The following is a 56458-nucleotide window of genomic DNA, read 5'->3' as shown; positions in this document are numbered from 1 at the left end:
CACGGGGTATCGGGCCGTCGTCGACGCCGAAGCCGTCGGCAAGCCGCTGTCGGCGTTCGTCGAGATCACGCCGCTGGATCCGGCGCAGCCCGACAACGCACCCGAGATGCTGGAGCACCTCACCGAGATCGAGGCGTGCCACTCGATCGCGGGCGATGCGGCGTACATGCTCTTCGTCCGCGTCGCCACGCCGCGCGACCTCGAGACGCTGATCCGCGACATCCGGCTCGCCGCGTCCGTGCGCACGCGCACCACGATCGTGCTGCAGACGTTCTTCGAGAACCGCCCGATCGCCCTCGGCTGACCGCGTGCCCTCGATGCCGCGAGCGGCGGTGCAGCACGGGGAGACTACGCTCTGATGATGCACGGCACGCCTCCCCCCGATGCCCCCGGTCGCGGGCTTCTCATCGTGCGCAACGCGCAGTCCGGCACCGCCGTGATCCGGCCCGATCCCGCTCCGGTCCTCGAAGCCCGGCTTCCCGAAGCCCGTGTGCACATGCTCGGCGAGGGCGAGGACATGGCGGATGTCGTCTCGCGCGCCGTCGACACCGACGACCCGCCCGTCGTGCTCGGTGTGTACGGCGGCGATGGATCCGTCTCGCGCATGGCCGGCCTCGCCCGGCGCTTCGATCGTCCGCTGCTCGTCCTGCCCGGCGGCACGTTCAACCACTTCGCACGCTCGGCGGGGATCGAGGACGTGGATGCCGCGCTCGACGCGTTCGACGCCGGCCACTCGATCGAGGTCAGCGCGATCGAGGGTGCCGCGAACGGCGGAGAGTCGTTCCTCGCGCTCAACGCCGTCTCGGTCGGGAGCTATCCCGAACTCATCGACGATCGGGAGAAGTACCGCCCGCGACTGGGCAAGTGGCTCGGCGGGGTCGTCGCCGCGTGGCAGACGATGCGCGGCGCGGAGCCGCTCGTCATCGTGCGGGACGGCCGCCGTGCGAAGGTGTGGTCGGTCTTCGTCGGCATCGGCCGCAACGATCCGCAGCGCGTCGCGACGATGCAGCGCGAAGAGCTCGAGCGCGCGATCCTCGACGTCCGCATCCACCACGCCCGCGGCTCGCGCGTGCGTGCCGTCGCCTTTCTGGCGTTCGGTCGCAGAACGGCGGCGGTGCTGCGTGCCCTGCGACTCATGCCACCGCGCGAGGACGTCGAGCGCCTCCTCGTCTCGGAGTTCGAGGTCTCGGTGCGGCCGGCGCCCGGGCATCCCGCCGTCTTCGTCCACGACGGCGAGCTCGTCGAGCCGGGCGGCGAGGTCTTCACTCTGCGCTGCGTCGCCGTCGCCGACGCCGTACGGGTGTACGCGCCGCCGTCCGAGGGCTGACGTCGCGGCGTCCCGTCATCGCCGAATCCGGCATCCGACGCGGTCCGCTCCGCGCCGGATGCCGTGATCCGCGTCAGTCGTGCTGGGGGAAGCCCAGGTTCAGGCCGCCGTGCGAGGGGTCGAGCCAGCGCGACGTCACGGCCTTCTCGGCCGTGAAGAAGTCGAACCCGTGGGGGCCGTACGCCTTCGCGTCGCCGAAGAGCGAGGCCTTCCACCCGCCGAACGAGTGGTACGCGACGGGCACCGGGATCGGCACGTTGATGCCGATCATGCCGACCGTCGCCTCGCGCTGGAACCGGCGGGCGGCACCGCCGTCGTTGGTGAAGATCGCGGTGCCGTTGCCGTAGAGGCTGCCGTTGATGATGCCGAGGCCCTCTTCGTACCCGTTGACGCGCACGACCGACAGCACGGGGCCGAAGATCTCGTCGGTGTAGACGGCGGATGACGTCGGCACCTTGTCGATGAGGGTCGGGCCGAGCCAGAAGCCGTTCGGGTCGCCGTCGATCTCGACGCCGCGGCCGTCGACGACGACATCCGCACCGTCGGTGCCCGCGACGTCGATGTAGGACGCGACCTTGTCGCGATGCACCTTCGTGATCAGCGGACCCATGTCGCAGCCGCGCGTGCCGTCGCCGGTACGGAGGGTGCCCATGCGCTCGGCGACCTTCGCGACGAGCTCGTCGGCGATCGAGTCGACGGCGAGCACGACCGAGATCGCCATGCAGCGCTCGCCCGCAGAGCCGAAGCCCGCGTTGACGGCCGCGTCCGCGGCCAGGTCGAGGTCGGCATCGGGCAGGACGAGCATGTGGTTCTTGGCCCCGCCGAGCGCCTGGACCCGCTTGCCGTGGCTCGTCGCGGTCTCGTAGACGTACTTGGCGATCGGAGTGGAGCCGACGAACGAGATCGATCGGACGTCGGGGTGCTCGAGCAGGGCATCCACCGCCTCCTTGTCGCCGTGCACCACGTTGAGCACGCCGTCGGGCAGCCCCGCCTCGGTCATGAGGGCGGCGAGCCAGTTCGCGGCCGTCGGGTCCTTCTCGCTGGGCTTGAGGATGACGCTGTTGCCCGCCGCGATCGCGATCGAGAAGAACCACAGCGGCACCATCGCCGGGAAGTTGAAGGGGCTGATGATTCCCACGACTCCGAGCGGCTGACGCAGCGTGTAGACGTCGACGCCGGTCGAGACGTTCTCGGAGTACGCGCCCTTCGTGAGGTGGCCGAGTCCGCACGCGAACTCGACGACCTCCATGCCGCGTGCGATCTCGCCGAGGGCGTCCGAGATCACCTTGCCGTGCTCAGCCGTGAGGATCGCCGCGAGCTCGTCCTTGCGCTCGTTCAGCAGCTCGCGGAACGCGAACATGACCGCCGTGCGCTTGGAGATCGAGGCATCCCGCCACGACTCCCACGCCGCCGAGGCGGTGTCGACAGCGGACGCGACGTCAGCCGTCGAGGCGAACCGCACCTGCTTCTGCACCGTTCCCAGCGCGGGGTTGTAGACGTCGCCGGTGCGCGTCGAGGTGCCGGCCCACGTGGTGCCGCCGACCCAGTGGTCGAGAGTCTCGGACATGTTCTTTCCTTTCATCGCGAGCGCTTCGTGGGAGCCCGTCGTCGTCTTTCACGCCGGAACGGCGGAGAATGCTTCGTCGTAGATCTCGAGGGCGCGTGCCACCTCGTCGTCGGTCACGACGCACGGGGGCACGACGTGGATGCGGTTCTCGGCCGTGAACGGCATGAGTCCGCGCGAGGTCATCTCGGTCTTCAGCCTGCCGATGACGTCGGCGCCGACGGGCTCGCGGGTCGAGCGGTCGGTGACGAGCTCGAGCGCCCAGAAGACGCCGTCACCCCGCACCTCGCCGATGATCGCGTGCTTCTCGGCGAGCGCCGCGAGGCCCGGGCCGATGACGTCGGCGCCGACGCGCCGCGCGTTGTCGACGATGCCCTCGGCCTCCATCGCGTCGATCGAGGCGACGATGGATGCCGCGGCCAGCGGATGCCCGGAGTACGTGAGCCCGCCGGGGAAGACGCGGTCGTCGAACGTCGCGGAGATCTCATCGGAGATGACGACGCCGCCGACCGGCACGTACCCGGAGTTCACGCCCTTGGCGAAGGTGATGAGGTCGGGCACGACGTCGTATCCCTCGAACGCGAACCAGCGGCCCGTACGGCCGAAGCCCGCCATGACCTCGTCGAGGATCAGGATGATGCCGTAGGTGTCGCACAGCGCACGGACGCCGGCGAGGTAGCCGGGCGGGGGCACGAGGATGCCGGCCGTGCCGGGCACGGACTCGAGGAGGATCGCCGCGATCGTCTGCGGTCCTTCGGACTGGATGACGCGCTCGAGGTGGCGCAGGGCGCGAGCGGACTCCTCTTCGGGCGTCGTCGCCCAGAACTCGCTGCGGTAGAGGTAGGGGCCGAAGAAGTGCGCGTGACCACGCGCGTACTGGTTCGGCATCCGTCGCCAGTCGCCCGTCGCGACGATCGCGGCGCCCGTGTTGCCGTGGTAGCTGCGGTACGTCGACAGCACCGTGTCGCGCCCCGTGTGCAGGCGCGCCATGCGGATGGCGTTCTCGTTCGCGTCGGCGCCGCCGTTGGTGAAGAAGACCTTCTTGAAACCCGCGGGGGCCTTCGACAGGATGCGCTGCGCGGCCTGGCCGCGGGTGAGGTTCGCGGTGGCGGGACCGATCGTCGCGAGGGTCGCTGCCTGCTCCTGGATGGCCTTGACGACCGCGGGATGCTGGTGCCCGATGTTGACGTTGACCAGCTGGCTCGCGAAGTCGAGGTAGCGGTTGCCGGCGAAGTCCCAGACCTCGGTGCCGAGGCCGCCCGCGATGACGGGGAGGTTCAGGTTGGCCTGCGCGAGCCAGGAGTGGAAGACGTACTCCCTGTCGAGCGCCGTCGCCGTGGCATCCAGGTCATCGGTCATGCGGAGTCCTTCCGGGATTCGTCTGATTCAACCGTGCGCGCTCGACGGCCGGGGGTCAACCGACACCCCGGCCGTCGAACGTGCGCTGCGGGACGGAACGTCCGGCGGCGCTACTGGCCGCCCTCGGTGAGCACGACGTCGATCGGCGTGTACTCGCCGCCGACCTCGACTCCCTCATCGGCCAGCTCGTCGAGCGCCTTCTGGATGTACTCGTTGGAGTAGGCGGATGCCGCGGGCTCGGTCGTGATGAGCTCGAGGCCGTCCTGGTTCTTGGCCGAGAGCGCACCCGCGACCGTCTTGTCCCATGCCGCCTTGTCGACGAGACCGAAGTCGCCGCCGGCCCAGATGAGCTTGTTGACCTCGTTCATCTGCCACAGCTGGTGGACGGGACCCACGGGGAACGCGGCCTCCGCGTTGATCGCCGCGTCGTACGTGATCGACGCCGCCTCTTCGGGATTGTCGCGCGCGAAGATCCAGCCCTTCGTGACGGCCTTGAGGAAGCGCACGGCCGCGTCCGCGTAGGCGGGGTCGTCGGCGAGGCGCTGCGTGTCGGCCCAGATGGCGTCCTGCAGCATCGCGCCCTCGGTGTCCTCGTAGGAGATGACGTCGAAGTCCTCGGGCTGGTACAGCTCGCCCGTGTCGGGGTTCACGACCTCGAGGATCTGCGCCCACTCGTTGTAGGTCATCGCCTGGGCGGCGTCGACGTCGCGGTCGAGCAGGGCGTTCATCGAGAAGTCCTGCGTCGTGATCGAGACGCCGGTCGAGTCGAGGCCGTCGGCCGCCATGGCGGCGAAGATCTCCCACTCGTTGCCGAAGCCCCACGAGCCGATGCGCTTGCCCTCGAAGTCCGCGACCTCGGTGATGCCGTCGCCGGCCCACGAGACCTGCAGCGTGCCCGACTTCTGGTAGACCTGCGCGATGTCGGTCAGCTCGACGCCGCTCGTCTCGAGGGTGCCCAGCACCTTCGGGACCCATGCGATGGCGAAGTCGACGTCACCCGCGACGAGGGCGTCCTGCGGCACGATGTCGCCGCCCGAGGGGATGATGTCGACGTTGTCGAAGCCCTCCTCCTCGAAGTAGCCCTGGTCGAGCGCGACGTAGTAGCCCGCGAACTGGGCCTGCGGCAGCCACTGCAGCTGCAGGCTGATGTCGGTGAGCGGCTCGAAGTCGCCCGTTCCCTCCGTGGACTCCGGTGTCGAGCCTCCGGAGCACGCGGCGAGCGTGAGGGCCGTGACGGCGGCCAGGGACAGGGCGGCGAGGCCGCGCCCGGTGCTGTGTCTCATGCTGTTCCTTTCGGGTTCGGTGGTGCAGGTGGTGCGATGCCGGTCAGACCGGCGATCTCCTCGTCGCGAGACGCTCCAGGAGCGACGTCACGAGGAAGAAGACGAGACCGATGAGGATGCCGCCGAGCACGTACGCCCAGGCGAGCGCGGCGCGCCCCGACTTGGCGTAGGTGGCGATGGCGGTGCCGATCCCGTCGGCGGGACCGCCGAAGTACTCCGCGACGAGGGCGGCGATGACGGCGAGCGAGGCCGCGATGCGCAGGCCCGTCATCAGGTAGGGAACGGCGGTCGGCAGAGTGAGGAAGCGGAAGGTCTGGCCGCTCGTCGCCGCCGACGCGCGCAGCACGTCGCGGTGCACCGCGCGGGTCTGTCGCAGCCCGCGGAGCACGTTGACGAACACCGGGATGAACGCGGCGATCGTCGCGACCGCCTGGCGCCCGAACTGGCTCGAGGCTCCGAACATCGTGTTGAGGATGGGCGTGATCGCCACGATCGGGATGACGGCGAGGGCCGCGACGAGCGGCGCGAGCATGCCGTCGATCGGTCGCGCGGCCGCGGCGAGACCCGCGAGCAGGATCGCGAGCACCGAGCCGACGAGCAGGCCGATCAGAGCGTTCGTCGCCGTGATCAGCATGTCCTCCCAGATGATGCCGAAGCGCAGGACGAACTCCTCGCCGATCGCCACCGGGCCCGGCAGCATGCGCGGTGCGGCACCGGACGCGACGTAGAGCGTCCAGAGCACGACGATGAGCACGCCGACGACGATCGGGGCGACGATGCGCAGCCAGCCCGGCGGCTCGCGATCGGGGGTGCGCGTCTTGACCCGCCGGAGCGTGACGTTCTGGGCCTCCGTCGTCCCGGCGCTCATCGCTCGTTCGCCCTCTCGACGCGCGTGCCGTGGAGGGCCTCGCGGACGGCGGTGACGCGATCGAAGTACGCCGGGGACTCGCGCAGGCTCTCGTCCCGCTCCTCGCCGAGATTCGTCTCGATGACGTCGGTGATGCGACCGGGGCGCGGGCTCATGACGACGACGCGGTCCGACAGGAACACCGCCTCGGGGATCGAGTGCGTCACGAACACGACGGCGGCCCCCGTCTCGGCGGCGATCCGCGCGAGTTCGGACTGCAGGTACTCGCGCGTCATCTCGTCGAGTGCGCCGAACGGCTCGTCCATGAGCAGCAGTCGAGGGCTCGTCGCGAGAGCGCGGGCGATCGCCACGCGCTGCTGCATGCCGCCCGACAGCTGGTCGGGGTAGCGGTCGACGAAGTCGGTGAGCCCGACGAGCTCTGCGAGCTCGGCGACGCGGGATGACCGTGCCGCGCGCGCCGTGCCGTGCAGCTCGAGCGGCAGCGAGATGTTCGCCGCGACCGTGCGCCAGGGGAGCAGGCCCGCCTGCTGGAACGCGATGCCGTAGTCCTGATCGAGTCGCGCCTGTCGCGCGCCCTTGCCGAAGATCCGCAGATCGCCGCTCGTGGCCTGGTCGAGATCGGCGATGAGGCGCAGGAGCGTCGACTTGCCGCATCCCGAGGGTCCGATCAACGAGACGAACTCGCCCGCCGACACCGTCAGCTCGACATCTGTGAGCGCCGTGATGTCGCCGTCCTTCGTAGGGAAGATCTTGCCGACACCGGCGGCGCTGACGGCGAGTTCTGCGATTTCGGGGGCGGTCATGCGGTGGCCTCTCCTCGGCGGTAGTTGCGCAGCCCGAGCCCGAGGAGGGCGACCGAGCCGGCGGCGATGAGTCCGAGCGCGATGGAGCCGAACGTCGGTCCCCACGGAGCCGCGGGGTCGCTCGAGGCCTGGCCTGCGAGCTGGATGAGCATGCGCCCGATGCCGCCGCGCATGCCGATGGACACTTCGGCGACGACCGCGCCGAGCACGGCGTTCGCGGCGGCGAGCCGCAGCGCGGGGAGCAGGTAGGGCACGGCGGCGGGTATCCGCAGTCGCGTGAGCGTCGCCCAGTACCCCGAGGCGTACGTGCGCATGAGGTCGAGGTGGATGCGGTCGGGCGCCGCGAGTCCGCGGAGCACGCCGACGGCGACCGGGAAGAACGCGAGGTAGGACGCGATGACGGCGACCGAGAGCCATTGCGGCCAGGGCGTGCCGCCGCGGTCGATCTGGTTGCCGATCGCGTTGACGACCGGCGCGAAGGCGATCAGCGGAACGATCTGGCTCACGACGATCCACGGGAGCAGGCCCCACTCGACGATCCGCCAGCGCTGCATCGCGAGCCCGAGGATCGCTCCCACGACGACGCCGATGAGCCACCCGACGGCGGCGATGCCCAGGGTGACCAGAGCGGCCGAGGCGACGGTGACCCACAGGGGCGGGGTGTCTCCGCCGCTCGTGGACTGGAAGAGACGCGCGACCATGTCCCACACGTGCGGCATCGCGCGATCGTGCGTGCGCGGCAGGATCATGACGCCCGAGCCGGCCGAGCCGTCGCCGCCGATGACGACTCCCTCGGCGGGGCCGAGGAACTTGTACAGCTCCCAGATGAGGATCACCGCGAGCACGCCGAGCACGCCCCACGCGACGGCCGAAGCCGTGCGCGCCTGCGCGTCCCGCCGCCGGCGGGAGGTGGATGCGGAAGGTGCCGTCACCTCTTGGCCGTCGCGTGGGTCGTGAGAGCGGGGATGACGGTCTCGCCGTAGACGCGCATCGTCTCCTCCTTGTTGTCGTGCTGGAGGTAGCCCGCGAACTGCGTGACGCCGATGCTCTTGAGGTGCTCGAGCTTGGCGATGTGGTCGGTCGCCGAGCCGAGGATGCAGAAGCGGTCGATGATCTCGTCCGGCACGAAGTCGACGTGATCGTTGCCGGCCTTGCCGTGCGAGTTGTAGTCGTAGCCCTTGCGGCCCTCGATGTAGTCCGCGAGCGCGTCGGGGATGGCACCGTGGTGTCCGTACTTCGCGACGATGTCGGCGACGTGGTTGCCGACCATCCCACCGAACCAGCGGCACTGGTCGCGCATGTGCTCCTCGTCGTCGCCGATGTACATCGGCGCGGCGACGCAGAAGGCGAGCGACTCGGGGTCGCGGCCGACGTTCGCCGCGGCATCCTTCACCGTCTTGATCATCCACTCGGCGATGTCGACGTCCGCCAGCTGAAGGATGAAGCCGTCGCCGACCTCGCCTGCGAGCTTGAGCGCGAGGGGGCCGTAGGCGGCGACCCAGACGTCCAGCGACGAGCCGCGGCTCCACGGGAACTGCAGGGTCGCGCCGTTGTACTCGACCGCGCGCGAATTGCCGAGCTCGCGGATGACGTGGATCGACTCGCGCAGCTCAGCCATCGTGACGGGCTTGCCGTTCGTGACGCGCACGGCCGAGTCGCCGCGGCCGATGCCGCAGACGGTGCGGTTGCCGTACATCTCGTTGAGCGTCGCGAAGACGGATGCCGTGACCGTCCAGTCCCGCGTCGCCGGGTTGGTGACGAACGGGCCGACGATGACCTTCTTCGTCTCGGCGAGGATCGCCGAGTGCACGACGTACGGCTCCTCCCACAGCAGGTGCGAGTCGAAGGTCCACACGTGGCTGAAGCCGTGGGCCTCGGCGAGCTTGGCGAGCTGGATCGTGCGCGCGGCGGGCGGGTTGGTCTGGAGGACGACTCCGAAATCCATCGTGTTCCTTACGTCAGGTACTGGCTCAGGCCGCGCTTGAGGAACCGGCCGTCGCCCTTGGCGCCGAGGTACGCGCCGTCGTCGACGATGACCTTCCCGCGCGAGATGACGGTGTCGACGTGACCGTCGATCTCGAAGCCCTCCCACGCCGAGTGGTCCATGTTCATGTGGTGGGTCCTGCCCTCGCCGAACCCGATCGAGGTGTGCCCGTTCGGGTCGTAGACGACGATGTCGCCGTCGGCGCCGGGCTGGATGACGCCCTTGCGGCCGTAGAGGCCGAACATGCGCGCCGGTGTCGTCGAGGTGAGCTCGACCCAGCGCTCGAGCGTGATCTTGCCTGTCACGACCCCCTGGTACATGAGGTCCATGCGGTGCTCGATCGAGCCGATGCCGTTCGGGATGCTGCGGAAATCGCCGAGACCGAGGTCCTTCTGGCCCTTCATGCAGAACGGGCAGTGGTCGGTCGAGACCATCTGGATGTCGTTCGTGCGCAGCGCCTGCCACATGTGGTCCTGGTGGCCCTCTTCGCGCGAGCGCAGGGGGGTGGAGCAGACCCACTTCGCACCCTCGAAGCGCCCCCACTCGTCGCTGGAGGCGCCGAGCTGCTCCTCGAGCGACAGGTAGAGGTACTGCGGACAGGTCTCGCCGAAGACGTTCTGACCCTTGTCGCGCGCCCAGGCGAGCTGTTCGACGGCCTGCTTGGCGCTCACGTGCACGACGTAGAGCGGCGCGCCGGTGAGGTTCGCGAGCATGATCGCGCGATGCGTCGCCTCCTCCTCCATCTGCCACGCTCGTGCGATGCCGTGGTAGTACGGGTCGGTCTTGCCCTGCTCGACGAGCTGCGCCGCGAGGACGTCGATCGCGGGACCGTTCTCGGCGTGCATCATCGTCATGAGACCCGTGTAGCGGCTCACCTGCATGGCCTTCAGGATCTGGGCGTCGTCGGAGTAGAAGACGCCCGGGTACGCCATGAAGAGCTTGAAGCTCGAGATGCCCTCGTCGAGCAGTCCCCGCATCGCCGAGAGCGAGTCCTCGTCGACACCGCCGATGATCTGGTGGAAGCCGTAGTCGACGGCGCAGTTGCCGGCGGCGAGCTCGTGCCAGTGCGCGAGGCCGTCCTGTACGCGCTCGCCGTACTTCTGCACGGCGAAGTCGATGATGCTGGTCGTGCCGCCCCAGGCCGCCGCGCGCGTGCCGGTCTCGAACGTGTCGCTCGCGAACGTGCCGCCGAACGGCAGCTGCATGTGCGTGTGCGCGTCGATCCCACCGGGGATGACGTACTTCCCGGTCGCGTCGATGACGGTCTCGACGGATGCCGTGAGGTCGGTGCCGAGCAGCTGCGACCCCGGCTCGAGCACGGCCGTGATCGTCTCGCCGTCGATGAGGACGTCGGCCTGTGCGCGGCCCGTCGCCGAGACGACCGTCCCGCCGGTGATGAGTGTCGTCGTCATGAGCCCGACCTCACGGCTTCGCGATCTTCGTGTAGGAGTCGGGTCGGCGGTCGCGGTAGAACTGCCAGTCATCCCGCATCTGCAGCACCATGTCCATGTCGAGGTCGCGCACGAGCAGCTCCTCGGTGGTTCCCGAACCGCGTTCGCCGACGAAGTTCCCGCGCGGGTCGATGACCTGGCTCGTGCCGTAGAAGTCGACCGCGAGGTCGCCGTACTCGTTGTCCTCGCGCCCGACGCGGTTGGGCTGCAGCACGAAGTAGCCGTTGGCGACGGCGGCCGCGGGGCCTTCCACCTCCCACAGGCGGTTCGACAGACCGGGCTTCGTCGCGTTCGGATTGAAGACGATGTGCGCGTCGTTGAGGCCCAGTTCGCGCCAGCCCTCGGGGAAGTGGCGGTCGTAGCAGATGTACATGCCCACGCGGCCGACCGCGGTCTCGAAGACGGGATAGCCGAGGTTGCCCGGACGGAAGTAGAACTTCTCCCAGAACCGGTCGAGGTGGGGGAGGTGGTGCTTGCGGTACTTGCCGAGGATCGTGCCGTCGGCATCCACCAGCACCGACGTGTTGTAGTAGACGCCGGTCTCGGCCTCTTCGTAGATCGGCAGCACCGTGACGAGTCCGAGCTCCTTCGCGAGGGCCGCGAATCGCTGCACGATGGGGCCTTCGGCGGACTCCGCGAAGCGGTAGTACTTCTTGTCCTGCGTGATGCCGAAGTACGGCCCGTAGAACAGCTCCTGGAAGCACACCACCTGGGCGCCCTGGGCCGCGGCATCCCGCGCGAATCCCTCGTGCTTGTCGAGCATGGACTCCTTGTCGCCCGTCCACGTCGTCTGCGAAATCGCTGCGCGTACCGTCGTCATCGTCTCTCCGTCCGTCTTCGTTGATCCTGTCGAGTCGACATTTCCTGTCGGTTTCGGCCCGTGACGCGACAGTAAAGCCTTGACCGGCGAGTCGCAATGGTGGGCTGAGCAGACCATAGGAAATCCGGCGGGATACATCCGACGATGGATGCCGCGGCCCTCGCGCTCACGTAGCGTGAAACGGTGTTCCGCCGCCTGAAGACCTACCAGCTCGTCGTCGACCTGAGCGTCGCGGTGGTCTTCCTTCTCGTGGCGGGGCCGATCGAAGCGGTCGCCGGCGCGGGAAACGGCGTCGTCGAGCGATTCGGCGCGGGACTGGATCTGGCGGTCGCGGGGGCGATCGCGCTGCTGTTCAGCACGGCCCTCGGCATCCGTCGACTGTCGCCCGCGCTCGCGCTCAGCGCGGCATGGGCGGGCGCCGTGCTGCAGATGCTCCTCGGCCGGCCGCCGAGCTTCGCGGACGTCGCGATCTTCGCCGTGCTCTACACGACCGCCGCCTACGGGGGTCGCCGCACGTACTGGGCCGGCTTCGCCTCGGCCGTCGTCGGGGCCGTCGTCATCACGCTCTACCTCATGGTCGGGCCGGTGTTCGCCGCCGGAGGCCTGTCGTGGCAGACGCTGCCGATCGCGCTCGTCATGCTCGTCGCCGCCGCATTCGCGCTGGGGCTGTCGTGGACGGCGGGCGCCCTCGTGCGCACCGCCCTGCGGGCACGCGAGAACGCCGAAGCCCAGCAGCGGGCCGAGGCCGAGGCCACCGTCGAGCAGGAGCGGGTGCGCATCGCGCGCGACATGCACGACGTGGTGGCGCACTCGCTCGCGGTCGTGATCGCTCAGGCCGACGGCGCGCGCTATGCCGCTGCATCCGACCCCGCCGCCGCGACGACGGCGCTCGGCACGATCTCGACGACGGCTCGTGCGGCGCTCGCCGACGTGCGGCTGCTGCTCACGCAGCTGCGCCACAGTCAGTCCGAGGGGCCGCAGCCGATGCTCGCCGATCTGGAGGGGCTCTACGCGCAGGTGCGCGGCGCCGGCGTCGAGCTGCGCGTGACGGTGGATCCGATGCCGCCCGGCGAGCCGCCCGCGGCCGTGCAGCTCGCGGTGTACCGGATCCTGCAGGAGGCGCTGACGAATGCGCTGCGGCACAGCGGCGGACCGGTCGACGTCGTGCTCGCGTGGCGCGCCGACCGGGTCGAGCTGCGGGTGCGCAATCCGCTCGGAGCGGGCGATCCCGCCCGTGGCGGCGGGCACGGACTCGTCGGCATGCGCGAGCGCGCGGCCCTCGTCGGCGGTCGCCTCGAGGCCCGCGCCACGGGGGGCGAGTTCGTCGTCGACGCGTCGATCCCGATCGGGGGGATGCCGTGATGCGCGCGAGCACGATGTCGGGACGTCCGCGCGACACGCCGGCCCCGGCATCCCCCGTTCGGCGCGTCGCCGAATCCCCCCGACGCTGTGCACGTGACGAAGGGCGGTTGCCGTGATCCGGGTCGTGCTCGTGGACGATCAGGCGCTCTTCCGCGCCGGGATCCGCATGCTCGTCGACTCGCAGGCCGACCTCGGGGTCGTCGGCGAGGCGGCCGACGGGGCTCAGGCGCTCGCGGTCGTACGCGAGACGCGTCCCGACGTCGTGCTGATGGACATCCGGATGCCCGTCATGGACGGCCTCGCCGCGACCGCAGAGCTGCTGCAGGATGCCGCGCCGCCCCGCATCGTCATGCTCACGACCTTCGATCTCGACGAGGCGGCGGCGCGGGCGATCCGACAGGGGGCGAGCGGGTTCCTCCTCAAGGACGCCGACCCGGAGTTCCTCCTGGCCGCGATCCGCACGGTGCATGCGGGCTCGGCCGTCATCGCGGCATCCGCGACCCGCGATCTCTTCGCACACGTGACGGATGCCGCGCCCCGCCCGGTCCCCGAGGCCTACGCCTTGCTCACCGAGCGCGAGCGGGAGATCTTCGCTCTCGCCGCCCGGGGCCTGTCGAACGCCGAGATCGCGGGTCGGGAGTTCCTCTCCGAGGCGACGGTGAAGACCCACATCAGTCGCATCCTCACGAAGCTCGCGCTGCGGGACCGCGTGCAGCTCGTGGTCTTCGCCTTCGACCACGGCCTCGCGTGACAGCTCAGCGGCCCTCGAGCGCGGCCCGCGTGCGCTCGTAGCGGGGCTTGCCGACCCAGCGCCAGAGCACCCGAACCGGTGCCGGCAGGTGCTTGTGCAGCCACTCGTCGCCGCCGTCCGGCTGCGCCGCGAGGATCGCTCCGAGCGAGTTCCAGGTCTGCCCCTTCGGCGTCGACGCCCGGCCGTGCGCGGAGAACCACTCCACCTCCTTCTCGGTGATCGTGCGCTCCATGACGGGCACGATCGTCGCCTCCTCGTCGGGCAGGTGGATCGCGAGCGCGCCGTTGATGCCGTCCAGCGCGGCGATGAGCGGGGCGGCGTCCGCGGGCTGCGCCGACGCGCGCCATGCGGGCAGCGCGGCATCCATCGCCGTCAGTTCGACGAGCATCGCCGCGTGATGCTGCTTCATGCGCTCGACGTGCGCGGTGCACGCGGGCGCGCGTTCGACGAGGGTTCCCCAGAGCCGTTCGTCCTCGCCCTCGTGATGGGCGTGGAGCGCCGTCGACAGCAGGTCGAGCTGCGCCGCGACGGCCTCCGCATGCGCCGTGTCGCCCGCGCGCACGCGGCGCACGAGCGCGGGACCCTCGCCGAAGCCGTGGCGGTACATGCGATGGATCTCGGCCATGCCGCTCGCGTCGCACGTCTTCGGCCCGGAGGGGAGATCCCCGCTCGACGGGAGTGGTGTGGCGGTCATTGCGGCTCCTTCGACGCTGACGGTGCAGACACTACGACGCGCGCGCCCCGTGCGAAAGAGGATCATCCTCGAGATGTAGGAGGATGCCTCGCCAGGCCGACGCGGCCGCGGCATCCCGATCCGTACCTTCGAGGCATGGAGATCACTTCGACGGACCTCGGGCTCGCCGCCCGCGTCCAGCAGCTGACCAAGACGTACGGCACGGGCGAGAATGCCGTCCACGCCCTCGAGAACGTGACCGTCGGCATCCGCCGCGGCGAGTTCACCGCGATCATGGGCCCGTCGGGCTCGGGCAAGTCGACGCTCATGCACATCATGGCGGGGCTCGACGCGCCCACGAGCGGTCGAGCCTGGATCGGCGACACCGACATCACCGGGCTCTCGGACCTCGAGCTGACGATCCTGCGGCGCCGTCGCGTCGGCTTCGTCTTCCAGTCGTTCAACCTCGTCCCGACCCTCGACGCGATCGGCAACATCCTGCTGCCGTTCGATCTCGACGGGCGCCGCCCGTCCGCTCTCGAGCGCGCGCGCATCGACGGGCTCGTCGAGTCGCTCGGGCTCGGCCCCCGGCTGCGTCACCGTCCGCACGAGCTGTCGGGCGGCCAGCAGCAGCGCGTCGCGATCGCCCGGGCGCTCGCGACCGCGCCCGACCTCGTCTTCGCCGACGAGCCGACGGGCAACCTCGACTCCCGCAGCGGGCGCGAGGTCCTCGCGCTGCTCGCGACCGCGAGCCGCGACCACGGGCAGTCGATCGCCATGGTCACGCACGACCCGATCGCGGCGAGCCACGCCGATCGCGTGCTCTTCCTCGGCGACGGGCGCATCGTCGCCGACAAGCCCCGACAGAGCGCGGAAGAGATCTCGAGCTGGATGCTGGCATCCGAGCTCGGCGCGGCGGTGACCCCGTGACCGCGCTCGCCGCCGTCACGCCGCGCGCCGCTGCGGCACCCCTCGCCTGGCTGCGCGAACGCGGCATGGGCGCCAGCATCCTGGTCGCGGCGATCTCGAGCGCGTTCGGCGTCGTCCTCATCTCGGCGACCGGCTTCATCGGCGCGATGCTGCAGAGCAACCCCTACATCGGCCAGAGCGAGATCCTCGCGATCGTCGTGGGCGTGCTCACGGTGCTGCTTCTCGCCCTCGCCCTCTACGTCGGCGCGATCGTCACGGCGAACACGTTCGCCACCGTCGTCGCGGTGCGCACGCGCCGCATCGCGCTGATGCGACTCATCGGAGCATCCGCCCGCTCGCAGCGCGCCGAAGTCGCCCGACAGGGTCTCGTCGTCGGAGCGATCGGTGCCGCACTCGGCCTCGTCGCCGGCATCGTGCTCTCGGCCGTCGGCGTGTTCGCGGCGAAGAGCGTGTTCGGTCTGTCGTTCGACTACACCGTCGTGCGTCCCGAGCTCGTCGCACCCGCGATCGTCGTCGTCCTCACGACGTGGGCCGCGGCATGGGTCGGATCCCGGACGGTGCTCACGGTGACGCCTCTGCAGGCGCTCGGCGGCTCGGTCGAGGCGTCCCACTCCGCCGTCGCCCGGCGGAAGGGACGCAACATCGCGGCCCTCGCACTGCTCATCGCGGGTGGCGCGCTGCTCGCGCTCGGCATCCTGGTCGGACTCGTCTCGCCGCTCGGCGTCGTCATCGCGTTCTTCGGCGGCGTGCTTTCTTTCACGGGCCTCGCGCTCGGCTCGACGCTCGTCATGCCGCCCGTGCTGCGCCTGGTCGGGCGCTGGTTCGGCCGTTCGGCGACGGCGAAGCTCGCCGCGGAGAACGCCCTGCGGTATCCCGAGCGGTCCAGTCGCATGGCGATCGGCGTCGTCATGGGTGTCACTCTGGTGACGATGTTCGCCGTCGCCCTCGAGACCGTGAAGTCGGTGCTCGCGGCATCGGGCGGCGGCGAGCCGCCCGCCGAGATGACGACCGTCATCGACACCTTCTCGGGGATCATGATGGGCCTCGTCGGCGTCTCGGCGGTCATCGCCGCCGTGGGCCTGGTGAACCTCCTCACGATCGGGGTGCATCAGCGCACGCGCGAACTCGGACTGCTGCGCGCTCTCGGAGTCTCGAACGGACAAGTGCGCCGCATGGTGCTGCTCGAGGCCGCGCACATCACGATCGCCGCGACGGTGGCAGGGCTCGCGCTCGGCATCGTCTACGGCTGGGCGGGCGCGCAGTCGCTCCTCGGCTCGGTGAGCGTGCCGCCCCTGTGGATGTCGCCGACGTTCGTGCTCCCCGCGATCCCGCTCTGGCCGGTGGTAGCGATCGTCGTCGCGACGACCGTGCTGACCCTCGTCGCGGCGGTCATCCCGACGAGGCTCGCGACGCGCGTGGCCCCGGTCGAGGCCCTCGCCGAGTAGTGGACGGAGGGATGCCGCGGCCGGCTTCGCCGCGGCATCCCTCATCCGCGTATGCACATCGGCCGACACGGCGAACCCACGCACTTCTCGCGAACCCACCCGATTGTGTCGACCGAACCGAGTGGGTTCGGCGAAACTGCGTGGGTTCGGCGCGACTCAGTCGACCGACTCGGGGTCGTGCGCCCAGGTCGGGGCGAGGGCGCTGATGCGCGCGCCGCGCCACTGCCAGGTGGCCCACAGGAGCGGCCACAGCGCGAGCGCCGTCGGGCCGCCGATCACGAGCCGGTCGCGCCACAGCGTGCGGTCCGGATGCCCGGGTACGGGCGAGATCGCCATCTGGTGGTCCCAGACGTCGAGGCTCGCGAGCGGCCCGGTGAGCGGGATCCCGCTGTCGCGGAAGATCCGCACGCGCCCCGCGGGCTCGTCGACGAACCGCTCGCTCATGTGAATGAGCTGGCGCCCCATCGGAACGACGCCCAGTGCCGAGAGCGAGACGGGCACGTCGTCTCCCGGCTCCCAGGCGGTCGGGAGACCGTCCGGAACGAGCGGTGAGAGCTGGAGCATCGGCCCGTAGAGCTCGGCCACCGCCCGGGGGGAGTGGACGGCGCGCCACGCGGCATCCGGATCGCAGTCGATCTCGAGCTTCAGGAGGATGCGCATCGGCCCAGTCTCGCACCGCTCGTCATCGCGATGCTCATCACCGTCATCTTCCTCGGCGGGACGAACTGACCCCGTAGCATCGACGGGTGCCGCAGCATCCCTTCGATCAGCATCGCTATCAGGTCCGCTTCGAGTGGGGAGCCGAGGGGCTCGCGCGCCTGGCCCCCGCCGACGTCGTCGTGGTCGTCGACGTGCTGCGGTTCTCGACGACGGTGACGGATGCGGTCTCCCGCGGCGAGTCCGTGGCGCTGGATGCCGCGGCCCGCGCCGTGTCGATCAACGGCGCTCCCCTCGCCGAGGCGGCGGCCGCGACGGGCGCGGTCGTGCTGCTCGGGTGCCTTCGCAACCCCTCCGCCGTCGCGCGCGCCGTGCTGGACGAGCAGCAGCGCCGCGGCGCGCGCACGAGCATCGCGGTCCTCGCGGCCGGCGAGCTCGGCGGCGACGAATCGCTCCGGTTCGCCGTCGAGGACCTTCTCGGAGCGGGCGCGGTCATCGACGCGCTGACGACGCTCGGCATCGATCACACCTCGCCCGAGGCCGCTGCCGCGTGCGAGTCCTTCCGAGGCCTCCGCCCCGCCGTGCGGCACCTTCTCACCGCGAGCGGCTCGGGTCAGGAGCTGCTGGAGCGCGAGCGCCGCGACGAGGTGCTCCACGCGTCGGAGGTGGATGCGGCATCCATCGCCCCCGTCCTTCGCGACGGCGTCTTCGTCGCCGCCTGACGTCAGCGCGGCGTCATCGCCGCGAGCCGGGCGGCGGGGCTGATCTCGCGACGCGTCCAGCGGAAGAGGTTGCGGTCGTCGAAGCGCGGCGCGCACTTCGCGCACGAGGTCGGCCGCGTCGGGCGACGGTGGCGGTAGGCGCTGTGGCCCGCGGGGCAGACCCCCACCCACGGTGCGAGCTCGGTCGCCGTCTCGCCGTGATGCGTCGTCCCGCCGACGTAGCCGAGGTCTCGTGCGATCTTCTTCCACGCCGGACCGTGCCCGGCCGCAGGCCCCGCGAGCGCGTGGGCCACCTCGTGCAGCAGCGTCTGGTGGTTGTCGTCGTCTTCGTAACGCGCTGCGAGGTAGCGCGACACGCTGATGCGCTTGCGCGTGTAGTCGCACAGACCCGCGCGACGCTTCGCGTTGTCGAAGGCGAACGACCACGACGGGTCGAGGTGCGCGGAGATCAAGGCTTCGGCCCACACCCGCACGCGGTGCAGTTCGGTCATGCGAGCACGCTAGAACGGAGGTGCGACACTCAGCCGGCGATCGCGGCGGATGCGCGTCGGCGATCGGCCGCGTCGATGGCGAGCAGAGTGGACTCCAGCTGGTCGTCGGGCGTGCCGGCCTCCTGGCGCAGGAACAGCGCGCGCTTGAAGTCCTCCCGCGCGAGGGCGAAGTCGCCCGCGTCGTAGTGCACCTTGCCCCGGTGCTGCACGGCGAAGGCGGCGATCGCCGACCATCCCTGGCCCTCCGCCTCCTCGGCGCAGGTCGTGAGCTCGTGATCGGCGGCGGCGTACGCGCCGCGGCTCTGCTCGACCGTCGCGTGCAGGATGCGCGCCCGCAGCAGATCCTTGCGCGTGCCCGCCATGCGCGCGACCCGCACCGACTGCTCCGACAGCACGAGGGCGTCCTCGAGACGCCCGAGCACCTTCAGGAGCCAGACGCGCTCGAGCAGCGCCGGCAGGGACCGCTGCTCGCCGATCTCGTCGAGGCGATCGCGGCACTCGTGGGCATCGACGATCTCGCGCAGCGTCTCGGGGTCGTACCCTCTGATGTAGCTCACTCGGCGCCTCCCGTCATCGACCACTCCCAGTGTGCATCGGTCGGCGCGCGACGAACGACCGGCACGCCCGTCAGCGCTCGAAGAGGGATGCCGCCGGCTTCGGGGACGCGGTGGAATCGGCATCCGTCGCGATCCTCGCGCCGCGCGCGTGCTCGTCCACCTCGGCCCCCTGCGCCACCTTCGCGGGGTGGGGGCCGGCCGCCATGAGCCGCGGCAGCCACTCGGTGGGGAGGGATGAGGCGGATGCCGCGATCACGAGATTCCCGAAGCGACGGCCCTTCAGCACCTGCACCTCGGCGAGCACGATGACGTTGTCGAACACCGCCTGCACGGTCGCGATCTGGCGCCGCGCGAAGGCGAGGCCGGCGCCGTCGGCGACGTTGACGAGCAGGACGCCGTCGGGCGCGAGCAGCTCGGACGCCTCGCGATAGAACTCGAGCGTCGTGAGGTGCGCGGGCGTCTGCGACCCCGCGTACACGTCCGACACGAGGAGGTCGACGTTGCCGCGGAGCCCCGCGGGCATGCGCGCGAGGCCGGCCCGCGCGTCGCCGATCCGCACCCGGATCTGCGCGCCCCGCGGCAGCGGCAGGTTCTCGCGGACGAGGTCCCACAGGGCCGGCTCGAGCTCCACGATCTGCTGCCGCGACCCCGGCCTCGTCGCCTCGACGTAGCGGGGGATCGTCAGGCCGCCACCGCCGAGATGCACGGCCGTGAGCGGCTGGCCCGGCATCCGGAGTCTGTCGATCACCGCGCCCATGCGCGCGACGTATTCGAAGTGCAGGTGCGTCGGATCGTCGAGGTCCACATGCGACTGCGGAGTCCCGTCGACGTCGAGTTCGAGGCCCCCGGCGAAGGCCGACGGCACGATGCGTGCGATGCGTCCGTCCGACAGGCGGACCTCGGGGATGGATGCCTCGACCGTCGCTCGTGCCATGGACCCACGGTAGCCCGCAAGCCCTCGCTGCACCGGACGCGCCGAAACACAATCGATACCTAGGTGCAATGGTCGACGCACCGACCCGCGCATAGGGTCGAGGAATCACACACCCGCGGCCCGGGGCGCCACCAGTGCCCCGGACCGCATTCCTACGGAAGGTGCACAGCAGATGCTCCACTCAACGAGAAAGCGCTGGCTCGCCGGCGCGGCGACGGTCGCGATCGGCGCCCTCGTCCTCACCGCCTGCGCGAGCCAGCGCGACGATTCGGGCGACGAAGGCAGCTCCGACGTCGACAGCACGTTCGTCTTCGGCTCCTCGGGCGACATCTCGAGCCTCGACCCCGCATTCGCCAGCGACGGCGAGTCGTTCCGCGTCTCGCGGCAGATCTTCGAAGGCCTCGTCGGCGTCGAGCCGGGAACGGCCGACCCCGCGCCGCTGCTGGCCGAGAGCTGGGAGCAGTCGGAAGACGGGCTGTCCTACACGTTCACCCTCAAGGAGGGCGTGACGTTCCAGGACGGCACCGAGTTCAACGCCGACGCGGTGTGCTTCAACTTCGACCGTCAGAACAACTTCACGGGCGTCGCGACGAGCCAGAGCATGGCCTACTACTGGGGCGTCATCATGCGCGGCTTCGCCGAGACGGGCACGTCGATCTACGGCGGCTGCACCGCCGACAGCCCCACGCAGGCCACCATCACCCTGACGGCTCCCTTCGCCGGGTTCATCCCCGCGCTCTCGCTCCCCGCGTTCGCGATCCAGAGCCCGACGGCGCTGCAGGAGTACAACGCCGACGACGTGGGCGGCACCGCCGAGGCGCCGACGCAGAGCGAGTACGGCCAGGGCCACCCGACCGGCACCGGCCCGTTCAAGTTCGACGAGTGGAAGCCGGGCGAGTCGACGACCGTCTCGGCCTACGAGGACTACTGGGGCGAGCAGGGTCAGGTCCAGGAGGTCATCTTCCAGGTGATCGGCGACACGACCGCTCGTCGCCAGGCGCTCGAGTCGGGCAGCATCGACGGCTACGACCTCGCTGCTCCGGCCGACCTCGGCGCGCTCGAGGACGCCGGCTTCACGCTCGTGAACCGCGACCCGTTCAACGTGCTCTACCTCGCGATGAACCAGTCGTCCGGCACGGTCGACGCCCCGACGCCCTCGCCTCTCGCCGACATCAAGGTGCGCCAGGCCATCGCCCACGCGATCGACAAGGACCAGCTCATCTCCCAGGTGCTGCCCGAGGGAACCGAGACGGCGACGCAGTTCATGCCCGACAGCGTCATCGGCTGGAACGACGCGGTCACGACGTACGACTACGACCCCGAGGCCGCCAAGGCGCTCCTGGCCGAGGCCGGCTACACCGAGGCGAACCCGCTGACGATCACGTTCAACTACCCCGTCAACATCTCGCGTCCGTACATGCCCAACCCCGAGCAGATCTTCACCAACCTGCAGAGCCAGCTCGAGGCCGTCGGCATCGTCCTGACGCCGGTGTCGAACGAGTGGGGCGAGTACCTCGACCTCATGCAGGGCGGCCGTGACCACGGCATCCACCTCCTCGGCTGGACCGGCGACTACAACGACCCCGACAACTTCGTGGGCACGTTCTTCGGCCAGGCCACCAACGAGTGGGGCTTCGACAACCCCGAGCTGTTCAGCGCTCTGACCGAGGCCCGCGGAATCGCGACCGAGGAAGAGCAGACGGCCGCCTACCAGGCGATCAACGAGCAGATCATGGAGTTCCTCCCGGGCATCCCGCTCGCCCACCCGGTGCCCACGCTCGCGTTCGCCGCGCGCGTGACGTCGTACCCGGCGAGCCCCGTCCAGGACGAGGTCTACAACATGATCGAGCTCAGCGAGTAAGCCCGATCCGCGCCTGCCGCGGGCCCCTCCCGGCCCGCGGCAGGCGTCTCGCCGCTTTTCGACCGACGATCCGTTCGGAGACCACACCCCGTGCTACGCACCATCGGCAAGAGGCTTCTCCTGCTCATCCCGACCCTGCTGGGTCTGTCCGTCCTGCTTTTCCTCTGGGTCCGCTCCCTGCCCGGCGGGCCCGCCGTCGCCCTCCTCGGCGAACGCGCGACGCCCGAGCGCGTCGCCGAGATCAACGAGCTCTACGGCTTCGATCGCCCCCCGGTCGAGCAGTACTTCACGTGGCTCGGTCGCCTGCTGGTCGGCGACTTCGGAGCATCCATCCAGACCCGCGCCACCGTGGTCGAGGAGTTCACCCGCCGCCTTCCGGCCACGATCGAGCTCAGCGTGTTCGCGATCATCGTCGCCGTCGGCGTCGGCATCCCGCTGGGCTACCTCGCCGCCCGCCGCCACGGCAAGGCCACCGACCACGTCCTGGTCGGCGCGAGCCTGCTCGGCATCACGATCCCGGTCTTCTTCCTCGCGTTCATCCTGAAGTGGATCTTCGCCGTGCAGCTCGGCTGGCTGCCGTCGGAGGGTCGTCAGGATCCGAGGATGGATGCCACGCACTACACCGGCTTCTATGTGTTCGACGGCATCATCACGGGGGAGTGGGATGCCGCGTGGGATGCGTTCCTGCACCTGATCCTCCCCGGCCTCGCGCTCGCCTCGATCCCGCTCGCGATCATCGTGCGCATCACCCGGGCGTCGGTGCTCGAGGTGCAGAACTCCGACTACGTGCGCACCGGCATGGCCAAGGGCATCTCGCGCGGCACGATCCGTCAGCGGTTCATCCTGCGCAACGCCCTGCTGCCCGTCATCACCACGATCGGCCTGCAGGTCGGCCTGCTGATCTCGGGCGCCGTCCTCACCGAGACGGTGTTCGCCTTCCCCGGCATCGGTTCGTTCATGGCCCGGGCCATCTTCACGCGCGACTATCCCGTGCTGCAGGGGTTCATCATCTTCATCGCGATCGGCTACGCGCTGATCAACCTGCTGGTCGATGTGTCGTACAGCTTCATCGACCCGAGAGTGAGGGTCTCATGACTTCCGCGATGCTTCCTCCCGCCGCGAGCGGCGGACCCGTCGACGACACCGCCGTCGACGATCGTGAGCTCCTCTCGGCCAAGATCGGCGGCGGGAGCTTCTGGGGTGGCGTCTTCCGGCGCCTGCGTCACAACCCGAGCGCGTGGATCGGCGCCATCATCATCGGGCTGTTCCTGCTCGTCGCGCTGCTCGCGCCGCTGCTCGCTCCGTACGGGCCGACCGAGCTGCCCGGCCAGCGCTACATCACCCCGACGCACATCCCCGGGCCCGGTGAGATCGAGGGCTTCCCCCTCGGCCTCGACCGGTTCGGCGGCGACGTGCTCTCGAAGCTGATCTGGGGAGCGCAGGCATCCCTTCTCATCGGCGTCGTCTCGACGGCCATCGGTCTGCTCGGCGGTCTCATCCTCGGCTTCCTCTGCGGAATGTTCGGCGGCTGGGTCGACACCCTCATCATGCGGATCGTCGACATCATGCTGTCGATCCCGAGCCTTCTCCTCGCGGTCTCGATCGCGGCCCTGCTCGGGCAGACGCAGCTGTCGGTCATGATCGCCATCGGTGTCGCACAGGTGCCGATTTTCGCGCGCCTGCTGCGCGCGTCGATGCTGCAGCAGCGCAACGCCGACTACGTGCTCTCGGCGCAGACACTGGGACTCGGCCGCGGCACCATCACGATGAGCCACGTGCTGCCCAACTCGGTCGGACCGGTCATCGTGCAGGGCACCCTGTCGCTGGCGACGGCCGTGATCGAAGCGGCCGCGCTGTCGTACCTCGGCCTCGGCGGCGGTCTGCCGCAGACGGCGGAGTGGGGACGCATGCTGACCTACGCGCAGCTCGAGCTGGCCGTCGCCCCATGGCTGGCGTTCCTGCCGGGCATCTGCATCACGATCACGGCGCTCGGCTTCACTCTGCTGGGCGAGGCGCTGCGCGAGGCGATGGATCCGCGCACCCGCAGGCGGTGACGCCGCGAGCGGCCGCGGATCGGCCTAGTTGCCGGTGAAGGTTCCGGAGCTCGACAGGAATCCGAGGAACGTGATGCACGCGAGCGCGGCTCCGGCGGGGATGAGCCACCAGTCGTTCGGGATCCGCCGTGCGGGCGCCGAAGCCCTGCGCACCACGACGACCCGAGGGGCGCTGGGCGGGGGGCTTTCGATCACGGCACAACTCTAGACGCGAGTCGTGATCGAGGACGACTCCCTTGTGCGAAATCTCCGCTTCGGCTACCGGACGGGAGCGATGCGGAGTGCCAGACGTCGAAGCGAGCGCGCTAGGGGACGCGAAGAAGACGAGCACGGCTGCGGCCGCGTAGCGTTGCGGCATGACTGCTGCGAAAGCGCGCACCGCTGCGGAGGTCGTCGACTGGCGCCGCCGCGTCTTCGACCTCTACTCCGCCGTGCGGCGGGCAGACGACCCCGAAGACGCGCACGAGCTCTGGCGGATCGAGCGCGATGATCTGATGGCGCGGCATCCTGCCACACCCCTCCTCGACGCCGACCGCCTGCTCTTCGAAGGCCTCCCCATCGCACCGTACGACGCAGCCTGGCGCTTCGAGCTGCCGATCCTCCCGGCCGAACCGGGCGGCTTCGAGTTCGCGACCGGCACCGACGGCGTGGTTCCGTTCGAGAGGGTGGGTGCGGTGGAGATTCCGGATGCCGGTACCCTCGACGTCTGGAGGCTCATGACCTACGGCGGCGGACTGTTCATCCCGTTCCGCGATGCGCTCGCGGGCCAGGCGGACGGCACCTACGGCGGCGGCCGCTATCTGATCGACACGATCAAGGGCGCTGATCTCGGCTCGGATGCCGCGCGCGGCACGATCGTGCTCGACTTCAACTTCGCCTACAACCCGTCGTGCGCCTACGACCCGGCGTGGGCGTGCCCGCTCGCACAGCCGGGCAATGTGCTGCCGATCGCGGTGCCGGTGGGGGAGTTCGCCCCGCACGGCTGAGGCGGTCAGCGCGTGTCGTCGACGTCGCCCCACGCGGCGATGTCGACGCCGTGGTTCTCGGGCGACGCGAGGGTCCACCAGTCGGGCGCATGGGAGTCGTCGGCGAGCCGGCCCCCGGCATCCAGCACGGCGGTCACGCGCTCGCGCGCGCGATCGTTCGGCACGGCGACGTCGATGTGCGTGCGCCCGCGCCCCGGCGCCGCGATCTCGTCGAACCACAGCCGCGGTCCGCGGCGCAGGGGATCGGCCACGAACCCGCCGAGCGACTCGTAGCCGAGCGCGGCTTGCCAGAACTCGCGGGTGCTTACGCCCTCCGCTTCGGCGATCGCGATCTGGATCGTGTGGAGTCGGGCGGGATCGGGTTCGAGCCCCAGTTCGTCGGCGATCGCGGCGATCCGCCGCACGAGGTCGACGTCGCACGTGTCGAGTCGCCCGCCCGGCGTCGACGCCGTGCGGACGACGACCGCCTCGGGTCGGAGGTCGATGTCGGGCTCTCGCCCGGCAGCCTCCGTCACGCTTGCGATACGTCGGATGAACTCGACGCCCAGCGCGAAGGAGCCCGTTGGGTAGACCGTCTGCGCGCCGCCGTAGAGGACGTGCCAGCCGGTGGTCGCGTCCTCGGCGTGGAACTGCTGTGCGCTGATCGGCTCGACCATGGGTTGCTCCCGTCCTCGTGACGCCACGGTATCGGCCCCCTCCGACAGTCGCAGACCTCTTCGCGTCGAAGCTTCTAGCTCGTGGCTAAGGCGAGGTTCTGAGGGGCTCGAGGGCGGCGAGGATGAGGTCGAGGCCGAAGGCGAACTCCTCCGCCGGGTCGTAGCCGACCTCGACGAGCGTGGTCGCGGATTCGTTCAGCCAGGGGAACTGATCGCGCGGGAGCTGGGGCAGGTACACGTCCTCGGTCATATCGAAGAGTTCGTCTGCGGTCTCGAAGGGCAGGGTCGCCTCTTGCAGAGCGTGACCGTAGACGTAGCTGTTGAGCAGCCAGTTGGCGTGCGTCGCCATCACGACCGAGAAGCCGGCCGTCCGAAGGCACGCCGTGACTGCTTCGCGGTGACGGAGATTCGCAGGCCCCGGTGACGTGCGGGACTCCATCAGAGCAGTCGCCCACGGATGGCGCGAGAGGACCTGCCGGGCGGACACCGCTTCGTGCCGCATCGCCGACTGCCAGTCCACGCCTTCGAGGGGGAGATCGATCTCGTCGAAGACGACGTCGATCATGGCATCCAGCAGCTCGTCCTTGCTCGCGACGTAGTGATAGAGCGACATGGCACCCGCGTCGAGGGTGCCGGCCAGCCGACGCATGCTCAGCGCCTCGACCCCATCGCTGTCGGCGAGGCGGATCGCCTCGGCCACGACGCGCTGCTTGCTCAGGCCCGCGGGGGATCCGTCGTGGCGCGGCTGGTCTGTCGACATGAATCTCCTCACTCCGAATGCTTGACAATCGTACAGCGTACGGTTCATAGTACAGCGTACGACGTACGGTGTACGAACATCTCCGACCAAGCAAGGGAAGACCTATGACCGCTCGAACCAACGAACCTGGCATGCTCGCCACCCCGACGATTCCCGTGCAGGCCAAGCTCGCGGCTGCCTGGACCAGCTTGATGTTCCTCATCATCTACATCGACTACTTCCACCTCTTCCAGCCCGGCGAGATCGACGAGATCCGGGGAGGCGTCATCTTCGCGTTCGATATCAGCGGGACGGTGATGTCGATCTTCTTCGTCGTCATCCTGATCCCGACTCTCATGGTGATGCTCTCGATCGCCCTGCCCGCGAGAGCGAACCGCGTCACGAACCTCATCATCGGATCGCTCTACATCCCCGTCGTGGCGATCAACTTCGTCGGCGCGCCCTCCGGCTTCGCCGTCTACTACGCCCTCACCATCGGAGTCGAGGTGCTGATCCTGGCCTACATCCTGCGTTCGGCGTGGGCCTGGCCCCGAACGGGACTCGTCCCTGCAGGCTCCGAGGCGACCGATCTGCGACAGGATCTTCGGCGCTAGCGCCGGCCGGTCACTCGAGCGATGGCATCCACCGCTCCTCGCAACGACGTCCGCCGCGGACGAGGCGACGGCTTTCGCGCTCCGCTGAAGATGGCCTTCGGGTTCGACCTCCGCACCGGAGTGCTCCTGATCGCCGTCTTCAGCGTGGTCCGCGTCGCCCTCGTGCTGCAGGCGAACGTGACGGGCGGCTATCAGGCCGTCAGTGCCGTCTTCCTCGTCATGATCGCCCTCCCGTGGCTCATTCTGCATCGGTCGGGGCGGCAGCGCATCGGAGTCGTGAAGCCGACACGACTCCGATGGCTGGCGTTCGCCGGCCCGGCCGGAGCGACGGCTGCCGGGATCGTCTTCGTGATGTTCTCGTTGCTCTGGGGCGTGAGCGTCGACAACCCGTTCGTGTACATCGGCGGCACGTACTCGAGCGCGACCTCCATCAGCGACGAGAGCGACCGCGTCGTCTTCTTCGCGATCTTCGCCCTGATCGCCGTCACGCTCAGTCCCCTGGGCGAGGAGCTGTTCTATCGAGGGCTCGTCCAGCAATGCCTCGCGCACTCACTGGGCGCGAATCGCGCCGCGTTGCTGGATGCCGCAGCCTTCGCCGTCGTGCACCTCGCGCATTTCGGCGTCGTCTATGTCGCGGGAGTGTGGAGCTTCGGAGTCGCGTCGGGCATGCTGTGGTTGGCCGCGATGTTCCTCGTCTCGCTTTTGTTCGACCGCCTGCGGCGGTGGAGCGGATCGATCTTCGGTGCAGTGATCGGCCACGCCGGGTTCAACCTCATGATGACCTGGATCATCTTCTACGCGCTGGATCTCTTCTGATCCCGCAACCGAGCCCGTCGGTAGCCGGGTCTACTGTGCAGGAATGGTCGCTGTCTCTGCCAAGCCCGTGCTGCACGTCGACGCTGTCACGGAGTGGGAGCGCTGGCTGGAGTCCGATCCCGATCCCGACGGAGTGCGGCTGCGCGTCCGCAAGGCGGCTTCGAGCAAGCCGGGCATCACCTACGCCGAGGCTCTGGACGTCGCGCTGTGCTTCGGCTGGATCGACGGGCAGAAGCAGTCGATGGATGCCGACTACTTCCTGCAGGTGTTCACTCCGCGGCGCCCGCGCGGAGTGTGGTCGAAGGTCAACATCGAGCACGCGGCGCGCCTGATCGCGGAGGGGCGCATGCGGCCCGCCGGTCAACACGAGATCGACCGTGCCAAGGCGGACGGACGGTGGGATGCCGCCTACCGTCAGAGCGACGGAGAGATCCCGCCCGATCTCCAGGCGGCGCTGGACGCCGACCCCGCGATCGCTGCGGCGTTCGCTGCCCAGTCGGCGCAGAACCGCTTTGCGATGGCGTTCCGCGTGAGCAGTCTGAAGCGACCGGAGTCCCGTGCCGCCCGCGTCGCCCAGTACGTCGCCATGCTCGCGCGGGGCGAGACGATCCACTGAGGCGAAGACGGCGAAGACGACTGGCGCGATCGATCGTCGCTCGACTTCGATCCCTGAGCGAGCGGCTCATGGACGCGGAGCGGCTTTCGCGCCCCCGGGAGGATGGTGTCTTCAAAGGTGTTTGCGACAAGCGCCTTGCATTCATCAGTGGCTCCGATTACGAAGTTCCAACGCGTATATGACTCTGTATGGCTGGTGTTCAAGCGAGACCCTTCAGCCATCCCCTGACCGACGGCAGGGATACCGCGTTGGCATCGTCCGGGAGTCGGCCGTGATCGCGGCCAGTCACTAGCTCGAGTGCTTGACGGACGGTGTGAGCGGTACCGGCTGCGACGGGTGCGTGCGGGTTGTAGCCCTCCGTTCGGATGATCGCGAAGATCCGCCGGTTAGTGACGGACTGCCCGTTGCTGGCATGGACGGCGTGGACCTCGCCGGCGGTGTCGGTGATGTCGAACGTGATGGTCACCTTGTCGTCGTTTGGCAGGTTGGGGTCGTAGACCAGGAGACGGACGCTCTGGCCGTCCTGTTGGTAGCCGTAGGCGAGGACTTGATGGTTGATGCCGATGTCGAGGTTGTCGGTGCGGATCAGTCCGATCGGCGAGGGCACCCCATTGTCGATGTCGTCGCGGATCTTGGGCCATTCCTCGCGATAGGTCACCCATGATCGTCCCCGGGTGAAGCCGAGCGATTGGCTGACGCCTTCGTCTCCGTTGGGGTAGTGCGGTGAGGAGTATCCGAGCCACCTGTCTCCTGCTCCGAAGATGTCGAAGCTGTCCACGAGTCGATCCCGGATGTAGATGAAGAGCGGGTCGTTGGCGTCTGAGGGGGCTTCCTCCAACGACGGTGGGTACCGGTTGGCGGCGTAGTAGTCCTTGACCGCGAACACCATGCCGCCGCACAGGCCTGCGTCGGCGTGAGTGATGGGTAGCCAGTTGTCGTCTACCGGCACGATCTGCAGCAGGTCACGGACCGCACCGGGCAGCTCGTCGAGGAGGCGGTTCCACAGGTAGCCGACGGCGATCACGGGAAGTGACGAGTCCCAGTGATTGGAGAAGTTGAGGCCGTGGATCGAGGGGGCGAAACCGGGAACGCGATGCTCGACGGACGACCGGAATCTGACCGTCAATTCGGCCTCGTGGCCTTGGCCTCCCCACGTCGACGCGTCATATGCCGGGGGAGCCCACACATGGAAGGTGTTCCCGTAAGCGCCCTCGATCAGTGGGCTGTTCCAATGTATGTAGAACTCGCGGGCGGCGTCGCCGTCCGCGCGATATCGCACCCAGCCCTCCGTGCCGCTCGTGGGAACAATGGCGAGGTCGCCCTCGGCGCGGAACTCCGCGGTGGACCTCGGCCCGATCTGACGGGGAGGGATCCAGTTGCCGTTCCACTCTCCACTGTCGATGTGGTCCGAGAGCCAGACGAGCGTGGAGTCAGTGTCATTGCGGATGATGACACGCATTCTGATGCGGGACATTTCATCAGTCCGTTGGTTCAGCGTCCGGAGACGAAGACCTTGACGAGTCCGCGGCCGGACTCGAGCGGTGTGAGAGCCTTGCCGATGACCGCACCGAACGCGCGGCTCCCGTCCCTCACCTTCATCGCGTGGCCAGGCGTCGACGAGGTCGTCAGCATGTCACCTACACGCACAGGTGCGCGATCCGCGTCCACCCACACAAAAGCCTTGCCCATGAGTGCGATGGGCGCACCGTCCTGACGATCGAGCACAATCGCCGGCTTGTAGCCGCCGGCTCCGGACACGATCCCGGCGACGCGCGTGTCGTAGTCGTCGGTGCACGGCCGGACCGAGCCTTCATCGTCCAGGACCACACATTGCCCAGCGCCTACGGCGTCGGAGGCGGGAAGCTCTTCGGCGTAGTCGGCACCGGGGAGGATGAGGTCGCCAGTGATCGTGACGTTGCCCTCGAAGTAGCCGGCATTCAGCCCGCCCTTGCCGAGAACGCCGGCGCCAACGCCGGGCGCCGCCTCGCCCATCACCCCCGCTCCACCAGTCACGCTCGTGGTCTTGCCGTAGACGCCCATCCACGTTTCGCTTTCGCCCCACACCCCGGTGCCGCGGCTCCTGCCGAACACGCCGGCTCCAGCGTTAGGCCCCTGGTCGTCGCTCTGACCGAACACGCCGTTGCCGTAAGGTCCATGCGCGAGGCCGTAGACACCGCTTCCGCCCGTCGGCGGAGCTTCGCCCCAAACGCCATTCCCACCCGCCGGGGCGTTCGACTTCCCGTAGACGCCAACCCAGGTTTCGCTCTCGCCCCATACGCCGGTGCCACGACTCTTGCCGAGCACGCCGGGGCCGGGGTTCGGACCCTGGTCTTCGTTCTGCCCGTAGACGCCGCACGAGTACGCGCCCTTCGCCACGCCAAGTACGCCGTGTGCATCGGCTGCGGACCCTGTCACGGCCACGACTCCGGTTTCGGTGGAGTCCCCTCTGAGTTCAGGCATGACGTTGCCCCTTTCGATTGGTAGTTGGATCGGATTCGAGCTACGGCGATCGCGATGCGCCACCGTGGTCATCGCCTACTCCTACCGGGAGGAGCAAGGCGCTGTGGAAATACAGAATCGCCCCACGTCGTCGCCGGTGTTCGCGGTTTCCAAGAATCGCTTCGGTTCGAGATCAATCGCCAACTTGCTGGTCATACGGGCGATTGCACGCGCTCGCCAGTTGTCGGTTCGCATCCATGGTCGGTCCGCGAAGCGGGGCGCACATCCGTGCCACCACCCAGGCGGGCGGATAAGGCTCCAGGGGGTGGGCCGGAGGAACTAGAGGATCCTCTTGCGGGCGTTGCGCGAACGTCCGACCGTGACCGAGCGCCGTTCCGCTTTCGCTGGGCGCGCGCACTGGCTGCTTCATCCACGCGGTGCTTCGGTATGTGATCGGTGTCAGTCTCGGGTGGAGGCATCGGCGCGGATCTTGGCGAGGGCGTCGTTGAAGCCGTCCGAGCATCCGCTGGCTCCAGCGATCCGGTCGACTTGCAGCTGGCATGCCTCAGGATCAGTTCTGACCGGACTGGGAGCATCCCCACCTCGACGGTGTCGACATCACCCACCGCCCGGACCCACACACGGCGTACCAGCGCGCACGCTGGGAAGCGTTCGAGGCGCGAGTGGCCGTCTACCTAGGCGCGGGTTGCTCCCTGATCCCGACGCGTAGATAAGCTCGGCCCATGAAGTGGGCCCCTGAGGTGACGGTTGTCATCGATAGTTCGCTCGACTGGATTGGCTCCGTCCTGGTCCCCGTTGCTGCGATCCTCGTCAGCTCCGGCATCGCCATCTACCTCGCATCGAGGGAACGCCGCGCGTCCGACCGCTCCCATACTCGCGAGCAGGTGGCTGCAGTCATCCGCACCCTGACGGAGTTCGCCGCCGCCGCCCAGCTGAAGGACTGGGACGCGCTGAATCGGACTCAGATTGAGTACATGACCAACCTCAACGTGCTCGCCGCCTATCTTCCGCGGCGTGACTACGACGTCGCCCGATACTGCGCGGGAGTCATGGCCGGCCCTTATGATGCGCACGACCGCAATGGAATTATCGCCGCCAGCACATGGCTCGCTGCCTGTCTTGAGTCGTGGGTGCGCGGGGACCTTCGCGGGTCCCAGTTCAAAGCGAACGTGCCGCCCGAGACAGACGAGATCTGGTCGTCTGAGCCGCCGGCGCTAGGCGATTGGCGACAGGCGATCAAGTCGCCCAACTAACTGCTCGTGATCAGGCTCCGACTCTGAGACGGCGGCGCATCCGATGTTGATGCGGCGGCCATGCCAGGAGCTCGGCCCTCAATCGGGCCAGCGAAGCGATCACGGCTCGAGCACAGGGCGCACGAGGGGGTGGTCAACTCGGGGGAGATGGAACCCTTCCGGCGCAGCAGCCTACTTGGGTTCGCGGTAGTGGTCTGATTTCCACCTTCGTGGTGGGTGACACGCTGATCGCTAGCGGTTCCCGGATGCCGGTCGCTCAGCGAGTGTTGGTTTCCGGTACTTGCGGTGTGCTCGTTCGCCGGTCGCGTAGCGAGCGTTGGTTTCCGGTACCAACGGTCTGCTCGTACGCCCTCCATTGAGCGCGGCGTCCTCCGAACGCCGAGGACGCTCAGGTCGTCGCTAGAGTCGCAATGGTGTTGCTGACGTCCGCCAACGGAGATCGAATCGAGCTGCAGATAGTCGACTACCAGTTCGCGAAGGGCTCTGCCGCGTCGGCGGACGGTTGGGATGATAACTGGCTAATTGTCGCCGGTCGCGTCAGCCATGGCCCAGAGTCGTGGGCCTTCCATGATCCGAGCCTCATGATTTGGGAAGCACAAGAACTGCTGAAGTGGCTGCGAAGCGTCGCCACAGGTCTTCGCCCCGCGCAGATCGATTTCACCGAGCCAAACCTCAGCTTCGATGCAAGCGCGGGGGATAGCCAGGCAACGACCGTGCTTGTCACGCTGAGAGCAGAGGCGGCTTCGCCAAGCACTCCCGAGGTCATTCGTTGGGGAGCAGGCGTCCAAGTTGCCCTTGACCTGTCCCTTGACGCCGTCGAGCGCGCAGCCAGCGCATGGGAGAACGAGATCTCCGCCCACCCGTCGCGATAGGAGTGGTTCCGCGTAGTATCCTCCGGCACGGTAGGCGGTCGCTGAACGGGCGTCGCAGCGCCTCAGCGTGGGGGCGTGAGGGACGCTGACTCTACATGGACGTACCGGGTAGGGCGGTGGTAACAGTCAGATGCGGTCGGGATCGAATCGAGTCCGCGCAGACTCAATGGGGCGGCATACAGTGGTCACTCGTCTGCCTCGATGGCGATGGTGTTGCCGTCGGGGTCGGCGATCCAGAAGATGCGCCCGCCGCCTGCTCGCGGAGCGATTCCTCGCTCGTCCTGTCCGAGACCGTCGTATCGAGGGATCTCTGCTCCAGCGTGGGTGAGTTCGTTGAGGACAGTATCGACGTCGTCGACGTACCAGGTCGCGACAGTTGACTTCGCTCCGCCGGCGTTGGGGGTCTCGAAGACGTTGATCATCGTCCCGCCGCCCCCTCGATAGGTGCGGCCCCCGCCGTCGATGTCAGCGCTCGGACCCTCGCCGACCTTCTCGAGCCCAAGGATCCCCTCGTAGAAGTCGACCGCACGGTGGATGTCCGCAACGCCGATTGACGCGCGCACGGGGAAGTCGCTGAGGCCCATGTGCCCCACGCTAGTCCCACCACACCCCGTCGACCGGTCCCTCGCCGGGCGCTGCGCGGCATCCCTTGTCGGTGTCTGGTCTGGGTTAAGGTCGAGCATGGAGAGCGCGACGCGACAGGTGCGGGTTGCGGCGGGACGGCGGATCGCGATCGTGCTGGTTGGGGCGATCGTGATCTGGACGCTCATGGTCTGGGTTTCGCTATCGGTCTTCGGTGGCGCTGTCACCCCGTTGAGTCGGACTGTCTGCGCGCTGCTGGTCTTCTGCCTGGTCGTGCCGATGATCGTCTTCGCCCGACGTTTTCTTGATCGGCGGCCGTGGACGGGCCTGATGCTGCAGGCGTTGCCGGAAGCATGGCGACCGTTCCTTCTCGGGGTGGCGTCATTCCTGATTCCCTCAGCCGTCGGCCTGAGCATCGCGCTCGTTACCGGTTGGCTGCGAGTCACCTCAGTGCTCCCACCGCTCGAGTTGGTCGCGGCGATCTCGTTCACGATATTGACCGTCTTGCTGCTTGAAGCGATCCCTGAAGAGCTCATCTTCCGCGGGTACATCTACCGAAATCTCTCGGCCACGATCGCCCCGATTGCCGCGGTGTTCGTGCAGGCGGTCCTTTTCGCCTTACTGGGCACGACTCTCTGGGTTGTGACAGCGGGTTGGGGCATTCTGCTGGAGCGCGGCGCGATCTTCCTCACGATGGGAGTCGTCCTCGGCGTCCTGCGCCTCATCGCTCGCAGCGTTTGGACTCCGATCGGATTCCACCTCGCCTTCCAGGTCGTGGCACAGACTCTGCTCACGCAGTCGGGCATCGAGGTGAGCAATCCGGGAGCGATCACGATCGCGGGCATGATTCCTCCGTTCGTCCTTGCGGTGACGATCTCACTCGTGCTCACCCGAAGCTGGCCCAGGCCCAATTGGCGAGAGCTCGAGCCGGAGCAAGGCGATAGCCTCGGCGCGTCAGGGTCCTAGCACCGCCCGCGCGCAGGTCGTTCAGCGTGCTCGATATCGACCGCGAATCCGCAGAGCGCGTATTCGCGCGTGAGGCGACTGGTCCCGGCATTCTGCGGTCTGTATAGATCGTTGCCGGGGTCGCGAGCGCCGGTGCGGGCTATGCACCGTAGCGAGCGAGGAAGGTCTCGACGGCTTGGTGGATGACGGTGTCGATCTCGGCGGCTTCCATCGACCATCCGGGGTGCACGAGCACGGGCCAGAAAATCGCGGAGGCGATCATTCCCAGAAGCTGCGCGGATGCGGTGGCGCGTGAGTCCATCCGCAGCGATCCGGCTTCCTCCTCAGAGCGGAGGTACCTTTCGAGCGCGGTGAGCGCTGGCATGGTTCCGAAGTCGAAGGTGCGATCGCGCAGCTCGGGAAATTTCGGACCCTCGGCGATCACGAGGCGGATCATGTCGGCGGTGGGTGGGCGCAGAAGTAGCGATGCGTAGGCATTCGCGAGGGCGAGTAGGCCGGCGCGCGGGCTGCCGGGGGCGGGCTCGGGGAGGTCTTGGGCGTCTGCGTCTCCGACGGCGAGGATGACCGCCTCGAACAGCGCGGCCTTCGTCGCGAACTGCTTGAAGAGGGTCGCTTTCGAGACGCCGGCGGTCTGGGCGACGCCTGCCAGTGAGGTGCGGTCGTATCCGAGCGCGACGAAGAGCTGTGTAGCGGCGGTGATGACCGCGGTGCGATTCCGATCGGCAACCGCCCGGTGGTACTCGGATAACTCACGACCCATGCAGCCATTGTGCCAGAGGCGAGACGCTTGACTCACCTTCTACTGGACTCCTACGCTAAGAGGTGAGTCAAGCGTCTCACCTCGATCGAAGGAGTGCACATGTACGACACGACACCGCAGACTGCAGCGGGCAAGATCCTGTGGCACTTCTCGATGTCGCTGGATGGCTTTGTCGCCGGCCCTGGGCACAGCATGGACTGGATGCCCGAAGCCACGAACCGCGACGGGCTGATCGCGGAGTATGTCGCAACGACAGGGGCGGTGCTGGGAGGGCGCGACGGTTGGGATGCCTTCCCCGATGCGGGGGGCGTCTACGGCGGCGACTGGACCGGACCCGTGTTCGTCCTCACCCACCATCCGGAGGACGTCGAGCCCGTCGATGGCGTCACCTTCCTCAGCTGCGACATCGCAGAAGCCGTCGACATCGCCCGGCGCGCGGCCGGCGGCAAGAACGTGGAGATCCTCTCCGCCTCCCTCGGCCGGCAACTGCTCGAGCGCGGCCTCCTCGACGAGATGGACATCCACATCCTCCCCGTGCTTCTCGGTGACGGTGTGCGCCTTTACGACAACCCCGGGGGCTCGCCCGTGCAGCTCGAGCTGGATAACGGCGAGCCACTCGAGGAGATCAACGTCAGGTACCGCCCTCGGGTTAGCTGAGGATCCGGGACGTCACTGAGCGCGCCTTCAAGCGACGCCTGAACTCTCCCGCGACAGCCTCCTCGCCACCGGCGCGTCATCCGCGAAGCGCGCGGACCTTATCGACGCCCCCGGCAGCACGCCGGGCGGTAGTCCATCGCGCAGCAAGGGGGCGACTACTGGCCGAAGTCAGTTTCCTTATGCGGCGAACCCGAGCGATCGTACGTCGTCCAGACATCGATTTGGCGGCCGCGATCAAACGACCCGCTGCGCATGATGCTCCCGTCGAGCCGGAACCACTCCCAGTAACCATGCATCTCGTCGTCGAGCATGTGACCGCGGCCGCGCACGCTCCCGTCCTTATGGAGTTCTTGGTACGGCGTGGGCTCGGCCATCCGACCATATTCGCAGAGGCAGGCGACAGCGGCCCGCTCGGGCACGCGCGCACGACGGTCCACCAATGAGCGCATTTCTCCGCGATCCGAGGGAGTCGGCTAGTTGTTGTCGACTCGGTTATCGTCGCTCGGCGACGTCGTGGGCCCTCACCCGTGCTCTGCTTCTTAGCTCGTCGCGATGGATCGCGAATATCCGAAGGAACAGGCCCACGAGGGTTGCACCGAAAAGCCCCGCCACGGTGAGATGTATGGTCGCCTCCAGGGAAGACGGTGCAGTGCCTGCTGCGACGAGCCAAACTAGCCGAGCTATCGATCCGATAGTAAGGAAGATGGCCCCAAACGCGATAACGCGCCCAACCGCGGCAATGATGCGGTGTCGCGGAGCTACGTGGCCAACGCGTACTCCGAACATCACCGCGATCAGGCCCGCTGCCAGGACCTCGGCCAGGAGCGTTACGCCATCAAGCGTCATAATCGGTCCGATTCGGGTGCGGGTGACCTTTGGCGTCGGGTTCAAGGCGTATTAGTCGTCGGTGATCGCGCCCAGCGCTGCGGTCAGGTCTGTGGAAGCTTGCTCGAGCGCGGCATTCGTCGGAGCACCGTCCGGCGCGATTAGGGCTGCGCCGACGCTCGCCTGAGCAGCAGCGACTCCAGCGACGGCCGCCTGCTGTTGGCGTTGGAATGTGACACGTGCTTGCAATGCAGCGATGACGGCCGCCCCCGCTGTCCCGACGATGATGCTCACGCCGACCAGCCGCACAATGTCGTAAGACGCACCCACTTCTGCGGGGTTGGTGGTCTCGTTGCTGATCGTGATCGCGATCTCTGGAGGGATTGCCCACAGGGCCGCGACAGCGGCGATCGCGCCCACGGCCGCTGGTCCGAATGTGCCCAGGTGCAGGCGGCCTGTGATCCTATCGTTGCGTCGTTCCCAGCGAGGAAAAGACAAGTATCCCGTTCTACGCCGGTGGGCGACCAGCAGGTCAGCGGCCACACCGCCGAGAGCGCCGCACCCGGCGGCGATCAAGAAGAGAGTCCAGTAGTCGTTCGGCTCGGTGAAAGTCAGCATGTCATCCCCAGATCCTCGCTGATCAATGGCCGAAAACTACACCCAAGCGGGCCCCGATGGATAGACCGCCCATTCCCTGGGGTAACGCGCGACGACGCCCGGTTGTCGGTACGCCCGCGAGCAGTGACCCGCCCGCATTTCCGCGCGGGCGGGTCACGCTCGATCAGGCGCGTTCGATGGGGAGCCAGAGCTCACAGGTGGCGGTGCTGAAGTCGTCGGCGCGGTCGAGCACGGCGACGATGGACGAGCCGGGGCGGAGTCGCCATGGGTTGGACGGGAACCATTCGGTGGCGGTGGCTGCCCATGCTACCTGCAGCGCGCCGGGGTACTCGCCTTCGGTGCGGAAGATGGCCCAGGTGCCCGCGGGCACCCCGATGACGTCGAGATCGTCAGGCGGTTGGGTCTCCGCCGAAATCGCCACGCCGTGAAGGTAGGTGAGTTCGGTTCCTTCGGTGTAGTCCGGGTCGACGTCGGCGCTCACTTGGAGGAGACCGCCGGGTTCGGTGTCGCTCAGCGCCTTCAGTCGAGAGTGCTCGGCCGGGGGCAACGATGCGATGTGGGATTGGATGTGGGGGTTGATGCCTTCGTGGATGAGCGGCACGCGGGCGGCGTGGCCCACGAGGCGGAAAGCCGGGCGGTCGGCGATGCGGGTGTCCATGGTGATGTTCCCTTCGACGGTCAGGCGGAACCTGATCTGTGGTTGAGTTCGAAGAGGGCCGCCATCTCGTCGGACGTCACTCGGTCCCACACCGTGCACCGATCGGAATGCCCGGCCGAACGCCTCGGTAGAGCCGTAGCCGTACCGCACGGCGATGCCCAGCAGATCGTCGTCTCCGAGAACGTCTGCCGCTGCGACGGACATCCGGCGTCGCCGGATGTACTCCGACAGGGGCATGCCCGCCAGCGACGAGAACATCCGCCTCAGGTGGTACTCCGTGGTGCCGAGAGCGGCTGCCAACGACGCCGCGTCGATGTCGTCGTCGAGATGTGCCTCGACGAATTCCACCAGGGCGTTCAGCTCCGCGATCATGGCGCCTCCTTCGACATCCACACTTCCCGGTGGCTTCGCCGGGCACCCTACTATCGCGGTCCGATCTGATCGTCACGTTCGACACGGCGGTGCGGGAGAAGCGGTGCTCGGCCGCGCGAGGACGCGGCGCGGGCGATCTCAGGGCCGGCATCCCAGCTGCTGGAGGAAGCGGGGTTCGTCGCCGCTCAGCGCGGGACATCGGGGTCGTCGACGAGCCGCTGAAGCGTGCTTCGGCCCAATTCGCTCATGGAAGGATTCGTGTGGCGGTAGTACCAGACCAGCCCCATGGCCTGCGCGAAGGCCCATGCCGCGCCGCGGAGCCACTCGTCGGGCGGGATGTTCAGGCGCGTGCGCACGATGGCGCGTCGAGTCCCGTCGAGATGATGCCAGGCGCACACGAGATCGAGCGCGGGATCCGCCGGTCCGAGGCCCCCTGCATCCAGCACCCCGACGATCCTCTCGCCGTCCACGACGATGTTCGGTGGGGTGAGGTCTTTGTGGCTCATCACGAGGACGCGCGGCGGTTCGAGGCCGCGCAGTGCGTGCCAGATGGACCGCAGCACAGGGACGTCGAGCAGCTCGACACTCTGCTCGAAGCAGGTCTCCATCCACGCGCTCTGGTCGCCGATGCGTCCGCCGCGCCCCGCGCCGTCGAATCCCCGCCCGCGGGTGTCGGCGGCTCGCAACGCCCCGAGCAGTGTCGCGATGTCGCCGGCGAACGCCACGGAGCCTTCGAGCCCGGTGGGGGTCGCGACGACGCCGTCCACCCAGGTCTGCATCGACCACGGCAGCGGGTACGACCACCCGGGGCGACCGATGCCCAGCGGGCGCGGCGTCGCGAAGGGGCAGCATCCGGCGAACTCGGCAGCGGCATCCGCTTCTCGTCTCAGCCACGCCTCCACCTCGGTCGGGTCGGTGCCCTGCAGGGGGAATCTGGCCGCGGCGGTCGCTCCGACCCGGTAGATCGCGTTCACCGTGCCCGAGGAATCGATGGACCGCACAGGGTCCGCCCCAAGGTGCGGGAAGTCACGTGCGACGAGCTCCCTCGCGAGGTCCACGTCGATGTGGACCTGATCCTCATGCATCGCCATGCTGCTATCCGACCGCGCCCCCGGCGGCACGAGCCGCGCGGCGCGACCTCCTCGTGCCGAGGGGGGTTCCGCCGAGCCGGCCGTCGTTGATCTCGAGCAGGCGGTCGGCGCGGCCGAGCAGCCGGGGGTCGTGCGTCGTGACGATGGCGGCGAGGGCGTGCTCGTGCACGAGCGATGCGATCAGATCCATCATCGTGGCCGCGGTCCTCGAGTCGAGCTGCCCCGTCGGCTCGTCGGCGATCAGCACCGATGGCCGATTCGCGAGCGCCCGCGCGATGCCCACCCGCTGGCGCTGACCGCCCGAGAGCTCATCGGGTCGCTGAGCCGCGTGCTTGGTCAGACCGACGCTCTCGAGCAGCTCCGTCACCCGTGCCGCGCGTTCCTTGATCGGTGTATCGACCAGTCGCAGCGGAACCTCGATGTTCTCGGCCGCCGTGAGCATCGGCAGCAGGGCGAAGGACTGGAAGACGAACCCCAGCTCGCGTCGGCGCAGTTCGACGAGGTCGGCTTCACGGGAAGCCGTGACGTCGACGTCGCCGAGCCGCACCCGGCCGCTCGTCGGATGATCGAGACCGCCGAGGATGTTGAGCAGCGTGGTCTTGCCCGATCCGGAGGGCCCGCGCAGCATCACGAGCTCGCCCCTGTGCAGCTCGACGGTGACGTCGCTCACCGCGTGCACCTCGTTCGCCGCGCTTCCGTACGTGCGGGTGAGGTGCTCGCCGCGCAGGACGGCGCTCTCGCCGGTCATGCGTCCACCTCGTGCTCGGTCGCAGGGTGCACCTGCACGTGGTCGCTCTCGAGCTCGAGCCTCACCAGCTTGCGCAGCGCCAGCTCGGTCAGGTACTCCTGCGGCAGCTGCAGGCGGCCGACGCGGTCGAGGACCGCGTACTCGCGGGCGATGTGCTGCTTGACACCCTCGACGTCGGTGCTCACCGAGCGATGGACCTCGGTCGACGTGCGTCCGTCGCGGATCTGGATCGTGCGGCGCACATGGTCGGACACCGCCTCGTCGTGCGTGACGATGACGACCGTCACTCCCAGGTTCTCGTTGATCTCGCGCAGCAGTTCGAGGATGCGGATGGATGCCTGCTCGTCGAGCTCTCCGGTCGGCTCGTCGGCGAGCAGCACGCGGGGCGCGTTTGCCAGGGCGACGGCGATCGCGACACGCTGCCGCTGGCCTCCCGAGAGCTCGGCCGGCTTGCGGTCGCGCAGCGACGCGAGGTCGAGCACGTCGAGCATCGCCTCGACCCGGGCCGCGCGCTGTGCACGGGGCGAGCGGGCGACCGCCAGTGCCATCGAGATGTTCTCGGCCGCCGACAGGAACGGGAGCAGATTGCGCTCGGTCTGCTGGAAGACGAATCCCACCGTGTCCCGTCGGTACTGGTTGCGCTCGCGGCCGCGCATCGCCAGCAGGTCGTGCCCGTCGACGGTGGCCGATCCCGCGGTGGGGGTGTCGAGCCCCGAAAGGATGGTGAGGAGAGTCGACTTCCCCGAGCCGGATGCTCCGACGATCGCGGTGAGCTCGCCCGCCTCGATCTCGAGGTCGAGTCCCTGCAGCGCCTGCACTTCGACGCCCTGCCCGGAGAAGATGCGCACCAGGTCGACACAGCTGATCTGCGAGGTCATTCCATCCCCATTCTGATCCTGGAACCAGGAGTCCGTCGTCGCGCGATGTTGGTGGCCGCTGCGGCTGCGAGGGCCGTTGCACCGGCGAAGACGACCGCGATGCCCGCGGTGACGGCCAGGTCGACCCCCGGCGCCACCGATGTCTTCGCGCCGGCGAAGGCGGCGAGGTCGAGCGCGGTGCCGAGGACGACCACGTCGACCGCGCCCAGCGCGACTCCCGCGACGATCGCGACGATGACGACCGGCACGAGTTCCCAGGCCACGAGTCCGCGCACCTGTGCCGCCGAGAACCCGAGCACTCGGAGCACCCCGACGGTCCGGTTGCGGCTCCGCGCTGCGGCGATCACCGCGAGCACGACCGCGACGACGCACAGGAGCAGAGGCAGCCCGGCAGCGGCGCTGAGGAACGCGAAGACGGCGGCGACGATCGGGTGCCCGGCATCCAGCGGCGCGATCTCACCGCGCGTGGCGGGATCCGAGGCGAGCGCCAGCGCACGGCTGAGGGATGCCGCCATCCCCGCCGAGAACACCGCGACCGCGACGCCGACGACGAGCGCGAAGGCGGCAGCGAACCCGAGCGACGGCGCACGGACGGCACGCGCGGAGCCGACGAGCCCCACCGCTCCTCTGCCCCTCCCTGCCGCGCGCTGCGCGGCCGCCATCATCCACGGATAGAGCCGCAGCACGCCGATCGTCACGGCTGCCGCGACGAGGAGCGGTGCGGCGGCGAGCAGCGGGTCGATGCCCGCGCCGGTCGGTGCGATCCCGCGACGGAACAGCAGGAAGAGGGATGCCGCGGCGAGCCCGATCACGAGCACCTCGACGATCCAGCGCGCTCTCGGCGGTCGTTCGCGCGCCGCGGGCGGCGGGACGGCGAGGGCGAACAGCAGCGGGGGAATCGCCGCGATCAGCACGACGGGCCAGAGATCCTCGATCGCCGTGCGTCCGCCGGTCACGGCGAACGCGGCTGCGGCCCCCAGCGCGGCGGCGGGCACGGCGAGGAGGACGCCTTCGAGCATCATCGTGATCCGCAGCTGGAGTCCGCTCGCACCGCGCGCCCGGGCGAGCGCGAACGCGGCCGATCGGCGGTCGGCGATCGAGCCGACGGCGAGCGCCAGCACAGCGAGGATCACGCCGAGCGGCCCGGAGATCAGCATCGCCAGGAGCGCCGTGGTCAGCGCGACCCGGGCGGACACGTCATCCAGGTCCGCCGCGAGGCCGCCGTCGAAGATCAGGTTCTCACCCGAGAACAGCTGCACGGTGCCGGAGCTCAGCTCACGGATCTGCTCCGCCAGGCGAGGGACGTCGACGAACCTCACCTCGTCGATCTGGAGGGTGTACCAGGCATCGATCCGCGCCGTGGCGAAGGGCTCGCGCAGCGCCACCGTGGACTCGGGATCGATGAGCACATCGACGACGTAGATGAGACGGCCGTCGGCGTTGCGGCTCTCCACGGCATCGCGCAGGTACGGGCGGTGCTCCCAGAAGGGATCCCCTGCATCCGTCGGCTCATACAGGCCCGTGACGAGCAGCGGGGTGAACGGCAGGGCGAGGACGTCGCCGATGCCGATGCCCATCCGCTCGCTCGCGGCGACCGAGAGCGCGATCTCGACCGGAGCGCCCACTGACTCTTCGGTCGGCGGCGCCGGGCGCGTGCCCTGGACGAAGGTGACGACCTCCTCCCACCGGGGGGCGGCCGTCAGCCCGACGAGGTTGGGCGCGACCTGTCCGGTGTCGCTGCTGGATGTCGCAGACGTGCGTGTGGTGGTGGCGGTCCACTCCGAGTCGCTCAGCACTGCGCCGAGAGGCGGCGTCAGGCGGGGGACCACGCCTTCCACCGTGCCGGTGATCTCGTCGATGCCGCTTCGCTCGGTGGCGTTGCCGAAGGGACTACCGCCCGGGCGGCCGAAGTACGCCGAGGCGGTGAGGTCGTGGCGAGGCGCCGAGAATCCCTCGAGCGTGTGGCGCACTTCGCGGTCGGACACCTCCGCGAGCGCTCCCGGGGCGGTCGCGACGAGGAAGGCGCAGATGGCGACGATGATCGCGACGATGGCGGCGAGGGGCGCATCCGTCGCCCCCTGCCGGGCGAGCAGGCCGAAGGCGCTGCGACGTTCGCGACGGGTCATTCGTCCACCTGCTGCACCGTGAGCGTGCGAGCGGCCCGACCCGCCGTCGTGCCCGCCAGAGTGATGACGGCGGCGACCGCGAGGGCGAGGGCCACGAGCGCGCCCACGCCCACGACGACATCGAATCGCGGCGGCGTGGGAATGCTCGCGTAGACACCCGGGATGGCGGCGCGGGCGAGCGTGCCGACGACGACGAGCAGGGCGACGAGTCCCGCAGCCGCCCCGCAGACGGCGCCCCACGCCGAGATGATGGCGAGTTCACCGCGCCGCACGCCGGCCTGCTGTCCCGCGGCGAGTCCGAGTGCGCGCAGGACGCCGATCTCGTTGCGTCGCTCGCGCTGCTGCGCCGCGCAGACGACGATGAGACCCGCGATCGCGAGGGCACCACCTGCCGCGGCGGCGATCCAGAGCGCTCCGGCGCCCGCGGTCAGCATGGGCAGGTCGGGCTCCGCGCCGAGTTCGTCGACCGCGACGGATGAGGGCATGAGCTCTCGCAGGGCGGACGCGCTCGCCGCCGCGTCGTCGCTGCCCACCCATACCGTCGACGGCATGCGAGGGTCGGCCGCGCTCGTGAGCAGGGCCAGATCCACCACCGCCGTGTCGACGAGAAGTCCGGACGACCCGGAGGCGCCCGGGATCACCGGGACGATCGCGGTCACGACGGCGGAGACCGGTGGCGCCGACGACGAGATGCGGACGGTGACGGCCGAGCCCACCTCGGCGTCGATGCGTTCCGCGAGCCGCTCCGAGATCGCGATCAGTCCGTCGTCTGCCCGGGACAGGAGGCGCAGGACGGCACCTGCCTCCTCGGGCACGCCCCCGGGACCGAGCTCGCTCCGCAGGAACGGTGTTCCGTTCTCGCGGAAGGCCACCTGGATCACGGGCACCGGGCTCACCGCACCCGCGTCCGTCGTGACGGACCTCACCGCCACCGTCGTCGGGGCGACGCCGTCCAGTGGCACGACGTCGATCGCCACGAGCCGCCAGGGTGCGCGGCCGAGGGGCAGGGTGGCGCTCGCGACGCCCACCTGGTCGGCCGCCGGGCTCAGAGGCACCTCGTCGAGCCGGCCCCAGGCATCCACGAGCCACACCGATCGCGCCTCGGCGGGCGACGTCCCGACATCGATGGTCACGTTCGTCGCTTCGCCGGGCAGCTGCGGCAGCTCGGTCTGCGCGACGATCGCCTCGGACAGCGCGGCGGTGTCGATCAGGTCGCGGCCGTCTTCAGCGAGCTCGGCGATCGCCGCCGGGGTTGAGCCCACCAGGCCGGCCTGCTCGCTGCCGATCGTCACCGACTGCGTCCGCACCGGGGCGAGCCCCACGACCGAAGCGGCCCCCGCGGCGGTGTCGAGGTCGGCGGCCGTCATTCCGCCGGGCGGGGCCTGCAGCCGCAGAGCTGACCCCGACCGCAGCTGCTGGGCCTGCGTGAACGACTCCGACCAGGTCGCGCTGTAGCCGGCCGCCACCACGAGCTGGCCGACGGCGAGCCCCAGCATCACGATGGTCGCCGCCGCCGCTCCGATGCGGCGGGAGACTCCCCGCACCGCCAGAGCTCTCCCCGTCCCGCGCACCGCTCCGCGTTCGGCCGCGGCGACGAGGGCGGGGAAGAGGTAGAGGCCGAGCAGCACCACGCTCGCGAGGATGAGCGCCGGTGCGACGACGGTCACGGGGTCGACGCTCGGCTCGCCCGACGCCCTCCCCGTGACAGGTCCGTAGGTGCGGAGCTGCCACGTCGAGAGGGCCGCCGCGACGAGGAGCAGCACGACCCCGCCGACCCCGGCGAAGCTCCGCGCGCGGCCCGCGCGCTCGGCCGCCCGGGGAGCCCGCGCCGTGCGGATGGTCCTCAGTGAGAAGGCGAGGGCGCCGGCGGCGACCGCGGCGGCTGCCGCCCAGAGGCCCGCCCAGAGCGTGGATGCCACGGCCTCCGACCCCTGCACGCTCCACAGCACCAGCGCGGCCACGCCGATGCCGAGGGCCGAGCCGATCGCGGTGATCGCGGCCGCCTCCAGCCCGGCCCGGACCGACAGCGACGCGGTCGTCGCGCCCCGCGACCACAGCAGCGCCATCTCGGTCGCCCGGGTGCGCGCCGTGAGCCCGGCGAGTTCCCAGATCGTGAGCGCGGCGATCACCGAGAGGATCACCAGCGCGAGCGGGATGGCGGTCTGCAGTGCGGCGAGGCGCACCCCCAGTTCGCGGGTCGAGGTGACGAACTGGCCCGATCGGCTTCCCGTCTCGAGACCGGCCGCCCTGATCGCGTCGGGCACCTGCTCCCACGCGTGAGCGATCGCCGCCAGATCCGTGGCCTGCAGCCGTCCCGTATCGGGGATGATCGCCCACTGCACCCAGGGCTTGGCATCCAGCGCGCTCCACAGCGACCGATCGATGACAAGGGGTCCGGCACTGTCGCCCGACGCCCCGGTCGTCCACTGCTCCTCGCCCAGCCATCGGGGCGCCTCGGCGTCGGAGACCCGCCAGGTTCCGACGAGCGTCACCCGGGCATCCTGCATCGACAGGGTGTCGCCGAGTGCCAGACCGAGCGCGCTCGCGGCATCCGCCTGCAGCGTCGCCTCACTCGGGTCGTCGGCCCAGCGTCCTGTCACGAGGTCGGCATCGGAATCCAGGCGAGAGGCGCTGACGACGATCACACGGCGCTCGGTCGCGTCGTCGAGCGTGACATCCAGCACCGTCTGCACGGACTGCTCGATCGAGAGGGGAATCGCTCGGGTGCCGTTTCGGAACGACGCCCGGAACGTCTCCTCCGTCACCCGCGCCTGCTCCTCCGGATCGGATGCGAGCGGCATCGTCAGCCCGAGAGACAGGTCGTACCGGGGAGTCGCCTCGAGGACTCCGCGCACGCCGACGGTCGCGGAAGACGAGAGCAGGCCCACGACGCCGGCGGAGGCTCCGGTCATGATCGCCGCGACGACGAGAAGCCCGGCGAAGAGGCTCGCGCGTCGACGGATGCGGACGATCGTGAACAGCGTCGACTCCTCTTCGATGTCCGCGCCCGGGTGCGCACTTACTCGAGAGTAACCCGTTGCTCCGACGACGCGAGGCTTCGCGTCGCCCTCTTACGCGAGCGACGCAGGGTCGGTCGCGTGGGGAGGGCGGCCTCAGACCGCGATGTCGAGTTCGTTGCCCGGGATGGATGCCAGCAGCTTGCGCGTGTAGGGATCGCGCGGGTTGGTGAAGATCTCCTCCGACGTCGCGGCCTCGACGAGCTTGCCGTCCTTCATGACGCAGACGTAGTCGCTGATCAGCCGCACGACGGCGAGGTCGTGCGAGATGAAGAGATAGCTCAGGCCGTACTCGCCCTGCAGATCGCGCAGGAGCGTCAGCACCTGATCCTGCACGAGCACGTCCAGGGCCGAGACCGGCTCGTCGCACACGATGAGCTCTGGTTCGAGCGCGAGCGCGCGGGCGATCGCGACGCGCTGTCGCTGACCGCCCGACAGTTCGGACGGATACCGGCTCATCATCGACGTGGGCAGGGCCACGTCATCCAGCAGCTTCTTGACGCGGGCCGTCCGCTCTTTCGACGAACCCCTCTTATAGAAGGAGAGGGGCTCCTCGATGATCCGCTCGATCGTGAACATCGGATTGAGCGACGAATACGGGTCCTGGAAGATCGGCTGCACCTTCTGGCGGAAGTCGCGCAGCTGACGGCCCTTGAGGGTCGCGACATCCTGTCCCTCGAAGCGCATCGCGCCGCTCGTCGGCTCGATGACCTTGAGCAGCATGCGCGCCGTGGTCGTCTTGCCCGAGCCGGATTCTCCGACGATCGCGACCGTCTGGCCGCGGGGGATCGAGAGCGACACGTCGTCGACGGCGACGAAGTCCTCCTTCTTGCCGCGGATCTTGAACACCTTCGTGAGGTTCTCGATCTCGACGATGTTGTCGACGGGGGTGGATGCCTCGGCCGGCGCCTCGACGGGCGTGACGGTCGCGGCGGGCCGGCGGAACGCCTCGGGCCGCAGCCGAACGGCGGCGACCGAGGGCGCGGCCTTGACGAGCGCCTGCGTGTACGGCTGCTGCGGGTCTTCGAGGATCTGGCGCGCCGGTCCCTGCTCGACGATGCGGCCCCGGCTCATCACGACGACGTGCGAGGCGCGCTCGGCCGCGAGTCCCAGGTCGTGCGTGATGAGCATGACCGCCGTGCCGAGCTCGCCCGTCATCCGGTCGAGCTGGTCGAGGATCGTCTTCTGCACCGTCACGTCGAGCGCGCTCGTCGGCTCGTCGGCGATGAGCAGCTTGGGGTTGCACGCGAGGCCGATCGCGATGAGCGCGCGCTGCCGCATGCCGCCCGAGAACTCGTGCGGATACTGCTTCGCGCGCTCTTCGGCGTTGGGCAGTCCCGCCGCAGCGAGGGTCTCGACGACCCGGCGGTCGACGTCCTTGCGGGTCGCCAGCCCGTGCGCCAGCAGGGTCTCGGCGATCTGGGTGCCGATCTTGGACACGGGGTTGAGGTTCGACATCGGATCCTGCGGCACGAGTCCGATCGAGCGGCCGCGGATCGTGCGCATGACGCTCTCGGGTGCGCCGACGATGTCCTGGCCCTCGAAGAGGATGCTGCCCCGCGTCACCCGCCCGTTGCCCGGCAGCAGGCCGATCGTCGCCATCGCGGTGGTCGATTTGCCCGAGCCAGACTCGCCCACGATCGCGAGCGTCTGGCCGGCGGCGAGGTCGAGGTCGACGGCCTGCACCGCGTGCACGGGCCCGTCGAGCGTCTGGAACTCGACGGCGACATCCCGCACCTGCAGGAGCGGCGTGCCGGCGGCGGGGCGTTCGGTGGAGCGAGGCATCCCCCCATCCTGCCTCGCGACACGGGGCATTGCACCCGCCCGCGGCCAGGCTTTACCCAGTCGTAACGGCCTGTGGTCCCGTCCGCGTGCACGATGTCGGCGATCCGCAGCCGACGAGCCGGCTAGGCGTGCCCTGGGGTGATCCGGCTCGGGATCTGCCGACGCTGTGCACCGGCGATAGCGTGGAGCCGTGGCATCCATCGACCTGAACGCCGACCTCGGCGAGACCGTCGACGGCGTGCCGACGGCCGACGACGAGGCGATGTTCGCGGTGATCTCGAGCGCGAGCATCGCGTGCGGCGCGCACGCGGGGGATGACGCATCGATGCGTCGGGCCGTAGAGCGCGCCCAGAGGTTCGGGGTCGCCGTGGGGGCGCATCCGTCGTTCCCCGACGCGGCGAACTTCGGTCGCATCGATGTGCGGATGCCGCCCGACGAGCTCGAGGCGACGGTGTGGCAGCAGCTGGTGGCACTGGATGCCGCGGGGGCCGACATCAGATACGTCAAGCCGCACGGGGCGCTCTACCACGCCGTATCGAGCCGCGAGGCGGACGCACGAGCCGTCGCTGCGGCGATCGCAACGCTGTCGGATCGCGTCGCGCGTGCGGTGCCGATCCTCGGCATGGACGGTCCTATCGCCGACGCCGCGAAGGAGGCGGGTCTCCCGTTCGTGCGGGAGGCGTTCCTCGACCGCGGCTATCGCGCCGACGGCACGCTCGTGCCGCGGACGGCGCCGGGTGCGCTCCTCGGCGACCCCGGCGCCGTCGCCGAACGCGCCCTGCTCCTCGTCCGCGAGGGCGTCGTCGAGACGATCGACGGCGAGCGGATCGCGGTGGATGCCGCTTCCCTCTGCGTGCACGGCGACTCGCCGGCCGCGGTCGCGATGGCGCGCGCGGTGCGCTCCGCACTGGAGGACGCCGGAGTGACGGTGCGCGCGCCGTGGTGATCCATGCGATGGGGGAGCGCGCGTTCCTCGTCGAGGTCGGGTCGCTGGATGCCGTGCTCGCGCTGCACGCGCGGCTCGAAGCATCCCGTCCCGAAGGGGTCGTCGATCTCGTCCCCGCGGCCCGCACGGTGCTCGTCCGCGTGGACCCGCGTGTGCTGCCGCTCGCCGCGGCGCGCGCGTGGGCTCTTGCAGCGCCGGAGCAGGAGGTGCAGCGCGGAGACGGCGCCTCTGTCGAACTGCCCATCTTCTATGACGGCCCCGACCTCGCCGAGACCGCCGATCTGCTCGGCGTCGGCCCGGATGAGCTCGTTCGCCGGCATCGGGATGCCGAGTGGACCGTCGCCTTCACGGGCTTCGCCCCGGGGTTCGGCTATCTCGTGAGCCCCGACTGGCCCTACGACGTGCCGCGGCTCGCGCAGCCGCGCACGCGCGTGCCGGCGGGCGCGGTCGGCCTCGCGGCGGGCTTCACCGGCGCCTATCCGCGCGAGACACCGGGCGGATGGCGGCTGATCGGCACGACTCCCGTCACCTTGTTTGACCCGGATGCCGCGGCGCCCGCGCTCCTCTCGCCGGGCACGCGCGTGCGCTTCCGGGAGTCGTCCGCCGGGGTGCCCGCCTCCTCGACCGGCATCACCGTCTCGGCGGGGCGGCCCGCGGAAGGCGCGGGGATGGATGCCGACGCCGAGACCACGCGGAGCATCCGGATCGTCGAGCCCGGCCTGCTCGCGACGCTGCAGGACCTCGGCCGAGCCGGTGCCGCTGCGCTCGGGGTCGCCGTCTCGGGCGCGTTCGACCGGGCGGCGCTGCGCACCGCGAATCGGCTGGTCGGCAACCCCGAGGGTGCGGCGGCGATCGAGGTCACGATGGGCGGTCTGCGCGCGCGCACGGGCGCCGACGCGTGGTTCGCCGTCACGGGCGCATGGGGGCGCATCCTGCTCGACGGCCGCGAGGTCGACCCCTACGAGGCGCATCCCTGGCCCGTCGGCGCGGAACTGCACCTCGACTGGTTCGCGCACGGCGCGAGAGCGTACCTCGCCGTGCGCGGCGGGTTCACGGGGCGCTCGGCCCTCGGGTCGCTCTCGACCGACCTGCTCGCAGGCCTCGGTCCCGCGCCGCTGTCTGCGGGAGACGTCGTGCCGCTCGGCGAGCCACCGCACGACCCCATCCCCGTCGCCACGCTCGCGCCCTGGGGTGCTCCGGCCGACGACCTCGAGCTCGAGCTCGCCCCCGGTCCGCGCGCCGACTGGTTCACGGCATCCGCCCTCTCCACTCTCTTCGAGACGTCGTGGACCGTCGGCGCCGCCGCCGACCGGGTCGGCGTGCGGCTCGAGGGCCCGGCTCTCGACCGCTCGAACATCGGCGAGCTGCCCAGCGAGGGCATGGTCGCGGGCGCGATCCAGGTGCCCCCGGACGGACGGCCCGTCATCCTGTGCGCCGACGGTCCCGTGACGGGGGGCTATCCCGTGATCGCTGTCGTGACGGATGCCGCGCTCGACCAGCTGGCGCAGGCGCGACCGGGTACGCGCATCCGCTTCCGCCACGCCCGCGCGACGGTGTGAGCACTCGTTCTTCACGCGTCGCCCGCTCCGTCCCGGGGACCGGGCGGAGCAGGGGTCACCAGTGCGCGACCGCGTCCGAGACGCGGGCGAAGTCCGATTCGGGCAGCGCGAGGCGCACGGCGTCCGCGACGGTCATGTCGGCCCCGTCCGCCTCGCCTTGGGCGACTCCCGCGGCATCCCTCCCGCGCAGGATCTCGAGATAAGGCGTGTGCACGGTGAACGCCTCGGCGTCGAAGATGCCGATCCGTCTCCGGATGACGCCTGCGGCCACGGCGAGAGCCGCGGCCCGCCATGCCTCGCCGCGCGACGCGGCGACCGCGCAGATGCCCTCGAGGCCGTACGCGACGCCCTCCTCGTAGTGCAGGCCGACGCTGATCACGAGGGTGTCGATGAACTCCGCCTCCGCGAGATCGGTGCGCCCGAGCTGGAAGTTGAGACGCGAACGCAGATTTCCCGCGACCGACCTCGTGAAGAGGTCGCTGCGCGCCTCGGCGATCTCAGCGGCACGGTCGAAGTGCGCGAGCGCCTCGGTCGTGGACTGGCGAACCCACGCCAGCCTGCCCAGCGAGACTTCGGTGATCGCCTCCGCCCAGCTGTTGCCCGCCTCGCGCAGGCGGGTGACGGCCTCGCGCAGCTCGGCCTCGGCCTTCTCGGCGTCGACGTCCTGCAGCTGGATCCGGGCCGTGGCGCGCGCCGCGAGTGCCATTGCGGCCGAGTCCTCGTCTCCCGACTCCGCGAACAGCCGCACGCATTCGCCCAGTCCGGCGACCACCTGCTCGCTCGGCCGCTGCCACATCTCGCCCCACAGCGCCAGGAACCAGGCGACGGCCCGCGTGTGCTGGGTGATGGCGTGGGCGTGCTGCTTCTCGAGCAGTTCGAGCATCCACAGCCGCACTTCGGCGAAGAACCCCGAGATCCACCAGTAGATGAGCAGGCTCCACGCGAAGTCGCCGGCGTCGTCGAGCCGGTTGGTGTAGACGAGGTGGCGGACGGCCGCGCGCAGGTTGGGAAGCTCCAGGCCGAGCTGCATGACCGCTTCGGCCTGGCCGCTGCCGCCCAGACCGGGCGCGACGCGCAGGACGAGCTCGCTGTAGTAGTCCGCGTGCGCGGCGCGCACCCGATCGGCGTCGCCGCGTGCCTTGAGTCGGTCCAGCGCGTACTCCCGCACGATCGCGAGCAGTGAGAACACCGACCTGCCTCCCATGTCGAACTGCTTGACGAGGGATCCGTCCACAAGTGCAGAAAGCGCGTCCAGTGCCTGGCCGTCCCAGGAGCGGCCGGAGCCGAGCGCCTCCACGGCGTCGAGGGTGAATCTCGTCGCGAACACTCCGAGGTCCTCGAGCAGGTCGCGCTGGATCTCGGGCAGCAGGCTCACGCTCCAGTCGATCGTCGCCCGCATCGTGCGGTGGCGCTCGGGCAGATCGCGCACCGCCGCCGACAGCAGGGGGAGGCTCTTGCCGAGCCGTTCGGCTATCCCCGCGGGCGCGAGGATCCGCACCTTCGCGGCGGCCAGCTCGATCGCGAGCGGCAGGCCCTCGAGGCGACGGCAGATGTCGGCGAGGTCGCCGGCGTTGTCGGAGGTCACGTCGAACCCCGGTTTGACCGCCCGCGCCCGGTCGACGAACAGCGCGACGGCCGCGGAGCGGATGGCAGGGTCGAGACTCGCCGGGAATCCTCCCGCCGGTATCGAGAGCGACGGGACGTCGTAGACGCGCTCGCCCCGGATGTGGAGCACGATGCGGCTCGTGACGAGGAAGGTCGCGGTGGGAGCGACCGTGTACAGCCGCACCAGGACGGGGGCGGCGTCCACGATCTGCTCGAAGTTGTCGAGGACGATCAGCACGCGGCGACCCTCGAGGGCGTGCGAGATGCGCTCCTCGAGCGCAGCTTCGCCGTTGTCGCGGATACCCAGCGTGAAAGCGATCGTCGGCAGCAGCAGACCGGGTTCGAGTACGCCTTCGAGAGGCACGAAGTACGTGCCGTCGGGGAAGAGGTCCTCGGTCGCGAGAGCCGTCTCGATCGCGAGGCGGCTCTTGCCGATCCCCCCGGGGCCGATGAGGCTCACGACGCGATCCGTTCCCACGGCGAGCATCTCGCGCACTGCGGCGATGTCGTCTTCGCGACCGATCGTCGTCGTATAGGGAACGGGGATGCGCGAGACGAGCGAGGAGACGGCGTGCTCCGGCTCGAGATCGGATACCACCCGCGACTCGTCGAAGCGCTCCGCGAGGAGCGTCGCGAGATCGTTGGCCACCTGCTCCTCGAGCTCGGCCTCGGATCGGAAGTGGAGATACGCCGCCGTGTCGTCGCTCTGGATGCGCGCGATGAGGGCGCCCAGGCGTTCGTCGCGCTCGTCCGTGCTCTTGATGTAGATGAGCTTGGGCATACCCGTCGGCGCGAGGCGGTACTCGTCCTCCAGTCCCGAGATGTCCTCCCCCGGGGCGACCCAGCCGTAGCTCGCCCCGTAGATCCCGACGAAGACATCGCTCTGATCCAGATAGGCGCGGTAGAGGTCCCGCGGCGGATGGGGCCGAGCGCCGAGCTCGAACATGACAGGAGCCATGCGCAGGCGCTCGACGGCGGCGCGCACCGCCCTGCGCTCGCCGGCGAGCTCATGCAGCGTCGAACTCACGAAGACCCGGATCCGCTGATCGGGGGTGCGGATCACGGGGCGGGTGTCCCCGGTCATGAGCACATCATGGCGCGAGGAGCGCCTCGTTTCCATGCTTTCGCACGCAATGAAGCGCGCGGAGGGCGGTTATACCGCAGCATCCCGAACTCGTCAAGAATCTCGCTTGCCATGCGAGGCATGACGACGTATAGTTGGTAGTTGCGCTCTGGATTCCCCCTGCCCTCATATGGTGGTCGGCTGTGCCTGTGTGCCCCCTCCTTTCGTCTCAGGACGATCGGCGAGCGTGGCGCCGGGTTATCGGGGAAGCGGAGCACTCCACCCTGACGACAAGGAAACGAGCCCGGGCACGGGCCCACGGAGGTAATCCCCTTGGCTGCTGCGCGCAACGCATCCACCACCACCACCCCTAAGAGCGGCCGCGGAGCATCCCGCCTCTCGTTCGCCAAGATCACCGACAACCTCGAGGTTCCCGACCTCCTGGCTCTGCAGACCGAGTCGTTCGACTGGCTCGTCGGCAACGACGCGTGGAAGACGCGCGTCGCCGAGGCCGCTGCGGCCGGACGCACCGGCGTCCCCGAGATCAGCGGTCTGGAGGAGATCTTCGAAGAGATCTCGCCGATCGAGGACCTCAGCGAGACGATGCAGCTCTCGTTCACGAACCCCTACCTCGAGCCCGAGAAGTACTCGATCGACGAGTGCAAGGAGCGCGGCAAGACGTACGCCGCCCCGCTCTACGTCGAGGCCGAGTTCATGAACCACCAGACCGGCGAGATCAAGACCCAGACGGTCTTCATGGGCGACTTCCCGCTCCAGACCGACAAGGGCACGTTCATCATCAACGGCACGGAGCGCGTCGTCGTGTCGCAGCTCGTCCGTTCGCCTGGTGTGTACTTCGACAAGACCCCCGACAAGACGTCCGACAAGGACATCGTGTCGGCGCGCGTCATCCCGAGCCGCGGTGCGTGGCTCGAGTTCGAGATCGACAAGCGCGACCAGGTCGGCGTGCGCATCGACCGCAAGCGCAAGCAGTCGGTCACGGTGTTCCTCAAGGCCCTCGGCCTCACGAGCGAAGACATCATGAGCGAGTTCGCCGGCTTCGACTCCATCGAGGAGACGCTGTCGAAGGACACCATCGTCACGAAGGAAGACGCGCTCCGCGACATCTACCGGAAGCTGCGTCCGGGCGAGCAGGTGGCCGCCGAGGCCGCGCGCGCGCTCCTGGACAACTTCTACTTCAACCCGAAGCGCTACGACCTCGCCAAGGTCGGTCGGTACAAGATCAACCAGAAGCTCGGTCTCGACCAGCCGCTGTCGGACTCGGTCCTGACCGTCGACGACATCGTCGCGACGATCAAGTACCTGGTGCGCCTGCACCGCGGCGACGTCGTGTTCGACGGCATCCGCGGCGGGCAGCCGGCCGAGATCCGCCTCGACACCGACGACATCGACAACTTCGGCAACCGTCGCATCCGCGCCGTCGGCGAGCTCATCCAGAACCAGGTCCGCACGGGTCTGTCGCGCATGGAGCGCGTCGTCCGCGAGCGCATGACGACGCAGGACATCGAGGCGATCACGCCGCAGACCCTGATCAACGTGCGCCCCGTCGTCGCCGCGATCAAGGAGTTCTTCGGAACCTCGCAGCTGTCGCAGTTCATGGACCAGAACAACCCGCTCGCGGGTCTGACGCACAAGCGTCGCCTCTCGGCGCTCGGCCCCGGAGGCCTCAGCCGTGAGCGCGCCGGCGTCGAGGTCCGCGACGTCCACCCGTCGCACTACGGCCGCATGTGCCCCATCGAGACCCCGGAAGGCCCGAACATCGGCCTCATCGGCTCGCTCGCGTCGTTCGCGCGCATCAACGCGTTCGGCTTCATCGAGACGCCGTACCGTCGTGTCGTCGATGGCAAGGTCACCGACGAGATCGACTACCTCACGGCATCCGAGGAGAGCGACTACATCGTCGCCCAGGCCGGTGTCGCGCTGAAGGCCGACGGCTCGTTCGCGACCGACCGCGTGCTGGCCCGTCGTGGTCAGGGTGGCGAGGTCGACCTCTTCCACGCCGACGAGATCGGCTACATGGATGTCTCGCCCCGCCAGATGGTGTCGGTCGCGACGTCGCTCATCCCGTTCCTCGAGCACGACGACGCGAACCGCGCCCTCATGGGTGCCAACATGCAGCGTCAGGCCGTTCCGCTCCTGCGTTCGGAGTCCCCTGTCGTCGGAACCGGCATGGAGGGCTACGCGGCCATCGACGCCGGTGACGTGCTCACCGCCGAGAAGGCCGGTGTCGTGATGGAGGTCTCGGCGGACGTCGTGACGATCCAGCTCGACGAGGGTGGCACTCAGGACTACTTCCTGCGCAAGTTCGACCGCTCCAACCAGGGCACGTCGTACAACCAGCGCGTCATCGTCTCGGCGGGAGACCGCATCGAGAAGGGCGAGGTCATCGCCGACGGACCCGCGACGGAGAACGGCGAGCTCGCGCTCGGCAAGAACCTCCTCGTGGCGTTCATGACGTGGGAGGGCCACAACTTCGAGGACGCCATCATCCTCAGCCAGGACCTCGTGAAGGACGACACCCTCTCCTCGATCCACATCGAGGAGTACGAGGTGGATGCCCGTGACACGAAGCTCGGCAAGGAGGAGATCACCCGCGACCTCCCCAACGTGAGCCCGGACCTGCTGAAGGACCTCGACGAGCGCGGCATCATCCGCATCGGCGCCGAGGTGCGTCCCGGCGACATCCTCGTCGGCAAGGTCACGCCCAAGGGCGAGACCGAGCTGTCGGCCGAGGAGCGCCTGCTGCGCGCGATCTTCAACGAGAAGAGCCGCGAGGTCCGCGACACGTCGCTCAAGGTGCCGCACGGCGAGCAGGGCACGATCATCGCCGTCAAGGAGTTCAACGCCGAGGACGGCGACGACGAGCTCGGCTCGGGCGTCAACCGCCGCGTCGTGGTCTACATCGCCCAGAAGCGCAAGATCACCGAGGGCGACAAGCTCGCCGGCCGCCACGGCAACAAGGGCGTCATCGCGAAGATCCTCCCCGTCGAGGACATGCCCGTCCTCGCGGACGGCACGCCGGTCCAGGTCATCCTGAACCCGCTCGGCATCCCGGGTCGCATGAACTTCGGCCAGGTCCTCGAACTCCACCTCGGCTGGATCTCCCAGCAGGGCTGGAAGGTCGAGGGCAACCCGAAGTGGGCGGCGAGCCTGCCGACCGCGGCACGTGAGGCCGCTGCCGGCACGAAGGTCGCGACCCCTGTGTTCGACGGTGCGTTCGAGGACGAGATCGCAGGTCTCCTCGACTCGACGCTCCCGACGCGCGACGGCGAG

The 56458-nt window shown here is 69.3% G+C and carries 52 protein-coding genes (1 of these 52 cut by a window edge); 21 read left to right on the top strand and 31 right to left on the bottom strand.

The genetic code is table 11. The annotated features are described in order from the left end of the window. Both ACTIFV_RS15360 and ACTIFV_RS15355 read left to right on the top strand, forming a co-directional pair. Positions 1–304: the 3' portion of an Lrp/AsnC family transcriptional regulator gene (locus tag ACTIFV_RS15360; RefSeq protein WP_439593670.1), read on the top strand. Its footprint begins 164 nt before the window's first position; only the last 304 of its 468 coding nucleotides appear in the window; its start codon lies beyond the left edge, outside the window; it ends in the stop codon at positions 302–304. Positions 305–358: 54 nt separating this feature from the next. Further along, complete coding sequence (locus ACTIFV_RS15355) at positions 359–1327, top strand: diacylglycerol/lipid kinase family protein (protein WP_439593669.1); 969 nt, start codon at positions 359–361, stop codon at positions 1325–1327. A 73-nt stretch (positions 1328–1400) separates the two neighbouring features. On the opposite strand, the gene ACTIFV_RS15350 is transcribed toward ACTIFV_RS15355, so the two are convergent. The 9 genes from ACTIFV_RS15350 to ACTIFV_RS15310 all read right to left on the bottom strand — a co-directional run bounded on the left by ACTIFV_RS15350 (position 1401) and on the right by ACTIFV_RS15310 (position 11459). After that, positions 1401–2894, bottom strand: coding sequence for a CoA-acylating methylmalonate-semialdehyde dehydrogenase (locus ACTIFV_RS15350; RefSeq protein ID WP_439593668.1), 1494 nt, complete (start codon positions 2892–2894; stop codon positions 1401–1403). Between the two features lie 48 nt (positions 2895–2942). Continuing rightward, positions 2943–4250 carry an aspartate aminotransferase family protein gene (locus ACTIFV_RS15345; protein WP_439593667.1) on the bottom strand — a complete coding sequence of 436 codons (1308 nt, stop codon included), beginning with the start codon at positions 4248–4250 and terminating at the stop codon, positions 2943–2945. Between the two features lie 110 nt (positions 4251–4360). Continuing rightward, a complete protein-coding gene (locus tag ACTIFV_RS15340) occupies positions 4361–5533 on the bottom strand; it encodes an ABC transporter substrate-binding protein (RefSeq protein ID WP_439593666.1) in 1173 nt (390 codons plus the stop codon). 43 nt (positions 5534–5576) lie between these two features. Then, positions 5577–6401, bottom strand: coding sequence for an ABC transporter permease (locus ACTIFV_RS15335; RefSeq protein WP_439593665.1), 825 nt, complete (start codon positions 6399–6401; stop codon positions 5577–5579). After that, positions 6398–7204 (bottom strand): ABC transporter ATP-binding protein, encoded by an 807-nt coding sequence (locus tag ACTIFV_RS15330; protein WP_439593664.1) that lies wholly within the window; start codon positions 7202–7204, stop codon positions 6398–6400. The genes ACTIFV_RS15335 and ACTIFV_RS15330 overlap by 4 nt, the downstream gene beginning before the upstream one ends. Beyond that, a complete protein-coding gene (locus ACTIFV_RS15325) occupies positions 7201–8136 on the bottom strand; it encodes an ABC transporter permease (protein ID WP_439593663.1) in 936 nt (311 codons plus the stop codon). The genes ACTIFV_RS15330 and ACTIFV_RS15325 overlap by 4 nt, the downstream gene beginning before the upstream one ends. Continuing rightward, positions 8133–9149, bottom strand: a complete 1017-nt coding sequence (locus tag ACTIFV_RS15320) for a TIGR03842 family LLM class F420-dependent oxidoreductase (RefSeq protein WP_439593662.1) — start codon at positions 9147–9149, stop codon at positions 8133–8135. Before ACTIFV_RS15320 ends, ACTIFV_RS15325 begins: the two co-directional genes overlap by 4 nt. Positions 9150–9157: 8 nt before the next feature. Further along, a complete protein-coding gene (gene hydA, locus ACTIFV_RS15315; protein WP_439593661.1) occupies positions 9158–10600 on the bottom strand; it encodes a dihydropyrimidinase in 1443 nt (480 codons plus the stop codon). Between the two features lie 10 nt (positions 10601–10610). Continuing rightward, positions 10611–11459, bottom strand: a complete 849-nt coding sequence (locus ACTIFV_RS15310) for a nitrilase-related carbon-nitrogen hydrolase (RefSeq protein WP_439593660.1) — start codon at positions 11457–11459, stop codon at positions 10611–10613. 183 nt (positions 11460–11642) lie between these two features. On the opposite strand from ACTIFV_RS15310, the gene ACTIFV_RS15305 reads away from it, so the two are divergent. Next, positions 11643–12821 (top strand): sensor histidine kinase, encoded by a 1179-nt coding sequence (locus ACTIFV_RS15305; RefSeq protein ID WP_439593659.1) that lies wholly within the window; start codon positions 11643–11645, stop codon positions 12819–12821. Positions 12822–12933: 112 nt separating this feature from the next. Further along, positions 12934–13572, top strand: coding sequence for a response regulator (locus tag ACTIFV_RS15300; protein ID WP_439593658.1), 639 nt, complete (start codon positions 12934–12936; stop codon positions 13570–13572). A 4-nt stretch (positions 13573–13576) separates the two neighbouring features. On the opposite strand, the gene ACTIFV_RS15295 is transcribed toward ACTIFV_RS15300, so the two are convergent. Further along, on the bottom strand, positions 13577–14266 hold the full coding sequence (locus ACTIFV_RS15295) for a hemerythrin domain-containing protein (RefSeq protein ID WP_439593657.1): 690 nt from the start codon (positions 14264–14266) through the stop codon (positions 13577–13579). Between the two features lie 135 nt (positions 14267–14401). Between ACTIFV_RS15295 and ACTIFV_RS15290 the strand changes: the two genes are divergently transcribed. Both ACTIFV_RS15290 and ACTIFV_RS15285 read left to right on the top strand, forming a co-directional pair. Then, positions 14402–15175, top strand: a complete 774-nt coding sequence (locus ACTIFV_RS15290) for an ABC transporter ATP-binding protein (RefSeq protein WP_439593656.1) — start codon at positions 14402–14404, stop codon at positions 15173–15175. Next, positions 15172–16620 (top strand): FtsX-like permease family protein, encoded by a 1449-nt coding sequence (locus ACTIFV_RS15285; protein ID WP_439593655.1) that lies wholly within the window; start codon positions 15172–15174, stop codon positions 16618–16620. The genes ACTIFV_RS15290 and ACTIFV_RS15285 overlap by 4 nt, the downstream gene beginning before the upstream one ends. Positions 16621–16776: 156 nt before the next feature. On the opposite strand, the gene ACTIFV_RS15280 is transcribed toward ACTIFV_RS15285, so the two are convergent. Continuing rightward, positions 16777–17280, bottom strand: coding sequence for a hypothetical protein (locus ACTIFV_RS15280; protein WP_439593654.1), 504 nt, complete (start codon positions 17278–17280; stop codon positions 16777–16779). A gap of 86 nt (positions 17281–17366) precedes the next feature. Between ACTIFV_RS15280 and ACTIFV_RS15275 the strand changes: the two genes are divergently transcribed. Next, the gene (locus ACTIFV_RS15275) at positions 17367–17999 is read left to right on the top strand and encodes a 2-phosphosulfolactate phosphatase (RefSeq protein WP_439593653.1); all 633 of its coding nucleotides are present in this window, start codon (positions 17367–17369) and stop codon (positions 17997–17999) included. Between the two features lie 2 nt (positions 18000–18001). Here the strand turns inward: ACTIFV_RS15275 and ACTIFV_RS15270 are convergent, their stop codons facing one another. The 3 genes from ACTIFV_RS15270 to ACTIFV_RS15260 all read right to left on the bottom strand — a co-directional run bounded on the left by ACTIFV_RS15270 (position 18002) and on the right by ACTIFV_RS15260 (position 19981). After that, on the bottom strand, positions 18002–18490 hold the full coding sequence (locus ACTIFV_RS15270) for a SprT-like domain-containing protein (protein WP_439593652.1): 489 nt from the start codon (positions 18488–18490) through the stop codon (positions 18002–18004). A 29-nt stretch (positions 18491–18519) separates the two neighbouring features. Then, on the bottom strand, positions 18520–19047 hold the full coding sequence (locus ACTIFV_RS15265) for a hypothetical protein (RefSeq protein WP_439593651.1): 528 nt from the start codon (positions 19045–19047) through the stop codon (positions 18520–18522). A gap of 70 nt (positions 19048–19117) precedes the next feature. Further along, complete coding sequence (locus ACTIFV_RS15260) at positions 19118–19981, bottom strand: spermidine synthase (RefSeq protein ID WP_439593650.1); 864 nt, start codon at positions 19979–19981, stop codon at positions 19118–19120. Between the two features lie 172 nt (positions 19982–20153). Here ACTIFV_RS15260 and ACTIFV_RS15255 point away from each other — a divergent pair, with 172 nt between their 5' ends. The 3 genes from ACTIFV_RS15255 to ACTIFV_RS15245 all read left to right on the top strand — a co-directional run bounded on the left by ACTIFV_RS15255 (position 20154) and on the right by ACTIFV_RS15245 (position 23896). Then, on the top strand, positions 20154–21842 hold the full coding sequence (locus ACTIFV_RS15255) for an ABC transporter substrate-binding protein (protein ID WP_439593649.1): 1689 nt from the start codon (positions 20154–20156) through the stop codon (positions 21840–21842). A gap of 90 nt (positions 21843–21932) precedes the next feature. Continuing rightward, entirely contained in the window at positions 21933–22937 is a 1005-nt protein-coding gene (locus ACTIFV_RS15250; RefSeq protein ID WP_439593648.1) for an ABC transporter permease, read from the top strand. Beyond that, complete coding sequence (locus ACTIFV_RS15245) at positions 22934–23896, top strand: ABC transporter permease (RefSeq protein ID WP_439593647.1); 963 nt, start codon at positions 22934–22936, stop codon at positions 23894–23896. The genes ACTIFV_RS15250 and ACTIFV_RS15245 overlap by 4 nt, the downstream gene beginning before the upstream one ends. 24 nt (positions 23897–23920) lie before the next feature. On the opposite strand, the gene ACTIFV_RS15240 is transcribed toward ACTIFV_RS15245, so the two are convergent. Then, entirely contained in the window at positions 23921–24091 is a 171-nt protein-coding gene (locus tag ACTIFV_RS15240; protein WP_439593646.1) for a hypothetical protein, read from the bottom strand. Positions 24092–24252: 161 nt separating this feature from the next. Here ACTIFV_RS15240 and ACTIFV_RS15235 point away from each other — a divergent pair, with 161 nt between their 5' ends. Continuing rightward, on the top strand, positions 24253–24882 hold the full coding sequence (locus ACTIFV_RS15235; protein WP_439593645.1) for a DUF1684 domain-containing protein: 630 nt from the start codon (positions 24253–24255) through the stop codon (positions 24880–24882). Positions 24883–24887: 5 nt separating this feature from the next. Here ACTIFV_RS15235 and ACTIFV_RS15230 read toward each other — a convergent pair whose 3' ends face one another. Further along, on the bottom strand, positions 24888–25538 hold the full coding sequence (locus tag ACTIFV_RS15230) for a VOC family protein (RefSeq protein ID WP_439593644.1): 651 nt from the start codon (positions 25536–25538) through the stop codon (positions 24888–24890). An 85-nt stretch (positions 25539–25623) separates the two neighbouring features. Beyond that, complete coding sequence (locus tag ACTIFV_RS15225) at positions 25624–26298, bottom strand: TetR/AcrR family transcriptional regulator (protein WP_439593643.1); 675 nt, start codon at positions 26296–26298, stop codon at positions 25624–25626. A 104-nt stretch (positions 26299–26402) separates the two neighbouring features. Between ACTIFV_RS15225 and ACTIFV_RS15220 the strand changes: the two genes are divergently transcribed. From ACTIFV_RS15220 to ACTIFV_RS15210, 3 genes are read left to right on the top strand one after another with little or no spacing between them, the layout of a single operon-like run. Then, positions 26403–26891 (top strand): DUF6326 family protein, encoded by a 489-nt coding sequence (locus tag ACTIFV_RS15220; protein ID WP_439593642.1) that lies wholly within the window; start codon positions 26403–26405, stop codon positions 26889–26891. A gap of 21 nt (positions 26892–26912) precedes the next feature. Further along, entirely contained in the window at positions 26913–27707 is a 795-nt protein-coding gene (locus tag ACTIFV_RS15215) for a lysostaphin resistance A-like protein (RefSeq protein WP_439593641.1), read from the top strand. A gap of 43 nt (positions 27708–27750) precedes the next feature. After that, positions 27751–28323 (top strand): YdeI/OmpD-associated family protein, encoded by a 573-nt coding sequence (locus ACTIFV_RS15210; RefSeq protein WP_439593640.1) that lies wholly within the window; start codon positions 27751–27753, stop codon positions 28321–28323. Positions 28324–28522: 199 nt separating this feature from the next. Here ACTIFV_RS15210 and ACTIFV_RS15205 read toward each other — a convergent pair whose 3' ends face one another. Together ACTIFV_RS15205 and ACTIFV_RS15200 are read right to left on the bottom strand one after the other, a co-directional pair. Next, positions 28523–29797, bottom strand: coding sequence for a hypothetical protein (locus ACTIFV_RS15205; protein ID WP_439593639.1), 1275 nt, complete (start codon positions 29795–29797; stop codon positions 28523–28525). A 17-nt stretch (positions 29798–29814) separates the two neighbouring features. After that, positions 29815–30855: a hypothetical protein gene (locus ACTIFV_RS15200; protein WP_439593638.1), complete on the bottom strand. Its 1041-nt coding sequence runs from the start codon at positions 30853–30855 to the stop codon at positions 29815–29817. 650 nt (positions 30856–31505) lie between these two features. On the opposite strand from ACTIFV_RS15200, the gene ACTIFV_RS15195 reads away from it, so the two are divergent. Next, complete coding sequence (locus tag ACTIFV_RS15195; RefSeq protein WP_439593637.1) at positions 31506–32036, top strand: hypothetical protein; 531 nt, start codon at positions 31506–31508, stop codon at positions 32034–32036. A gap of 410 nt (positions 32037–32446) precedes the next feature. Next, on the top strand, positions 32447–32908 hold the full coding sequence (locus tag ACTIFV_RS15190) for a WapI family immunity protein (protein WP_439593636.1): 462 nt from the start codon (positions 32447–32449) through the stop codon (positions 32906–32908). A 185-nt stretch (positions 32909–33093) separates the two neighbouring features. Here ACTIFV_RS15190 and ACTIFV_RS15185 read toward each other — a convergent pair whose 3' ends face one another. Then, entirely contained in the window at positions 33094–33492 is a 399-nt protein-coding gene (locus ACTIFV_RS15185; RefSeq protein WP_439593635.1) for a VOC family protein, read from the bottom strand. A gap of 97 nt (positions 33493–33589) precedes the next feature. Here ACTIFV_RS15185 and ACTIFV_RS15180 point away from each other — a divergent pair, with 97 nt between their 5' ends. Further along, positions 33590–34456 (top strand): lysostaphin resistance A-like protein, encoded by an 867-nt coding sequence (locus ACTIFV_RS15180; protein ID WP_439593634.1) that lies wholly within the window; start codon positions 33590–33592, stop codon positions 34454–34456. 139 nt (positions 34457–34595) lie between these two features. Here ACTIFV_RS15180 and ACTIFV_RS15175 read toward each other — a convergent pair whose 3' ends face one another. Next, a complete protein-coding gene (locus ACTIFV_RS15175) occupies positions 34596–35216 on the bottom strand; it encodes a TetR/AcrR family transcriptional regulator (protein ID WP_439593633.1) in 621 nt (206 codons plus the stop codon). Positions 35217–35315: 99 nt separating this feature from the next. Between ACTIFV_RS15175 and ACTIFV_RS15170 the strand changes: the two genes are divergently transcribed. After that, positions 35316–35873, top strand: coding sequence for a dihydrofolate reductase family protein (locus ACTIFV_RS15170; protein WP_439593632.1), 558 nt, complete (start codon positions 35316–35318; stop codon positions 35871–35873). A 155-nt stretch (positions 35874–36028) separates the two neighbouring features. On the opposite strand, the gene ACTIFV_RS15165 is transcribed toward ACTIFV_RS15170, so the two are convergent. From ACTIFV_RS15165 to ACTIFV_RS15125, 9 genes are all read right to left on the bottom strand, one after another. Beyond that, positions 36029–36247, bottom strand: coding sequence for a toxin-antitoxin system YwqK family antitoxin (locus ACTIFV_RS15165; RefSeq protein ID WP_439593631.1), 219 nt, complete (start codon positions 36245–36247; stop codon positions 36029–36031). Positions 36248–36770: 523 nt separating this feature from the next. Further along, positions 36771–37316, bottom strand: coding sequence for a hypothetical protein (locus ACTIFV_RS15160; RefSeq protein ID WP_439593630.1), 546 nt, complete (start codon positions 37314–37316; stop codon positions 36771–36773). Positions 37317–37479: 163 nt separating this feature from the next. Next, positions 37480–38346: an AraC family transcriptional regulator gene (locus tag ACTIFV_RS15155; RefSeq protein ID WP_439593629.1), complete on the bottom strand. Its 867-nt coding sequence runs from the start codon at positions 38344–38346 to the stop codon at positions 37480–37482. A 185-nt stretch (positions 38347–38531) separates the two neighbouring features. Further along, the gene (locus tag ACTIFV_RS15150) at positions 38532–39437 is read right to left on the bottom strand and encodes a phosphotransferase (protein WP_439593628.1); all 906 of its coding nucleotides are present in this window, start codon (positions 39435–39437) and stop codon (positions 38532–38534) included. A 4-nt stretch (positions 39438–39441) separates the two neighbouring features. Further along, complete coding sequence (locus ACTIFV_RS15145; RefSeq protein ID WP_439593627.1) at positions 39442–40185, bottom strand: ABC transporter ATP-binding protein; 744 nt, start codon at positions 40183–40185, stop codon at positions 39442–39444. Next, a complete protein-coding gene (locus ACTIFV_RS15140; protein WP_439593626.1) occupies positions 40182–41063 on the bottom strand; it encodes an ABC transporter ATP-binding protein in 882 nt (293 codons plus the stop codon). The genes ACTIFV_RS15145 and ACTIFV_RS15140 overlap by 4 nt, the downstream gene beginning before the upstream one ends. Beyond that, on the bottom strand, positions 41060–43189 hold the full coding sequence (locus ACTIFV_RS15135; protein ID WP_439593625.1) for an FtsX-like permease family protein: 2130 nt from the start codon (positions 43187–43189) through the stop codon (positions 41060–41062). Before ACTIFV_RS15135 ends, ACTIFV_RS15140 begins: the two co-directional genes overlap by 4 nt. Next, positions 43186–46101 (bottom strand): FtsX-like permease family protein, encoded by a 2916-nt coding sequence (locus tag ACTIFV_RS15130; RefSeq protein WP_439593624.1) that lies wholly within the window; start codon positions 46099–46101, stop codon positions 43186–43188. Before ACTIFV_RS15130 ends, ACTIFV_RS15135 begins: the two co-directional genes overlap by 4 nt. A 201-nt stretch (positions 46102–46302) precedes the next feature. Beyond that, positions 46303–47991 (bottom strand): ABC transporter ATP-binding protein, encoded by a 1689-nt coding sequence (locus ACTIFV_RS15125; protein WP_439593623.1) that lies wholly within the window; start codon positions 47989–47991, stop codon positions 46303–46305. 190 nt (positions 47992–48181) lie between these two features. Between ACTIFV_RS15125 and ACTIFV_RS15120 the strand changes: the two genes are divergently transcribed. Then, the gene (locus ACTIFV_RS15120) at positions 48182–48937 is read left to right on the top strand and encodes a LamB/YcsF family protein (RefSeq protein ID WP_439593622.1); all 756 of its coding nucleotides are present in this window, start codon (positions 48182–48184) and stop codon (positions 48935–48937) included. Beyond that, positions 48931–50496 carry a 5-oxoprolinase/urea amidolyase family protein gene (locus tag ACTIFV_RS15115; protein ID WP_439593621.1) on the top strand — a complete coding sequence of 522 codons (1566 nt, stop codon included), beginning with the start codon at positions 48931–48933 and terminating at the stop codon, positions 50494–50496. Before ACTIFV_RS15120 ends, ACTIFV_RS15115 begins: the two co-directional genes overlap by 7 nt. A gap of 55 nt (positions 50497–50551) precedes the next feature. Here ACTIFV_RS15115 and ACTIFV_RS15110 read toward each other — a convergent pair whose 3' ends face one another. Then, the gene (locus tag ACTIFV_RS15110; RefSeq protein ID WP_439593620.1) at positions 50552–53185 is read right to left on the bottom strand and encodes an ATP-binding protein; all 2634 of its coding nucleotides are present in this window, start codon (positions 53183–53185) and stop codon (positions 50552–50554) included. Between the two features lie 312 nt (positions 53186–53497). Here ACTIFV_RS15110 and rpoB point away from each other — a divergent pair. Next, a partial coding sequence (gene rpoB, locus ACTIFV_RS15105) for a DNA-directed RNA polymerase subunit beta (protein ID WP_439593619.1) occupies positions 53498–56458 on the top strand: 2961 nt, incomplete at its 3' end.

Source organism: Microbacterium sp., from assembly GCF_051860965.1.
Classification (GTDB): Bacteria; Actinomycetota; Actinomycetes; order Actinomycetales; family Microbacteriaceae; genus Microbacterium.
Note: the sequence above shows the minus strand (reverse complement) of the source record. Positions and strands in the feature narration are given on the sequence as shown.

Excerpts from the sequence above, each read along its gene's own strand:
- ACTIFV_RS15245 (WP_439593647.1), top strand. The coding sequence starts at position 22,934 with ATGACTTCCGCGATGCTTCCTCCCGCCGCGAGCGGCGGACCCGTCGAC.
- ACTIFV_RS15125 (WP_439593623.1), bottom strand. The coding sequence starts at position 47,991 with ATGCCTCGCTCCACCGAACGCCCCGCCGCCGGCACGCCGCTCCTGCAG.
- ACTIFV_RS15280 (WP_439593654.1), bottom strand. The coding sequence starts at position 17,280 with ATGCGCATCCTCCTGAAGCTCGAGATCGACTGCGATCCGGATGCCGCG.
- ACTIFV_RS15110 (WP_439593620.1), bottom strand. The coding sequence starts at position 53,185 with ATGACCGGGGACACCCGCCCCGTGATCCGCACCCCCGATCAGCGGATC.
- ACTIFV_RS15200 (WP_439593638.1), bottom strand. The coding sequence starts at position 30,855 with ATGACCACGGTGGCGCATCGCGATCGCCGTAGCTCGAATCCGATCCAA.
- ACTIFV_RS15215 (WP_439593641.1), top strand. The coding sequence starts at position 26,913 with ATGGCATCCACCGCTCCTCGCAACGACGTCCGCCGCGGACGAGGCGAC.
- ACTIFV_RS15355 (WP_439593669.1), top strand. The coding sequence starts at position 359 with ATGATGCACGGCACGCCTCCCCCCGATGCCCCCGGTCGCGGGCTTCTC.
- ACTIFV_RS15235 (WP_439593645.1), top strand. The coding sequence starts at position 24,253 with ATGACTGCTGCGAAAGCGCGCACCGCTGCGGAGGTCGTCGACTGGCGC.
- ACTIFV_RS15255 (WP_439593649.1), top strand. The coding sequence starts at position 20,154 with ATGCTCCACTCAACGAGAAAGCGCTGGCTCGCCGGCGCGGCGACGGTC.
- ACTIFV_RS15135 (WP_439593625.1), bottom strand. The coding sequence starts at position 43,189 with ATGACCCGTCGCGAACGTCGCAGCGCCTTCGGCCTGCTCGCCCGGCAG.
- ACTIFV_RS15340 (WP_439593666.1), bottom strand. The coding sequence starts at position 5,533 with ATGAGACACAGCACCGGGCGCGGCCTCGCCGCCCTGTCCCTGGCCGCC.
- ACTIFV_RS15205 (WP_439593639.1), bottom strand. The coding sequence starts at position 29,797 with ATGTCCCGCATCAGAATGCGTGTCATCATCCGCAATGACACTGACTCC.
- ACTIFV_RS15310 (WP_439593660.1), bottom strand. The coding sequence starts at position 11,459 with ATGACGACGGTACGCGCAGCGATTTCGCAGACGACGTGGACGGGCGAC.
- ACTIFV_RS15195 (WP_439593637.1), top strand. The coding sequence starts at position 31,506 with ATGAAGTGGGCCCCTGAGGTGACGGTTGTCATCGATAGTTCGCTCGAC.
- ACTIFV_RS15150 (WP_439593628.1), bottom strand. The coding sequence starts at position 39,437 with ATGGCGATGCATGAGGATCAGGTCCACATCGACGTGGACCTCGCGAGG.
- ACTIFV_RS15175 (WP_439593633.1), bottom strand. The coding sequence starts at position 35,216 with ATGGGTCGTGAGTTATCCGAGTACCACCGGGCGGTTGCCGATCGGAAT.
- ACTIFV_RS15270 (WP_439593652.1), bottom strand. The coding sequence starts at position 18,490 with ATGACCGAACTGCACCGCGTGCGGGTGTGGGCCGAAGCCTTGATCTCC.
- ACTIFV_RS15335 (WP_439593665.1), bottom strand. The coding sequence starts at position 6,401 with ATGAGCGCCGGGACGACGGAGGCCCAGAACGTCACGCTCCGGCGGGTC.
- ACTIFV_RS15320 (WP_439593662.1), bottom strand. The coding sequence starts at position 9,149 with ATGGATTTCGGAGTCGTCCTCCAGACCAACCCGCCCGCCGCGCGCACG.
- ACTIFV_RS15350 (WP_439593668.1), bottom strand. The coding sequence starts at position 2,894 with ATGTCCGAGACTCTCGACCACTGGGTCGGCGGCACCACGTGGGCCGGC.
- ACTIFV_RS15345 (WP_439593667.1), bottom strand. The coding sequence starts at position 4,250 with ATGACCGATGACCTGGATGCCACGGCGACGGCGCTCGACAGGGAGTAC.
- ACTIFV_RS15130 (WP_439593624.1), bottom strand. The coding sequence starts at position 46,101 with ATGACCGGAGCCTCCGCCGGCGTCGTGGGCCTGCTCTCGTCTTCCGCG.
- ACTIFV_RS15140 (WP_439593626.1), bottom strand. The coding sequence starts at position 41,063 with ATGACCTCGCAGATCAGCTGTGTCGACCTGGTGCGCATCTTCTCCGGG.
- ACTIFV_RS15185 (WP_439593635.1), bottom strand. The coding sequence starts at position 33,492 with ATGGGCCTCAGCGACTTCCCCGTGCGCGCGTCAATCGGCGTTGCGGAC.
- ACTIFV_RS15210 (WP_439593640.1), top strand. The coding sequence starts at position 27,751 with ATGGTCGCTGTCTCTGCCAAGCCCGTGCTGCACGTCGACGCTGTCACG.
- ACTIFV_RS15160 (WP_439593630.1), bottom strand. The coding sequence starts at position 37,316 with ATGCTGACTTTCACCGAGCCGAACGACTACTGGACTCTCTTCTTGATC.
- ACTIFV_RS15230 (WP_439593644.1), bottom strand. The coding sequence starts at position 25,538 with ATGGTCGAGCCGATCAGCGCACAGCAGTTCCACGCCGAGGACGCGACC.
- ACTIFV_RS15290 (WP_439593656.1), top strand. The coding sequence starts at position 14,402 with ATGGAGATCACTTCGACGGACCTCGGGCTCGCCGCCCGCGTCCAGCAG.
- ACTIFV_RS15145 (WP_439593627.1), bottom strand. The coding sequence starts at position 40,185 with ATGACCGGCGAGAGCGCCGTCCTGCGCGGCGAGCACCTCACCCGCACG.
- ACTIFV_RS15220 (WP_439593642.1), top strand. The coding sequence starts at position 26,403 with ATGACCGCTCGAACCAACGAACCTGGCATGCTCGCCACCCCGACGATT.
- ACTIFV_RS15165 (WP_439593631.1), bottom strand. The coding sequence starts at position 36,247 with ATGGCCGAGCCCACGCCGTACCAAGAACTCCATAAGGACGGGAGCGTG.
- ACTIFV_RS15295 (WP_439593657.1), bottom strand. The coding sequence starts at position 14,266 with ATGACCGCCACACCACTCCCGTCGAGCGGGGATCTCCCCTCCGGGCCG.
- ACTIFV_RS15155 (WP_439593629.1), bottom strand. The coding sequence starts at position 38,346 with ATGATCGCGGAGCTGAACGCCCTGGTGGAATTCGTCGAGGCACATCTC.
- ACTIFV_RS15330 (WP_439593664.1), bottom strand. The coding sequence starts at position 7,204 with ATGACCGCCCCCGAAATCGCAGAACTCGCCGTCAGCGCCGCCGGTGTC.
- hydA (WP_439593661.1), bottom strand. The coding sequence starts at position 10,600 with ATGACGACGACACTCATCACCGGCGGGACGGTCGTCTCGGCGACGGGC.
- ACTIFV_RS15225 (WP_439593643.1), bottom strand. The coding sequence starts at position 26,298 with ATGTCGACAGACCAGCCGCGCCACGACGGATCCCCCGCGGGCCTGAGC.
- ACTIFV_RS15260 (WP_439593650.1), bottom strand. The coding sequence starts at position 19,981 with ATGGCACGAGCGACGGTCGAGGCATCCATCCCCGAGGTCCGCCTGTCG.
- ACTIFV_RS15180 (WP_439593634.1), top strand. The coding sequence starts at position 33,590 with ATGGAGAGCGCGACGCGACAGGTGCGGGTTGCGGCGGGACGGCGGATC.
- ACTIFV_RS15170 (WP_439593632.1), top strand. The coding sequence starts at position 35,316 with ATGTACGACACGACACCGCAGACTGCAGCGGGCAAGATCCTGTGGCAC.
- ACTIFV_RS15190 (WP_439593636.1), top strand. The coding sequence starts at position 32,447 with ATGGTGTTGCTGACGTCCGCCAACGGAGATCGAATCGAGCTGCAGATA.